The following is a 51104-nucleotide window of genomic DNA, read 5'->3' as shown; positions in this document are numbered from 1 at the left end:
TATGAACAATGATTCCAATAGTGCTTCTAATGCTAAAATTAATAATGAACCAGTAGCAAAAGTTTCATCGAAAGCAATTGTTAAAAATGAAGGTACTAAACCGGTGAATGAGGTCAATAAAAAATTATCGTTAAAAGCTGAGTTTGTAGGAGATTGTTGGATTCAAGTTTTAAGTGATAATAAGGTTGTTTTTGAAGGAATGGCTAAAAATAAAGATAAATTTGAATGGTTAGCAGAAAATGAATTTAGCCTCAAAATAGGTAATGCTGGTGCCGTAAAACTTAATTTAAATGATAAGGATTTAGGTTCTTTAGGAAAGAATGGCGAAGTAATAGATAAAACTTTTACTAAAGATAAGATAAATTAAACTAGGAGATTTTTAATGAGTGATTTTTTACCCATAAGTAAAGAAGATATGGAAAAAAGAGGCTGGGAGCAACTTGACTTTTTATTTGTCAGTGGAGATGCTTATGTTGATCATCCTAGCTTTGGTCCGGCAATAATCTGTAGAATTTTAGAAAAAATGGGATTTAAAGTTGGTATTATTAGTCAACCGGATTGGCGATCAACTCATGATTTTAAAAAACTAGGTAAACCAAAACTAGGAATCTTAGTATCAGCTGGTAATATGGATTCAATGTTGAATAAATTTACTGCGGCAAAAAAATTTCGTAGTACTGATAACTATTCTCCTGGAGGAAAACCGGAAATGCGTCCGGAACGTGCAACAATAGTTTATTGCAATAGAATCAGGGAAATATGGAAGAAGACTCCGCTAATAATTGGCGGAATTGAAGCGAGTTTAAGGAGATTTGCTCACTATGACTATTGGTCAGATAAGGTGAGACGATCTATCTTAATTGACAGTAGAGCAGACTTATTAATATATGGAATGGGCGAGAAACAAATAAAAGAAATTGCATTGAACTTGTCTAACGGTGTAGATGTTAAAGACTTAACTAATATTAATGGAACATGTTATTTAACTAGTACGCTTGACGGTATTGACAACTATGTACTTACACCTACGAATGAAGAAGTTATAGAAAGTAAGCCTAAGTTTGCCCAAGCTTTTAAGATTCAGTATCAAGAGCAAGATCCATTGCGCGGGCAAAAAGTAGTTCAGAAATCAGGTGATGTGTTTTTAGTACAAAATCCACCTGCGCTGCCTTTGACAACCAGTGAAATGGATGAAATTTATGACTTACCATATCAACGGACATATCATCCAAGCTATGAAGAACTTGGTGGTGTACCAGCTATTGAAGAAATTAAATTTAGTATTGTCGGTCAACGAGGTTGTTTTGGTGGTTGTAGCTTTTGTGCATTAGTTTCGCACCAAGGGCGAATAATTCAAAGTCGAAGCAGTGATTCTATTATAAAGGAAGCAAAATTACTGACGACAATGGATGATTTTAAAGGTTATATTCATGATGTTGGAGGTCCGACCGCAAATTTTCGTCAACCATCGTGCAAGAAGCAGTTAATGGAAGGAACTTGTAAAAACAGACAATGTTTATTCCCTAATCCTTGTAATAAATTAGAAGCTGATCATAAAGAATATATTTCATTATTAAGAAAACTGAGAAATTTACCAAAAGTAAAAAAAGTTTTTATCAGATCAGGTATTAGATATGACTACTTATTAGCTGCAAAGGATAATTTTTTGCAGGAGTTATGTGAACATCATGTTAGTGGACAATTAAAAGTGGCACCGGAGCATGTTTCTAGTGAAGTTACAACGCTAATGGGTAAACCAGGAAAAGATGTTTATATAAAATTTGCCGAATCATTTAAAAAAATGAATGAAAAGATCGGTAAAAAACAATATTTAGTACCTTACTTTATGTCAAGTCATCCTGGTGCTAATTTAAAGCAAGCAATAGAAATCGCTGAATTTATTAGAGATTTAAATTATCGTCCGGAGCAAGTTCAAGATTTTATTCCTACTCCGGGTAGTTTATCAACTTGTATGTATTATACGGGGATCAACCCTTTAACGGGAGCAAAGGTGTATGTTGCAAAAGGTGCTTACGAGAAAAAAATGCAAAGAGCGTTGTTACAATATCGTGATCCTAAAAATTATGATATTGTATATGAAGCTTTAAAAAAAGCGCATAGATTGGATTTAGTAGGGTTTGGCAAAAATTGCTTAATTCGCCCTAGAGCCAAAGATAATAATAGCAAGATTAATATTACAAAAAGTAAAAAAAATTCTAAAAAGCGGTAATTGTTAGATGTATTTATCTTGCTTTTGCAGTATAATAAGAATTGGATTTTTGAAATAGCACTTTTAGGACGTTAATAGCTTTTGATAAAGACAGGAGAGTGTATTTTGTGAATAAAGAAAGTATTAGAGTTGCAATAGCTGATGATAATCGTTGTTTTGTTAGTATTATTGAAGAATTTCTAAATGAACAGGATGATATTGAGGTTGTAGGTGTTGCATATGATGGTGAAGAGATTTTAGATTTAATCGCTAAGAAAGAGCCGGATGTTGTTATTTTAGATATTATAATGCCACACCTTGATGGAATTGGTGTTCTTGAAAAATTAAACATTACTCCTGAATTAAAACGTCCTAAAATTATAATGCTTTCGGCAATTGGCAAGGAGATAACAACACAAAGAGTTGTAGAATTAGGTGCTGACTACTATATTTTAAAGCCTTTTAATATGAATGTTATTGTTAGTAGAATCAGACAAGTAGTTAATAATACTAGTGAATTAGGAATGAAAACTAATAGTACGGCTAACAGCGTTAGTACTATTACCAAACCGCATTCGATTGATGTAGAGGTAACTAATATTATCAGAGAAATTGGTATTCCAGCACACATTAAAGGCTATCAATACTTGCGTGATGCGATTATGATGATTGTTAACGAAATTGAATTATTAGGGGCTGTTACAAAAATTCTTTATCCGATGATTGCAGAAAAACATGTTACGACCCCAAGTAGAGTTGAACGAGCAATTAGACATGCAATTGAAGTTGCGTGGGCGCGAGGTAATACAGATACTATTAACAAGATTTTTGGCTTTACTGTTAAATTTGAAAAAGGCAAGCCGACCAATTCGGAATTTATGGCGATGATAGCTGACAAGTTAAGAATGGAAATGAAAAGTTAATAATATTACTATATAAAGCTCAAATACATTGCAGTATTTGAGCTTTATATAGTAATTTCTTTTATTTTATTGCAAGTTTGCAAAAACGTTTATATAATAAAAACATTGCGTGGTATCAACAGTGAAAGGGTTTTAAGATGTTTAAGCGGATTTTATATTTAACTTTGATTATATTTAATATTTATTTACCGGTATATGCAATGCCAGTAACAGACATAACAGCAAAGTCCTTTGTGTTGATAGAGGCTAAGACTGGAAAAATAATTTTTGAACGAGATGCTGAAAAAATGATGTATCCGGCCAGTACAACTAAGATGATGACGTTAATTGTAGCACTAGAAAATAGCAAATTAGATGAAATTGTTACGGCCAGCACTGTAGCATCACAAACTGAAGGGTCAACATTGTGGCTCGCACCGGGCGAACAACTTAGTATGAGGGATATGTTATATGGAATAATTTTAGTATCAGGAAATGATGCTACTGTTGCTGTTGCAGAGCATATTGCAGGAAGTGTAACTGATTTCGCAAAATTGATGAATAAGAAAGCAAAAGAAATTGGTGCTAATAATACGCACTTTGTTAATTCTAGTGGATTACCTGATCCTGAGCATTTTTCTACTGCTTATGATTTAGCAAAAATAGCAGCATACGGGTATAAAAATCCTCAATTTACTGAAATTGTTGGAACAAATCATAAAATAATACCGTGGGCAGGAAAAGAATTTAATCGAGAATTATTTAATGAAAATAGAATTTTAAGTTTAGTAGATGGTGGGAATGGTGTTAAAACTGGTTATACGTCATTAGCGGGGCGATGTTTAGTTTCAGGAGCTAATCGCAATGGAGTACAATTAATAGCGGTGGTACTTGATAGTGAAAGAATGTGGGATGATTCTATCAAGCTTTTAAATAGTGGCTTTGAAAAAATTAATACAAAGAAAGTTTTTAACAAAGGTGAGATTGTTAAAAATTTAAAAATTAAAGAAGGCTATGCCGATAATGTTAATGTTGTTGCTAATGAGGATGTACTACTACCGATAATTAATAATGAGCAAGAGGCTTATAATATCGTTGTTGAGGTGCCTCCAACTGTAAAGGCACCGATTAAAAAGGGCGAAAAAGTTGGGAGTATTAATGTTTTTTATGGCGACAAAAGCATTGAACAGATTGACTTGTTGGCAAATGAAAATGTAGAAAAAAAATCATTTATATTGACTATTTTCAACTCGTTATCATTCTTATTTGATAATGTGAGAAAGGCAATATAAACTTTAAGGAGAAATATATTGGAACGTTTACAAAAGATAATTAGTAAAGCTGGACTTGCTTCAAGACGAGAAGCAGAGAAAATGATAGTCGAAGGAAGAGTTAGTGTAAATGGAAAAGTTGTCACTGAACTTGGAACTAAAATTGACATAAAAAAAGATAAAGTTTTTGTTGATAATAAAAAAATTGCGATAGAAAATATGGTTTATTTAATTTTACATAAACCTAAAGGAATAGTAACCACACTGAAGGATGAGAAAGGTCGAATGACCGTTATCGATTTGATAAAGGATGTACCGGAAAGAGTTTATCCGGTTGGTAGATTAGATTATAATACTGAAGGATTATTAATTTTAACCAATGATGGTGAGTTAACTAATAAATTAATTCATCCTAGCTTTAAAATCTATAAAACGTATATTGCCAAGGTGAAAGGAATTCCGGCAGAGGAAAAACTTGATATTTTAAGAGTAGGGGTTAGGCTGGAAGATGGAATTACCGCGCCTGCTAAAGTTAATATAATCGAAATTGATAAAAGTACTGATAGTGCTAAAATAGAGATCGTTATTCACGAAGGGAAAAATCGTCAAGTTAGAAGAATGTTTGAAGCGATTGGCTGTCCGGTTAGAAGCTTGAAACGCATAAAGTTTGCTTCACTTAATCTTGATGGATTAGCGCGTGGTAAATATCGTTATTTATCGGAAAATGAAATTGAAGCGTTACAGAGAATGAAATAGATATTTTAAGGAGACTTTATGGGCAATAATGTTATTGTAATTGGTGCTGGTGCCGCCGGAATGATGGCGGCAATTATTGCGGCTGAAAATGGAGCAAGTGTGACCATTCTTGAGAAAATGCCACGGGTCGGTAAAAAGCTGTTAATTACCGGAAAAGGTCGTTGTAATATAACAAATATTGCAGATATTAAGGAATTAATAAAGAATATGCATGGTAATGGGAGTTTTCTGTATAGTTCTTTCCATAATTTCAGTAATAATGATTTGATAGATTTTTTTGAAAATTTAGGAGTTAAAACAAAGGTTGAACGTGGCGGTAGAGTTTTTCCGGAGAGCGACAAAGCTATTGATGTTGTCGATGCCTTACTAAGAAAAATGGATAGCTTGGAGATAAGAATTTTAAAAGATGTAGCTGTCAAAAATATTATCAAGGAAGATAATAAAGTTACTGCGGTAGTAGATAAAAAAGGTTTAGTGTATCAAGCAGATAAGATTATTGTTGCAACCGGAGGGGCTTCATATCCAGCAACAGGTTCAAGTGGTGATGGCTATGTAATTGCCGAAAAATTAGGACATACTATTACTCCGATAAAACCATCTTTAGTTCCGTTAGAAACAGAAGAAGATTGGGTGAAAATTGCTCAAGGTTTATCACTTAAAAATGTAAAAGCAAGTATTATCGTAGATGATAAAAAAGTAGCAGAAGATTTTGGAGAAATGTTATTTACGCATTATGGAGTATCAGGGCCAATTATTTTATCACTAAGTAAAATTGTTGCTGAAAACCTAACTGAGAATAAAATAGTGGAACTTGCAATAAATTTAAAACCAGCTCTTAGTTTTGAAAAACTTCATAATCGAGTACAACGAGACTTTGAAAAATTTTCAAAAAAGCAAATAAAGAATGCCTTAAATGAGTTGTTACCAAGTAAATTGATTGATATTATTATTGATTTATCATATATTAATCCAGATAAAATGATTAATCAGATAACTAAGGAAGAAAGATTGCGGCTAGTTGAGCAAATTATGGATTTAAGATTAACAATTACTAAAACTAGACCGGTAGCTGAAGCGATAGTAACAGCCGGTGGCGTTAGCATTAAAGAAATTAACCCTAAAACTATGGAATCAAAAATAATAGAAGGGTTGTATTTCGCCGGAGAAATTGTTGATGTTGATGGTTATACTGGCGGTTACAATTTACAAGCTGCTTTTTCCATGGGATATATTGCTGGAAAAGCTGTAGCAATGCAATAAAATATTTATAGAGGTGCTAAAATGAGAGATAATTTAGAAGTTAATGCTGTTAAAGGTTTACAAGGAGAAATTTTTATTCCTGGTGATAAATCAATATCACATCGCAGTGTAATGTTTTCTAGTTTAGGTGATAAAGCTGTTACAATTAAAAACTTTTTAAATTCTCAGGATTGCTTATCAACAGTTTCTTGTATGGAAGCGTTAGGCGTAAAAATTGAAAAAATAAATGACAATGAGTTAGTTGTCCATGGTGTTGGGATAAATGGCTTAAAAGAACCGGAAAATGTTTTAGATGCAGGAAACTCAGGAACAACCTTACGCTTGTTAATGGGGATGTTGTCAGCGCAAAACTTTTTTGTAACTTTTACAGGCGATGACTCTTTAAGAAAAAGACCAATGGCTAGAGTTATTAAACCTCTTTCTAAAATGGGAGCACAGTTTGTTTCTCGTGAAAACTCTCGGTTATTACCATTAGCAATATTGCCAGTAGAACAGATAAAAGCAATTAATTATGAAATGCCGATGGCTAGTGCACAAGTAAAATCTGCGATATTATTAGCAGGGATGTATGCCGATAGTAAGACTATTGTTACGGAACCATATGTTTCAAGAGATCATACTGAAAAAATGTTTGAAACTTTTGGTGTTGAACTTTATAAAGAGGGAACAAGTGTTGGCATCCAAAAAGTTGAACAGTTAATTTCGCCAGAGACCTTAGAAGTTCCTGGAGATATTAGTTCAGCGGCGTTTTGGCTAGTGGCGGCTAGCATTATTCCCAATAGTAACCTTACTCTAAAAAATGTTGGCGTAAATAAAACTCGAACTGGCATAATTGATGTTTTACTAAATATGGGTGCTGATATTAAGGTTGTTAATGAAAGAATGAGTGGCAAAGAGCCGATGGCAGACTTAATTGTAAAATCGGCAAAATTAAAAGGAACTAGCTTTGGAGCAGAAATAATGCCGAGATTAATTGATGAAATTCCTGTCATTGCGGTGGCTGCAATGTTTGCTGAGGGCAAAACCATTATTACCGGAGCTGAGGAGTTAAGAGTTAAAGAAACCGATAGATTAAGTGCTGTAGTAAACGAGTTTTCAAAAATGGGTGGAAATATTGTTGGCACAGAAGATGGATTGATTATTGAGGGGACAGGAAAATTAAATAAAGCCAACTGCTATTCTTACCACGATCATCGTATTGCTATGGCATTAGCCGTAGCAGGAGCAGCGGCTGAGGGCGTAAATATTGAAAATCCGGATTGTGTTTGTATCTCTTATCCTACTTTTTATCAAACTTTAGAAAAAATTAAATGTAATTGAGGTTAACATGAAGAATTTAGTGATTGCAATTGATGGACCGGCAGGAGCCGGAAAGAGTACTGTCGCTCAGTTAGTTGCACAACAGTTAGAATATTTATATATTGATACTGGAGCAATGTATCGTGCGATAGCGTATTTGTCATTACACTCCCAAATAGGTATTTTAACAGCAATTGATAATATAAAATTATCTTTGACATATGTTGATGGAATAACAAAAGTGTATTTAAACGATGAAAATATTACGGAAGAAATTAGAACACCAGAAGTTACTAAGTTGGTTTCAAGTATTGCTCAAGAACCTAAGGTTCGTGAAAAGTTAATCGCAATCCAAAGAGAAATGGCGAAAAATGGAAGAGTTGTAATGGATGGTCGTGATATTTGTTCTAATGTTTTGCCAAATGCTGATGTTAAAATTTTTTTAACAGCCTCTATTGCCGAGCGAGCACGTAGAAGATGGCTTGAGTTATCAAAAAAGGGCTATGATATTGATCTAGCGCAAATTCAGCAGGAAATAGCTGCTCGAGATAAAATGGATATGGAGCGTGAAATTGCACCATTACAGCAAGCGCCTGATGCAATTTTATTGGACACTACAGCCTTAAGTATTGAAGAAGCTGTTGCTGAAATTATAAAACTCTGCCAATAAGGAGATAAAATGTATAATATAGGAGTTATTTTATTCAAATTTATTTTTAAAAATTTTTTCAAGTGCCAAATTGTTGGCGTTGAAAATATCCCTAGTACTAAAGGGGTAATTATTGCCGCAAATCATATTAGTTTATGGGATCCACCGCTTATTGGTACTTTTTTGCCCCGAAAAATTAATTTTATGGCCAAAGAAGAGTTGTTTGACATTCCAATAATTGGCTATATTATCAAAAGGTTAAATGCTTTTCCGGTTAAAAGGGGAACGGCAGATCGAGTTGCTATAAAAAAAGCAATTAGCTTATTAAAAAGTGGAGAGTGCTTAGGTTTATTTCCCGAAGGGACAAGAAGTAAAGATGGAAAACTGGGCGAAGCTGAAGCTGGAATGGCATTAATTGCTATAAAAGCTGATGTACCGGTAGTTCCCACAGCAGTAATAATTAAAAAAAATAAATTCTGGGGTAATGAAATAAAGCTTATATTTGGAAAACCGATAAAATATCAACCTAATGAAGACGGCAAAATTGTAATGCAAGAATTTACTGATGAAATCATGAGAGAAATTGGCAAATTAATGTCGCGATAAGTTTTAAGTTGATTATTTTTATATTAAAACGAATTTCGTTGACATAGTTTTATTGTTTTTGTTATCATTAGTTGAAGATAAGTTACAAAGACAAGTTTATGTATTATGAAAAGGGATATGCTCGGAGCTAGTAAAAAAAACTAACCCGGATAGAGAAAAGACCCGGGTGGGAAATTTTGTGTAGTATAATATACAAAATAGCCTGCCCGGTTATTATTTTTGCATTTTAAAATTATCCTTTAATGGAAAAATATGAATTATTGTCTAAAGCTTAAGTGAAAAAATTAACCAAATAAAATTTATTATATAATAGGGAGATGTAGTGAATGAAAGTTTGTATTTTAATGGGAAGCGACTCTGACTGGCCGATTTTAAGACCGGCTGCTGATTTTTTAGAAGGGGTGGGTGTTGAGACTGAAGTTGTTGTTGCTTCAGCACATCGTACGCCGGCTAAAGTTCATGATATTGTTAGCACAGCAAGTGAAAGAGGCGTTAATCTCTTTATTGCGGCTGCTGGAGCAGCAGCTCACTTAGCGGGTGTTGTTGCAAGTTTAACAACATTACCGGTTATTGGAGTACCTATTAATGCAACACCTTTAAACGGTATGGATGCACTATTAAGCATGGTTCAAATGCCATCTGGTATTCCGGTTGGTGTAATGGCAGTAAATGGTGCGAAAAATGCCGGTATTTTTGCTGCACAAATACTATCAATTTCTGATAAAGAATTACAGGGTAAATTAGCGAAACAACGTGAAAAAATGGTTGACGAAGTTGAGGCAAAAGCAGCTAAAGTTTCGGCAATGATTAATGATAAATAATATTTTTTGGAGGGGTTTCTAATGAAAAAAGAAATGTTGTATGAAGGTAAAGCAAAACAAATATTTGCTACTGATAACCAAGATGAAGTTTTAGTATATTACAAAGATGATGCAACTGCTGGCAATGGTGCTAAAAAAGGCACTATTTTAAATAAAGGTATTATGAATAATAAAATATCATCTTTTTTCTTTAAATTATTAAAAGAAAATGGTGTGGAAAGTCATTTTATTGATATGCCAAGTGATCGTGAAATGTTAGTTAAATCATTGGAAATTATTCAAGTAGAAGTTGTAACAAGAAATATTGCAGCCGGTAGCTTAGCAAAAAGATTAGGCTGGGCTGAAGGGACTAAATTACCGAATACTGTTGTTGAACTTTATTATAAAAACGATGATTTAGGAGATCCGATTATTAATGATTTCCATGTTGCAGCATTAAATTTAGCAACACCAGAACAAGTTGCTGAAATGGAAAGTATCGCTTTAAAAGTTAATGAAGTATTAACACAATATTTAAAAACAAAAGATATTGAATTAATTGATTTTAAATTAGAATTTGGTTTACATAAAGGAATGGTATTGTTAGGTGATGAGATTTCTCCTGACACTTGCCGATTCTGGGATAGTAAAACCGGTGAAAAACTAGATAAAGATAGATTCCGTCGTGACCTTGGAAACATTGAAGATGCCTATAAAGAAGTACTACATAGATTAACAGGAGAGGTTATATGCTAGATTTAGAACTGGATAAGTTAAAAGAAGAGTGCGGAGTTTTTGGAATATATTCTCGTGAAGATGATGTCGCACTTAATACTTATTTAGGCTTATATGCATTGCAGCATAGAGGTCAGGAAAGTGCTGGCATTGCAATTACAGACGGTTCCTGGATGGATGTTCACAGAGGTATGGGTTTAGTAAATGAAGTTTTTCGTCATCAATTACCGCATATGGATGGACAGTATATTGCAATTGGTCATGTTCGGTACTCAACTACCGGATCAAGTTTATTAGCAAATACACAACCGCTAATGGTTAATTATTCTGGCGGTAAGATTAGTTTGGCTCATAATGGGAATTTGACTAATGCTCATGAAATTAGAGCTGAATTGGAAGATTGCGGAACGGTTTTCCAAACAACGATTGATTCAGAAGTGTTTGTTAATTTGATTGCTCGCTCACGCAAACAATGTGTTGAAGATAAAATTGTCGAAAGTTTAAATAAAATAAAAGGTGCATACTGTCTCACAATCATGACGGAAGACAAACTAATTGGGGCAAGAGATCCTCAAGGCTTTAGACCGCTTTGTTTAGGGAAACTTGACTCAGGGTATGTTCTTTCATCAGAGTCGTGTGCGTTAGATACTATTGGCGCTGAATTTGTTAGAGATATTGAACCAGGTGAAATGGTTGTTATTGATGACAATGGTGTTAAGTCTATAATGTTTGCTGAAAATATTGCTAAAGCGGCCTGTGTTTTTGAATATATTTATTTTGCAAGACCAGACAGTGTCATTGATGGACAAAGTGTTCATGCTGCTCGTTTTGAAATGGGAAAAATGCTAGCTAGAGAAAGTAAGTTTACTGGCGATATTGTTATTTCTGTGCCAGATTCAGGAACAACAGCGGCTATTGGGTTTAGTGCAGAATCAGGGATACCATTTTGTGAAGGGTTGATGAAAAATCGTTATATTGGCAGAACTTTTATTCAGCCATCTCAAAAGAAACGTGATAATAGCGTTAAGCTAAAATTAAATGCAGTGAAATCAGTGGTTGAAGGCAAGTCTGTTATTATGGTTGATGATTCTATTGTTAGAGGAACAACCAGTGGGAAAATTGTAAAAATGTTAAAAGCGGCTGGAGCTACTGCCGTACACATGTGTATTAGCTCACCTCCAATAATTTATCCTTGTTATTATGGAATTGATACATCTATTCGCAAAGAGCTTATTGCGGCAACAAAAACTGTTGAAGAAATCAGAGAATATATCGGAGCGGATTCACTACACTTTTTATCAATTGATGGATTAATGAAATCTGTTAATAAAATTAATAGTGACGACCTGTGCTTCGCTTGTTTTAATAGTGATTATCGCGGTGGCACACCATGTGAAGAAGATGGTAATGATTCTGCAAAATACATGTTTGAAAAGAGAAAAGATAATCAATGTAAATGCTAAATTTAAGACTCCTCTGTAAAAAGCGGAGTCTTAATCTGCTATTGTAATTTGATTAATTTTAGGAGGATTTCAATGAGTTTAGAAAATAAAGATAACAAGCAATTGACATATCGTGATGCCGGTGTTGATATTGATGCTGGAAATCATGCTGTATCATTAATGAAAAATCATGTTAAAGCTACTTATCGCCCAGAAGTTTTAGGTGATTTAGGCGGATTTGGGGGGTTATTTGCTCTAAATACAAAATATAAAGAGCCGGTGTTGGTTTCAGGTACTGATGGTGTCGGAACTAAGTTACGCTTAGCGTTTATGTTAGATAAACATGATACAATTGGTCAAGATGCAGTGGCGATGTGCGTAAATGATATTTTGGTACAAGGTGCTGAGCCTTTATTCTTTTTAGATTATTTGGCGGTAGGAAAATTAGAACCAGAAAAAGTTGCTGATATTGTTAGTGGGGTAGCGAAAGCTTGTAAAGAATCTGGCTGTGCACTAATTGGTGGGGAAACTGCAGAAATGGCAGGCTTTTATCCTGATGGCGAATATGATATTGCTGGTTTTTCAGTCGGGGTTGTAGAAAAAGAAAATATTATTACCGGTGAAAAAATTAAACCGGGCAATGTTATTATTGGGTTACCATCTTCAGGGGTTCATTCTAATGGTTACTCTCTAGTTAGAAAAATTTGTTTTGATTTAAAAGGTTTTAATGGGTCTGAGTTTATTCCGGAACTTGATAAAACTATTGGTGAAGAACTATTAACACCGACTAGATTATATCCAAAGGTTTGTCTACCGTTGATTGAAAAATTTGATATTTTTGGAATGGTTCATATTACCGGGGGCGGTTTTTATGACAATATTCCGCGTGTTTTACCGAAAAATTGTGGTGCGGAAATTGATACTAATGCTTGGGCAAGACCAACAATTTTCAACTTGTTAAAAGAGTGGGGTAATGTTGCTTGGCCTGAAATGTATCGCACTTTTAATATGGGTATTGGTATGATTTTAGTTGTAGCAGAAGATGCTGTAGAAGAAATACAAGCATTTTTAGCAGAACAAAATGAACAAAGCTTTATTATCGGAAAAGTTACAGCAGGAGAACAGGAGGTTGTCCTAAAAGGGGGCGCTTTTGATGATGCAAAATAATGTAATTGGTGTGTTAGCATCCGGTAGAGGAAGTAATCTGCAGGCAATAATTGAAGCGATAAACAAAGGACTCTTAAATGTCGAAATTGGCGTTGTAATATCTGATAAACCTAATGCGAAGGCACTTGATATTGCCACAGAAAACAATATTATAGCTATTTGTGTTGATCGTAAAGAATGCAGTAATCAACAAGACTTTGAAGAAAAAATTGTTGTAGCATTAAAAAAACATAATGTTTCATTAGTTGTTTTAGCAGGCTTTATGAGAATATTAAGTCCGTATTTTATACAAGAATTTAAAGAAAAAATAATTAATATTCACCCTTCGTTATTACCATCTTTTCCAGGGAAAAATGCGCATGAACAAGTTATAGCTTATGGCGCAAAGGTTTCTGGGTGCACTATTCATTTTGTTGATGAAGGAATGGATAGTGGACCAATCATTTTACAAGAATCAATACCGGTTCTTGATAATGATACCGAAGACTCTCTAGCAAAAAGAATTCTTTATTTAGAGCATACGCTTTATCCAAAAGCGATTTCTTTAGTGATGGAAAATAAATTAAAGATAATTGGTCGAAAAGTAATTATAAAAGAATAGGTAGGGATGAAAATGAAGATAAAACGCGCACTTATTAGTGTATCAGATAAAACAGGCTTAGTTGAATTTGCTCAAAAACTACATGCTGCCGGCGTTGATATTATATCAACTGGTGGTACGATGAAAACATTAAAAGAAGCTGGAATTCCAGTAACATACGTTAGCGAAGTAACAGGTTTTCCGGAAATAATGGATGGTAGAGTCAAAACTTTAAATCCTTATATTCATGGTGGTATTTTAGCGATTCGCGATAACCAAGATCATATTGCGGCGATGGAAAAACATAATATTACTGGTATTGATATGGTTGTAGTTAATCTATATCCTTTCCGTGATACTATTAAAAAACCTGATGTTAATTTAGCATTGGCAATTGAAAATATTGATATTGGTGGTCCGGCGATGATTAGAGCTGCGGCTAAAAATTTTAAATATGTAACAGTTGTTGTTAATCCTGACCGTTATAATGAAATTGCAGCTCAATTAGCTTCAGCTGAAGGAATTACTGAAAAATTAAGAATGAGCTTATCTAAAGAAGCTTTTGGTCATACTGCTGAATATGATGCTTGTATTAATCAATATTTAAGTAAGGAATTAGGCGAAGGTCAGTTCCCGGAAACAGTTCATGTTGTTTTGGAGAAAGTTCAAGATTTACGTTATGGTGAAAATCCTCATCAAAATGCCGCATTTTATCGCGAAAAATTTAATGATGGAATTGGTGTTGCTAATGCTAAACAATTACATGGCAAAGAATTATCCTTTAACAATATTGTTGATGTAGAAGCAGCTTATGCTATTGTTGCTGAATTTGAACAACCGGCTGCAACAATTATCAAACATACTAACCCATGTGGTACTGGAATCGGTAGCAATATTCTTGATGCTTATACGAAAGCTTATGATGCTGACCCGGTTTCTGCTTTTGGAGGAATTGTTGCACTTAATAGAGCTGTTGACAAAGCTACTGCTGAAAAAATTGGTGCAATTTTTATTGAAGCAGTAATAGCTCCAAGTTACGCTGTTGAAGCCATTGAAATCTTGACACAAAAGAAAAATATTAGATTATTAACGTTAGATATGCCAGAAAGTGGTCGTGATAAATGTCTTGATACCAAAAAAGTTTCAGGTGGAATGTTGCTACAAGAAGCTGATACTGAAGATGCACTGATAGAAAATATGAAAGTTGTTACTAAACGCCAGCCATCAAAAGAAGAGTGGCAACAATTATTATTAGCATGGAAAGTTGTTAAACATGTTAAATCAAATGCGATTGTTGTAGCCGGTGACAATCAAACTTATGGTGTAGGTGCGGGTCAAATGAATCGAGTTGGTTCTGCGGCAATTGCGTTGGAGCAAGCTGGAGAGAAAGCTAAAGGAGCAGTATTATCATCAGATGCCTTCTTCCCATTTAGAGATAGTGTTGATACAGCTGCTAAAGCAGGGATAACGGCTATTATTCAGCCAGGTGGTTCAGTACGCGATGAAGAATCAATTCAAGCGGCAGATGAGCATGGTATTGCAATGGTATTTACAAATATGAGACACTTTAAACATTAAAAATAGGGGTGGCAGTGTGAAAGTTTTAATAATTGGTAGTGGCGGTCGTGAACATACTTTAGCATGGAAAGTATCGCAAAACTCAAAAGTGGAAAAAATATATGCAATTCCAGGTAATCCTGGCATTGCATTGTTAGCAGATTGTATTAACCTTGATATTAATAATAATCAAGAAATTGTAAAATTTGCACTAGATAATAAAATAGACTTGACTATTGTTGGCCCTGAAGTTCCGCTTACTAATGGTTTGGTAGATGAACTTGCTGAAGTTGGGTTAAAAGCGTTTGGTCCAACTAAAGTTGCGGCTGAAATTGAAGGTTCGAAAGCTTTTTCAAAATGGTTAATGAAAAAATATGATATCCCAACAGCACGGTTTGAGGTTTTTGAAGAAGCGGAACTTGCTAAAAAATATGTCAATGAATTAGGTGCACCAATAGTTATTAAAGCTGATGGTTTGGCTGCCGGCAAAGGTGTTATTATTGCACAAACAATAGCGGAAGCGACTGAAGCAATTGATAGCATTATGTGCGACAAAGCTTTTGGTAGTGCTGGTCATAAAGTAGTTATTGAAGAATTTTTAGTAGGGGAAGAAGCTTCAATTTTAACCTTTACTGATGGTGAAACAATTGTACCAATGATTTCAGCGCAAGATCATAAAAGAATTTTTGATAATGATGAAGGTTTAAATACTGGTGGCATGGGTACTTATGCCCCAGCCCCAATTATTACGGCTGAATTATTAGCAGAAGTTCAAAAAACAATTTTAAATCCAACTATTATGGCAATGAAGGCCGAAAGCCGTAAGTACTGCGGGTGCTTATATGCTGGCTTAATTATTACTGCCGAGGGGCCTAAAGTAATCGAATTTAATGCTCGCTTTGGTGATCCGGAAACGCAAGTTGTTTTACCATTACTAGATAGCGATTTAGTGGAGATTATGTTAGCTTGTATTGATGGCAAGTTGGCAGATTGCAACATTTTATGGAAAAATGGTGCTGCTGTTTGTGTAGTAATGTCAGCTGGTGGGTATCCTGGTGAATACAAAAAAGGTGATTTAATTACAGGGATTGACGCAGCGGAAGCTGCTGGGACGTTAGTGTTTCATGCTGGTACAGCAAAAACCCCAGAAGGCTTTACTACTAATGGCGGAAGAGTCCTTGGGGTTACAGCTTATGATACTGATATTAAAGCGGCGGTTCAAAAAGCTTATGCTGGAGTTGAAAAAATTAATTTTGAAGGCAGACATTATCGCAAAGATATTGCACAAAGAGCGTTACAGCGTTTAAAATAATATTTTTTAATGTAAAACACCCTTGAAAAAAGGGTGTTTTACATTGTATGCAGCTATTGTAAGTAATTAGAAATTATTTATTTGTAATGTATAATTGAATTTGCTATAATTAATTCAAACAAGAGGTATTTGCAAGACTATATTAATTCTGGAGGTTGTTATCATGGATAATAAAAAAGTAGAAAAATTTGGTATTGGTACAGTTCGTATTGCTGATGAAGTTGTGGGTACTATTGCAGGTTTAGCAGCAACTGAAGTTAATGGTATTGCAGGTATGAGTGGCGGATTAGTTGGCGGAATTGCTGAAATGCTTGGCAAAAAGAATTTTTCTAAAGGTGTTAAAGTGGAAGTTGGAGAAAAAGAAGCGGCAGTAGACTTATATATAATTGTAGAGTATGGCGTTAGGATTCCTGATATTGCTTTAACAGTTCAAGAAAAGGTTAAATCGGCAATTGAAAATATGACTGGCTTAGAAGTGGTAGAAGTAAATGTTCATGTCCAAGGTGTTGGCTTTGTAAGTGAAGAAGTTGAAGATGTAAGAGTTCGTTAGGATGTGAGTTTTTTAGATGACAATCATTAAAAAAATCATTTTAATGGTGTTTACACTATTTATTATGGTTGAGGCAGGTAGCATTTTATTTGTTTATACTGGAGTTTTACCCATTGACTTGTTATGGTCAAACTTTTTATATTTACTTAATGGCTGGGAACTGCTAATTTCAGCAGTGTTAACTTTGATTATTTCTTTTGGACTATTTTTTAGTTTTTTTTCTTCAACATCAGAGCAGTCTAAAGATGCATTAATATTATTTTCGGAGTTTGGAAAAGTTAATATTGCATTAGATGGACTTAAAAATATGTTGGAGAAGTTAATAAAACATATTAGTGGCATCAAAGAAGTGAAAGTAAAAATTAAAAATGTTAAACTAAAGAAAAATGAGTCTGATACACTGAAAATTAGTGTTAAATTGGTTGTTAGTCCTGAGTGTAATGTTGTTGATATTTCTGATAAAATCCAGACTAAAATCAGAACTTCATTAAAAGATATTGTGGGAATTAGTGATGTTGATATTGACGTTTTTGTAGTTAATATTTCTAATGTGACGATACAAAAAAGTCGGGTCGTTTAGTCTGAAAAGAGGAGAAAGTTATGAATTGGGAATATTTCAAAGAGGTTTGGCAACAGCATTGCGGTAAAATAACAGGGGCTTTCTTTGGTGTTTTAATGGCGATAATGATAATTTTATTTGGCTTTTTTAACACTTTATTTATTGCTATTTGTGGTTTTATCGGTTATATCTTAGGACGTAAATTTGATAAAAGTGAAGACTTTATGGAAATACTACAAAAAATATTACCTAATAATTTTTGGCGTTAAAAAGATAAACCTTTAAGGTTATTCCTTAAAGGTTTATCTTATGAAAGTGTAATGAGAAAAGAGGAACATGTATGAGTCGGAGAAAAGCTCGAGAGATTGCGTTGCAAGCATTATTTCAATTTGATTTTACAAAAAATGATGATGAAAATTTAATTGAGATGTTAATAAAAGAAACTAAAGGATTGAATCAACAATCAATTTTATTTACTAGGGAAATTATAAAGGGAACAATTGCTAATCTTGAGGCGATTGATGCAACTATTAAAACGGTTTCTAATGATTGGAAAATAGAGCGTATGGCTGCTGTTGATCGTAATATTGTAAGAATGGCAGTATATGAATTGAAATTTAATTCAGAAGATACTGCTCCCAAAATTATCATAAATGAAGCTATTGAGATAGCAAAGATTTTTGGCTCTGATGAATCAAGTCGCTTTGTCAATGGAATTTTAGGGGCTTTGATAAAAAAGGATAAATGATCTAATAGAAACTAGACGTTTGCTCTAGTTTTTTTTTATATGTTATTATAAGATAAAACATAATAAGGAGGAGCATTTTGAGCATTCAAAGTGTAACTGAAATAACAAAATATATAAAAAGTTGTTTTGATAATAATGAAATACTACAAAGAGTACTAATAAAAGGTGAAGTTTCAAATTTTAAAAAACATTTTTCTGGTCATTGTTATTTAACCTTAAAAGACAATAGTGCTAGTATTAAGGCTGTAATGTTTAAAGGTAATGCTCAATTTTTAAAATTCATTCCACAAAATGGGATGGAAGTTGTAGCTAGTGGTTATGTTACTGTTTTTGAAAGAGACGGACAGTATCAGCTTTATATTGAAAGTTTATTTGCTGAAGGCATTGGTGAAATAGCGTTAGCCTATAATAGATTAAAAGAACAATTCACTAAAGAAGGGCTTTTTGACCTGAAATATAAGAAAAAATTACCGTTTTTACCACAGAAAATTGGCGTTATTACTTCGGCTACGGGTGCAGTAATAAAGGATATTATGAAAGTATTAAAAGCAAGATGTCAATCTACTGCAATTTGTTTATACCCCGTTCAAGTTCAAGGAAATGAAGCACCACAGCAAATTATTAAAGCGTTAGAAATCTTTAATACAAAATTTCCGGTCGACTTAATTATTGTGGCAAGGGGTGGCGGTTCAATTGAAGATTTAGCGGCCTTTAATGACGAAAAACTGGTAAGAGCAATTTTTAAATCTAAAATCCCTACTATTTCGGCGGTTGGTCATGAAACTGATTTTACCTTAACAGATTTTGTTGCAGATGTTCGAGCAGCTACACCTTCTAATGCTGCTGAAATTGCTGTCCCTGATGTCAAAGAATTGTCGCGCTATATTAATAGTTTAGAAAAAAACTTACAAATGATAGCAGAAAAAAATATCAAAGATAAAAAAAATAAATTAAATTTATTGCTTGAAAATAATTATTTTAAATATCCGCTAAAAAGTATCGAAGAAAAAAGATTATTACTTGATCGACAATTAGAAAAAATAACAACAATTAAAGATAAAATTATTACTGATTATAAAAATAATATTACTAATGATTTGGAAAAGTTGAGTATTTTAAATCCTTTAAATATTTTACAACGCGGATATTCAATCATTAATGATGAAAAAACAGGTGAAATTATAAAGAGTAAAGAACGAATTTTAGATAATCAAATGATAAAAATTACTTTTAAAGATGGTTGTGTTTTGGGAAAAATAATAAAAAAATAGTAGGTGGAAAAATAAATGGGTAAGAAAAAGAATACTTTTGAAAATAATATGGAGCAATTGGAGCTAATAATTAAAGAATTAGAACAAGGCAATGTTTCATTAGAAGATATGGTGAAAAAATACGGTGAAGGTATGATGTTAGCAAAAAACTGCATTGAAAAATTAGAAATAGCAGAGCAGGAAATTGATATAATCTTAAAAGAAGATAAAACTGGATTGGTGCAAAATAAATTAAATTTTAGTGAGGAATAACAATGAATACTAGTTATAATGAAAAAATTGCAGTAATTGATGCGGCTTTAGATAAATTCATTCCGGTAGAGAGTGAATTAGCGCCGATAATATATGAGTCAATGCGGTATAGTATTTTTGCCGGCGGTAAGAGATTAAGACCGCTATTATTGATGGCTGCAGTAGAGGCTTTAGGTAAACAAGGGGAAAATTACTTAAATATTGCTTGTGGAATGGAAATGATTCATACTTATTCTTTAATCCATGATGATTTGCCGGCAATGGACAATGATGATTATCGTCGTGGGAAGCTTACCAATCATAAAGTTTATGATGAAGCAATTGCAATTTTGGCTGGTGATGCTTTATTGACGCTTTCCTTTGAAGTAATGTTGGCACAAAAAGATGTTCAACCTCAAACTTTGGTAGCTGTTGTTGCAGAAATTGCAAAAGCAGCAGGGCCGAGTGGGATGGTTGGTGGTCAAGTTTTGGACATGCAATCTGAAGGACAAAACATTCCTTTGGAAAAATTACAGTTGATGCATAATGCCAAAACCGGAGCCTTATTTACAGCGGCTATAAAAGCTGGTGGAATGATTGCCGGAGCAAATCCTAAACAACTTGAAATGTTAGTACAATTTTCGAAATTCTATGGTCTGGCTTTTCAGATAACAGACGATATTTTAGATGCAGTCGGCGAACAAGAAAAAATTGGTAAACCGGTAGGCAGTGATGAAAAAAATAATAAAGCTACGTTTGTTACCTTATACTCGGTCGAAGAAGCAAAGAAGATGGCACAAGTAGCAGTTAACAATGCGATTGAATGTTTAGCTGATTTTGGAGATAATGCCAAATTGTTAAAAAACTTTGCGGAAAAATTATTAGTGAGAGATAAATAGAGGTGCAGTATGGACTTTTTAACAGATCTGATTAATAATGAGGTTTTTATGGCGGCTATTTTAGCGTGGGCGATAGCGCAATTTTTAAAAACCGTGTACGATTGTTACAAGTACAAAGAGTTTAATATTGAACGGTTAGTGGGCTCTGGCGGAATGCCGAGTTCTCATACAGCTTTAGTTGTAGGCTTGGCAACGGCAGTTGGAAAAAAGGCAGGAGTTAATTCAGAACTTTTTGCAATTGTTGTTGTGTTTACATTAGTTGTTATGTATGATGCGACTGGGGTAAGACAAGCAGCCGGTAAGCATGCTAAAGCAATAAATCGGATTGTTAGACAATTAAGGGTAGAACACACTATCGATGACATAAGTTTAAAAGAATTATTAGGGCATACTCAACTAGAAGTAATTGCCGGAGCAGTGTTGGGCTTTGTTGTAGGATGTTTTTTTGTTAAATAATGAAAAATAATTATTAGCATGATATAATGTAATGATAGCTTTTAGATTTTTTAGGGAAGTGACTTATTTTGAGCATACTTGATACTATTGATTTGCCAAGCAAATTAAAGGCTCTATCAAAAGAGCAGTTAATTGTTTTGGCGGAAGAAATAAGACAAACAATTATTAAAACTGTTGCCAAAACTGGTGGTCACTTAGCACCTAGTTTAGGAGTAGTTGAATTAACATTAGCGTTACATAAAGTTTTTAATATGCCTGAAGATAAAATTATTTGGGATGTTGGGCATCAAGCTTATTGTCACAAAATAATAACCGGTAGAAGAAAAAAATTTAACACTTTAAGACAAAAAAATGGTCTCAGTGGTTTTCCAAAAATCAGTGAAAGTGAATACGATAGCTTTGGAACCGGACATTCTAGCACATCCATTTCAGCTGCGTTAGGAATGGCGCTAGCTAGAGATATTTCGGGACAGAATAATGAAGTGATTGCAGTGATTGGCGATGGCTCTTTAACAGGTGGACAAGCTTTTGAGGCATTGAATAACGCTGGACACTTAGGGACAAATATGATTGTCATTTTAAATGATAATGAGATGTCAATTGATAAAAATGTAGGGGCCTTATCGGAATACTTATCACAAATGCGTACTGCACCAACTTATAATAAAGTTAAACATGATTTAGAATTTTTATTGAGAAAAATACCTTCAATTGGTGATAGTGTTGCTAATGCAGTGGAAAGAGTAAAAGATAGTTTGCGCTATTTATTAATTCCGGGAGAATTATTTGAAGATCTTGGTTTTACTTATTTAGGACCAATTGATGGACATAATATAGAATTATTAAGTGAAGTTTTAGAGAAAGCTAAAGCAATTAATGGACCGGTATTAATCCATGTTTTAACCCAAAAGGGAAAAGGGTATGTTCCGGCAGAAAACAAATCTAATAAATTTCATGGTGTGGGACCGTTTTGTATTGAATCAGGAGAAATTATCAAAACTAATTCAAAGCCAACTTATACTGCGGTCTTTAGCAAAGCTTTAGTTAATTTAGCGATGGAAGATGAAGATATTGTTGCAATTACCGCAGCAATGCCTGAGGGAACCGGCCTGAAAAAATTTGGTGAAATTTTTCCAACACGATTTTTTGATGTTGGAATTGCCGAACAACATGCAGTAACAGTTGCTGCAGGCTTGGCTAGTCAAAAGAAAAAGCCGGTCTTGGCCTTATATTCAACTTTTGCACAAAGAGCCTATGATCAAATTATTCATGATGTCTGCTTGCAAAACTTACCGGTTGTTTTAATGCTTGATAGAGCAGGGATAGTTGGTGAAGATGGTCCTACTCATCATGGTGTTTTTGATTTCAGCTTTATTAGGCATATGCCTAATGTAACAATTATGGCGCCAAAAGATGAAAGTGAATTAAATGATATGTTATATTCGGCATTAAAATATCAGTCCCCAGTTGTTATTCGTTATCCAAGAGGCTGTGGAATTGGGGTGGAAGTACCGGATAAACCTAAGTTTATTGAAATCGGTAGTAGCGAAATCTTAAGTAAAGGCATTGATGTAGCTTTTTTTGCCATTGGAGCGATGGTAGATAATTGTATCAAGGCTAGTCAACTTTTAGCTGCCAGAGGAATTAATGCTTCGGTTATTAATGCTCGATTTGTTAAACCGTTAGATGAAAAAATAATTAATGATATCAGTAAACAAACAAAAAAATTAATAACAGTAGAAGATAATATTTTAGCAGGGGGCTTTGGCTCAGCTATTTTAGAATATATAAATGATAATAATATGTTTGATGTTAGAGTTTTAAGGTTAGGGCTACCGGATAAATTTATTGAGCAAGGTAAACGCCAAGAACTGCTTGATAATTATAATTTGTCAGTAGAAAAAATAGTAGAGAAGGCTATAGAGTTTTTAAAAGATTAAGGTGAATATATGAAAAAAGAGCGCTTAGACGTCTTGTTAGTAGAAAAAAATCTTGTTTCTAGCAGGGAACGAGCTAAAAGTTCCATTATGGCTGGCTTAGTATTTGTGGACAATAAAAAAATTGATAAGGCCGGTACATTGGTTCCAACAACAGCTAATATTGTTGTTACTGGTGATAATATTGGTTATGTTAGTAGAGGCGGTCTAAAGTTAGCAAAAGCGATTAAAGAATTTCAGATCGAATTGAAGGATAAGGTTGTTGCTGATATTGGTGCATCAACCGGTGGATTTACTGATTGTTCATTGCAAAATGGAGCAAAAAAAGTTTATGCGATAGATGTAGGCTATGGACAGCTTGCTTGGTCGTTGCGGACTAGTGATAAAGTAATAAATATGGAAAGAACTAATATTAGAAATGTGAAATTTGAGGATATTGGTGAATTTATTGAGTTTGCCAGTATTGATGTAGCTTTTATTTCTTTAACAAAAGTATTGTTACCATTAAAAGTCTTAATGGCACCAAAGGCAGAAATAGTAGCGCTGATTAAACCGCAATTTGAAGCTGGGAAAGAGAATGTTGGTAAAAAGGGTGTTGTTCGTGATTCTAACATTCATCTTAAGGTTATAACTGATATTGTGAATTTTTGTGTGGAACATGAATTAAATCCAGTAGCACTAACTTATTCACCGGTAAAAGGACCGGAAGGTAATATTGAATACTTACTATATCTTCGAAATGAAGAAGTAGTCTCAGTTGAGATTGATGCTGAGTTGATTCAAAGTATAGTAACAAAATCGCACGAACAATTATAGTAGTAAAGGGGTGAATGTTGTTGAGAATTGGCATATTTCCCAATATGGCAAAAAAAGAAATTGAAAATATTTTAGAGAAAATGATAAATTTTTTACAAACTCAAAATGTAGAAGTTTTTTTGCCGGAAAAGGTCAGAGTGATTGGTAAATTTAATAAATTTATTGTTGATAATAATTTCTTGTATAGCAACATTGACATAGCTTTAACTTTAGGTGGCGATGGGACTTTACTTAGTACCGGTCGAAAGTTTGCCAGTAAAGGTGTTCCACTGTGTGGCATAAATTTAGGTAGAGTAGGGTTTTTAGCAGAAATCGAAACTGATGAAATAATTGATAAGTTAACAAAAATAATAAACAATAACTATTTTATTGAAAAAAGATTGATGCTAGAAGGCGTTGTGTATCGCAATGGTGAAAAAATATTTTCAGCAGAGGCAATTAACGATATAGTGGTAACTAAAAGTGGGTTATCGAGAATGATAAAACTAAAATTATTAATTGATGATATTTTAACGGCAGAATATCAGGCTGATGGTATTATTTTTGCAACATCGACCGGTTCGACAGCATACTCTTTATCAGCTGGCGGACCAATCATTAATCCGAGTCTGAAGGTTATGTTAATAACACCAATTTGCCCACATTCGGTTAATGCTAGACCACTAATAATTGATGAAAATGAAGAAATTAAATTAAAGGTCAGTGCCAGACATAATGATATTGGTTTAACCGTCGACGGACAGATTGTTTATCCGTTGTTACCGGGCGATTTAATAACAATTAAAAAATCGCTATTGACAGCTGATTTTATTAGATTTACTGATAAAAATTATTATAAAACTATCAAAAAGAAATTGTTGCGGAGCGAATAAGATGCAAAGTTTTAATATGATTAATGTAGCACATACTTTATTGCTAGATAAGGTTAAACAGGCACAGATAATGCTTGATGCAACTTGTGGTAACGGTTTTGACACATTGTTTTTGAGTAAGAACTCACTTTCACAAGCTGAAATTTATGCTTTTGATATTCAACCTGAAGCGATTGCTAATAGTAAAAAACTTTTAAAAGAGCAAGGTGTTGAGCACAAGGTTAGCTGGTTTTGTGATAATCATATTAATTTTTCGGATTATATTAAAAATAAGCTGGATGTTGTAATATTAAATTTGGGTTATTTACCGAATGGTGATAAAAACATTACTACAACCGCACCAACGACAATATTGTTATTGGAAAAATTATTAATAAAACTTAATGTTGGCGGAATAGTTGCTATAACATCATATCCCGGTCATAATGAGGGCTTTGCAGAAAATCTTATTCTCCAAGATCAATTACAAACTTTGTCCTCAAAATATTTTACAGTGGCTAGTTTTAAAATGATAAATCATTCCGATAAAGCTCCGGTATTTTACATTATAGAAAAGGTTAGGGGTTGACGAGATATGAAATCAATCAGACATACCAGAATAAAAGATATTATTGAAAATAAAGTTATTGAGACGCAGGAAGAGTTAGCTGAAGAATTGCGGAAAAAATCTATTGATGTCACTCAGGCAACAGTCTCTAGAGATATTAAAGAATTAATGCTGATAAAATTACCAACCGGTGATGGTAGATATCGGTATGCTTTTCCTTTAGAAAAAAATGTTGTTTTCTCTCAATCGAGAATGGTAAGAATGTTTCAAGATTCGGTTACTTCTATTGACTACAGTGAAAATATCATTGTAATCAAAACTTTGCCAGGAGCAGCTAATGCAGTTGCTTCAACTTTGGATTATGCAAAATGGCCTGAAATAATAGGAACAGTAGCTGGTGATGATAATATTTTAGCAGTTATCAAGCCTATCCAGGCGGTCGAAGATATTGTGCAAAGACTTAAAAATTTAAGTATGTAATAGAGGTATTTTCTTATGCTGAAAACTTTAACAGTTTGGAATTTTGCGTTAATTGAATTTATTAATATTGAATTTAGTAGTGGTTTAAATATTTTAACCGGAGAAACCGGTGCGGGTAAGTCTATTTTAATTGATGCGCTCAGTATTATTTTAGGGGCTAAAGCTTCAGCTGATAACATTCGTCAAAGTGCAGAATGGATGAAGGTTGAGGCAGTCTTTGATTGCGCTGAAAATAGCGATATCAAAGATTTGTTGGAAACAATGGATATTGTTTATGAAGAAGATGAAATTATTGTTAGTCGAAGATATACTGTGCAAAATAAAAATGTTATAACAATTAATGGTTGTCAGATTACTCTAAGCAATTTGAAACTTTTAGGGCACAAACTTATTGATATTCATGGACAACATGAAAATCAGGCTTTACTAAAAAAAGATACATATCTTAATTTAGTGGATGCACATAATGAAGAAATTAAAGATAGGTTAAAAATATATAAAGAATATTATAGTAAATATCAGCAAACAACCAAAAAACTGTTAGATTATAAAGAAAAGGCTAGTGAATATGCTCAAAGAATTGATATGCTAAAATGGCAAGTTGATGAAATTTATCAAGCAAAATTAAAGCCAGGTGAAGAAGAAGAGCATGAGGCCGAAATTAAACTTTTATCAAATAGTGAAAAAATATCCGAGGCTCTACAGCGGTCGCATGATTTATTAGAAAAAGGTGACAGTGGCAAAAGAGGAATTAATGCCTATTTAGCAGAAGTTAAAAAGAATTTAGAATATATTGTGAGTTTTGAAGAAAAGTTTAAACAATACTTAGAATTGATTAATGATGTTTCAATTCAATTGCAAGAATGTAGTTTAGAACTACGAGATTATTGTTATCAGTTAGAATTTAATCCTGATAAATTAAATCAATTACAAACCAGGATGGATTTAATTTATAAATTGCGAAAAAAATATGGTGTTACAATCACTGATATTTTAAATTATTATAATGATGCGAAAACTGAAATAACTAATATTGAAAATTACGATCAAGATATTGAAAGTTTAAATAAAGAGTTGGCTGCACTTGAAAAAGATTTGTTAAAATCAAGTGTAATTTTAACAAAGTTACGTAAAGTTACGGCAGAAGCCTTAGCTCAGGAAATTCAGCAACATTTAACTGAATTAGGAATGCCTAATTCGTTAGTTAGAATGAATGTGATTTCTACTGATAAATTTAACAATACTGGAGTTGACAAAGTCGAAATTTTATTTTCGGCTAACAAAGGTGAAGAATTAAAGCCGTTAAGTAAAGTTGCTTCTGGGGGCGAACTTTCGAGAATTGCGTTAGCTTTAAAAACGATTGATGCACAAATTGATTCTAACGGTGTAATGATTTTTGATGAAATTGATACTGGCATCGGTGGGAAAACTGCACAAATGGTAGCGGATAAAATTGCTATTGTTGCAAAGCATAAACAAGTATTATGTATTACTCATTTACCGCAAATTGCTTGTATGGCTGATTTGCATATATATATTAGTAAAAATGTCAAAGAAGATAAGACGGTAACTGAAGTTAGCTCATTAAATTATAAGGAAAGACTAGCAGAGTTGGCTAGAATGGCTTCAGGTGATGAGGTCAGTAAAATTGCCCTTGACAATGCTAAACATATGCTACAAGTTGCTCAAGAAAAGAAAAATTTGATAATATAAAGGGGTATATAGATGAATTATCAGAAGTTGATTGACGAAATAATAATCATGGCACAAGAAGAAAAAACAGTAATTGAAACTGTTAATATTGAAAAAAATGCGACAGTAGAGGGACGCACTGGAGAATATGATGTTGATTTGCTGTGGGAATTTTTCTATAACAGCAATAAGTATAAAATAATTATTGATTTCAAAAATATTAATAAGCAATTACCGCAAAATGAACTGTTTAATTTTGTAAATCTCACTAATGATGTTTCAGGCTTTGTTACCGGAGTAACTTTTACTAAACCGGTATATAATAAAATTATTCAAAATGTCGCTAAGGATGCCGGTATTTTTCTTTATGAAGTGGATTTTGCAGAAGAAATTATTGCAAAACCACACATTAGCAATGTTAAAATCGATATAGATAAAGAGTGGGTTACTGCAGTCAAAAAAGAAAATGGTTTAGAAAATGAAAATATAAAAACGAGCAGCGATCCAAAACATTTATTTATTTATGATGCTGCCGGTAATTGTTTGGAGTCATTAGAAGCAATTTTTAATAAATATATAAAAGAAGCAGAGCATAAAGATGGAAGTAGTGAAAACATAAACCATACTTTTGCGGAAGATATGTTTTTGACAACAAATCATCATATTATTGATAAAATCAAAATTAAGAGTGTTAATTTTGATTTAGAATTTATCAGTGCTCCACAATATGATCCACAAGAGATTATTAGAAATATTGCTAATTTTGCTGTTGGCAAAAGCTTAAATTAAAAGATTAAAGGCTACCGGATGGTGGTCTTTTTAAGTAATGATAGATTTTTAAAATTGGAAAGGTGATTTCTTTGCAATTAGTCAAATTAGAGGCATATGGCTTTAAATCGTTCGCGGATAAGTTGGAAATTGAATTTGGTAAAGGTGTGACGGCAATAGTCGGTCCTAATGGTAGCGGTAAAAGTAATATTACTGATGCGATCAAATGGGTGTTAGGTGAACAAAACATCAGAAATTTAAGAGGTGCCAAAGCGGAGGATATTATTTTTGCCGGTGGAGTAGGGCGTAAAGCTCTAGGCGTCGCTGAGGTATCATTGTTGTTTGATAATACTAATAGGAAATTACCAATTGATTTTAACGAAGTAAAAGTAACGCGTAGACTATTTCGCTCGGGTGATAGTGAATATTATATCAATAAAGCAGCTTGTCGCTTGAAAGATATTCATGAATTATTTGCTGATAGTGGACTTGGCCGTGATGCAATGAGTGTTATCAGCCAAAATAAAGTTGACCAAATTCTAAATAGTAAACCGGAAGAACGTCGTTTGATTTTTGAAGAGGTTGCCGGAATAACTAAATTTCGTAATCGCAAAAAGGAATCACTAAAAAAACTTGAAGAAACTCAACAAAACTTAACGAGAGTTTATGATATTATCGCTGAAATTGAAAGTCAGCTAGAAAATTTAGAGCTCAACGCTCAAAAAACTCAACAATACAATGAAATTCAAACTGATTATAAAAAGTATCAGGTCGCGCTATTAGCAGATTCATATTTGAAATATCAAAAAATTTTAGTAGAAGCTGAACAAAAAATTAGTGAGGGTAAAAGTACTAATATTGATATTGAAACTAATATAAATTTGCAAGAAGTTGCGCAAGAGCGTCTTACTATAGAACTTTTTGAACTTGAAACTAATGTCCAGAGTTTGTTACAGGAATTGCAAACTGTTAGTGCTAAAATTGATACGGCTAAGAACCAGCAGGCATTATTTCAAGAGAGAATTAATCAGAATTGTAGCAATATTGAAAGAATAGCGCAGGAAAATGTTGAATGTAAGCAGAAAGAAATTGATTTACAAGAAAAAATCGACGAAATTATAACATATCACAGTGAAGACTTAGCTGATTTTGATAAAACTAATTATTTATTGGAACATCAAGAAGGCGAAATAGTAATGTTGCAAGAAAATATTAGTAGTACTGAAATTGAACTTTTAAATATTAATGAAAAAATCCAAAAACATACTTATAATCTTTTGAATTCTAAAAATTCATTATCGCTGTTGGAAGCCGATTTAAAAAATAAAATTGAAAGTAATGAAAAAGAACAAGCAAATTTAAAAATGCAACTTTCCCAAAAAGAAATTCTTGTTAATGAGATAGAGCAGGATAAGACTAATTTTGAACTTTTGCAAAAGGAACTCAATACCTTAACAGAAAAACTTAAAGAAATGGAAACTTTGCATCAAAAATATAGTACTGAGAATAATTTACTTAAGAACAATCTTAGTAAAAATAATAATTTGTTGAGTTCTCACAATAGTAAACTTAATGTATTAAGTCATATGCAACATTCATATGAAGGTTTTGGAAAAGGTGTAAAAGAGGTATTGAAGGCTAATCAAAGTTGGTCTCACGGCATTTGTGGTGTTGTTGCTGAAGTTATTGAAGTAAAGAAAGAATACATTACTGCTATTGAAATAGCTTTGGGGAGCTCTTTGCAAAATGTAATAACTTTAGAGGAAAACACTGCTAAAAGTGCAATCAATTATTTAAGAGAAGAAAAGTTAGGGCGCGTTACATTTTTGCCAATACCGAACATTAAACAAAATATTAAGCAAGATGAAAAAATATTACAAGAAACTGGGATAATAGATTTTGCTGATAAAGTCGTAAGTTGTGATGAGCAATATAAAAATATAATACGGTTTTTGTTAGGACGAACTATTATTGCTGATAATATTGATAGTGCGATGAAACTTGCACGAAAGATGAATTACAATATTAGAATTGTCACTTTAAATGGAGAAATTTTAACGCCGGGTGGAGCTTTAAGCGGTGGTGGTAAGTATAATCAAGAAAACTCATTCTTAAATAGAGAAGCAGAAATTTCAAAGTTAGAGGATGAGATTCAACAATTGCAACAATTAATTTTACAGCAAACTAAAGCTGAGCAATTGGTGCAAAAAAATATTGCAAAAGTTGAAGAAAATTCCACTTTAGTCCAAGAGCAAGCTAAGACAAAAACAGTAGAACTAGCCGAAAGAAAAGTTTATCTTGATAATAAGGCTCAAGCATTGTTAAGGCTCAAGCAGGAAATAGTTGCTGTCACTGAAAGTAATTTACCTAATGAGCAAGCGATAAAAAAACTTCAAGATAACTTGACCCAGTTAAAAGCTGAAATTGACATATTGGAAAATAATGATCAAGATGTTGAAGAAAAAGCAAAAACTGTTAATGAGCTTTTGTTAAAACAAAAGCAAGAGTTAGCAAAGTTGAATATTTTATACAATGAAAACAAGCTTTTCAGACAAGCGCTTGAAGCAAAACTTAACCGTCATAACGAATTAAAAGAGATATATCAAAATAGTATGCTTGAATTAGTAACGAAATCTAAACAAAATTGTGATATTATCAAGCAACTGGAAGAACACAATTTTACATTAGAAGGTCAGATAAATTTATGTCAACAAGAAGGCGATAGTGCTATTACTCAAAAAGTTGATTTAGAGCAAAAGAAATCATTACTACAAGCAACAAAGTTGGAGTTGCTTAATAAGCAACAACAGTTTGAAAAAAACATTAAATTATTACGGAAAAAATTAAATGAAAGCCAAAATAACTTACATGAGTTAGAATTGCTTAAGACCAAATATGAATATGAGTTGAATCGTTGTGCTGAAGAATTGACGGAAATTCATCAACTTAAGCTGACTGAGGTAGATGCTTGTGTTTTAGCAATACCAACATCTGAAGTAAAGTATAAGCTTCGTCAGTTGGAGAAAAACATTGCAGAATTAGGTTTAATCAATCATAATGCTATTGAGGAATTTAAAACTGCTAAAGAACGCTATGTTTTTTTGCAAGAACAATCTAATGACTTAATCAAAGCTAAAGACTATTTAAGTAGTGTCATTGCTGAAATTGATGCTAATATGGCAAAGCAGTTTGCGGAGGCGGTTGAAAAGGTTAATATTTATTTTGCCGAGACCTTTAAGCGTTTATTTGGCGGCGGCGAAGCTAAAATTAAGTTAACTGATAAAGAAAATTTATTGGAAACAGGTATTGAAATAATTGTTCAGCCCCCCGATAAAAAAATGCAAAACTTAGTTTTATTGTCAGGTGGAGAAAGAGCATTAACGGTAATTGCCTTACTATTTTCCTTTCTTAAATACAAACCAGCCCCTTTTAGTGTTGTTGATGAGATAGATGCGCCATTAGATGAAGCTAATTTGGATAGGTTTTCAAATTTCTTACAAGAATATGCGCGCAATACTCAATTTATCGTTGTAACACATCGCAAAGGAACGATGCAAGCTGCTGATGTTATGCATGGGGTGACAGTTGAGGATTCGGGAGTATCAAAGGTTATATCAGTAAAAATTGATGACTTTTAAATAAGCGGAGGTGCCTTATGGGCTTTTTTGACAAACTAAAATCAGGACTAGAAAAGACAAGAAAAACACTAACAGAGAAAATAGAAAAACTGGTTATAGGTTATGCAACGATTGATGATGATTTTTTAGATGAATTAGAAGAAGTTTTGATCATGGCTGATGTTGGAATAAAAACAACCTCAATTTTAATGCAGGATGTTAGAGATGGGATTAAAGCTAAGCAAATTAATGAACCAGCAGATTTAAGACCATTTCTTGAAGCTAAGTTGAAAGAATTATTAAGCAATGGTGACTATAAAATTAATTATGCGAAGCAAGGTCCAACGGTAATTATAGTTGTGGGTGTAAATGGTGTCGGTAAAACTACTACCATTGGAAAACTTGGGAACTATTATAAAGAACAAGGTTTAAAAGTTGTTTTAGCAGCCGGCGACACCTTTAGGGCGGCGGCAATTGACCAGTTAGAAATTTGGGGTGGGAGAATTGGCGTTGATGTTATTAAACATACTGAAGGGTCAGATCCAGCAGCCGTTGTGTATGATGCTTTAAAATCAGCAAAGTCTAAAGAGGCTGATGTTTTAATAATTGATACTGCTGGTAGACTTCATACTAAATTTAATTTAATGGAAGAACTAAAGAAAATTAATCGTATTGTAGAGCGTGAAATTACTGGAGCGCCACATGAAACATTGTTAGTGTTAGATGCTACTACCGGACAAAATGCTATTAATCAAGCAAAGCTTTTTTCGCAAGCAACACCGCTAACCGGGGTAGTTTTGACTAAACTTGACGGTACGGCTAAAGGTGGAGTTGTTGTAGCAATAAAATCTGAACTAGAGATACCGGTGAAGTGGATTGGGATCGGTGAGGGTGTTAATGATTTAAGACCGTTTGACCCCGAAGAGTTTTCAAAAGCATTATTTGGTGACAAGTAAAAAGCTTGACAAACTAATCGGCAATCTATATACTAAACAAGGTAAAGGAAAAATACTTGTCGCTATAAGCATAAGGTGAGTTGGTGAGAAATTTGTTAGAATCTTTTTTACAAGTTAGTTTACTTTATGATTTTTATGGTGCGTTGTTAACTGATAAGCAACGAAAGTGTATTGAGATGCATTTTCTTAATGATTTTTCTTTATCGGAAATTGCCGATGAATTTGGCGTTTCACGTCAAGCGATATATGACATTATAAATCGTACCAGACAAATGTTGGTTGATTATGAAGGAAAATTAGGGTTAGTTAGAAGATATCAAACAGAACAGGAATGTATCCAAGATATCTTTTCTATAATGAAAAATTTGCCGGATGATATCAAAAAAAAATATCAACTGGAAATTGTTATACATAAGTTGTCAAGCTTAATAAGTGATGACAAGGAGGAATAAAATGATCTTTGAGGGCTTAGCTGATAAGCTGCAAGAAACATTTAAAAAATTGCGTGGTCAAGGTAAATTGACTGAAACAGATATCAATGAAGCTATGCGCGAAGTAAGAATGGCGTTGTTAGAAGCTGATGTTAACTTTAAAGTAGTAAAAGATTTTATTGCTAAAGTTAAAGAAAAAGCTATTGGTAAAGAGGTTTTAGAGAGTTTAACGCCAGCGCAATTTATCATAAAAATAGTAAATGATGAGTTAACGGATTTAATGGGTGGCACTCAAAGTCGTATTGCCATTTCATCAAGACCGCCAACAGTTATTATGCTTGTCGGTTTACAGGGTGCCGGGAAAACTACCACTGCCGGTAAACTAGCAATGAATTTTAAAAAGCAATCTAAGCGTCCGTTGTTGGTTGCAGCTGATATTTATCGTCCAGCGGCGATAAAGCAATTGCAGGTTTTAGGCGAACAGTTAGAGATACCGGTGTTTTCTTTACCGGAGGGTAATAATCCGATAACAATTGCAGAAAAAGCGTTGGAACATGCTAGCTTATATGCTAATGATATTGTTATAATTGATACTGCCGGTCGTCTTCATATTAATGAAGAGTTAATGCAAGAGCTAAAAGATGTTAAAGCTACTGCTAAACCACATGAAATATTGTTGGTTGTTGATGCGATGACAGGACAAGATGCGGTTAATGTTGCAGAATCATTTAATGCTGATTTAGGCTTAGATGGTGTTATTTTAACAAAACTTGATGGCGATGCTAGAGGTGGAGCGGCTTTATCGGTTAAAGCGGTAACTGGTTGCCCGATAAAATATGTTGGTATGGGCGAGAAACTGGATGCGTTAGAACCATTTCATCCTGATCGAATGGCTTCAAGAATTTTGGGCATGGGTGATATGCTCACTTTGATTGAAAAAGCTCAAACTAATTTTGATTTGGAAAAGACTAAAGATTTAGAACAAAAATTATTAAAAGATGAATTTACGTTAGATGATTTTTTAACGCAGATGCAACAAATTAAAAAAATAGGTTCTTTTGAGCAGATTATAAATATGATTCCCGGTATGGGTAATTTGAAGAAGCAAATTGGCGATGTTAAAATAGATGAGAAGGAAGTCAAACGCATTGAAGCTATTATTTATGCGATGACGCCTAAAGAACGTCGTGATGTTAATATTATTAATGGTAGTAGACGAAAGAGGATTGCTACTGGTAGTGGAACTCGTGTGCAGGATGTTAATAAATTAATTAAACAATTTGTTGAAGCCAAGAAAATGATGAAAAAAATGAAGGGCTTACAAAAGTTTGGTAAAGGCTTAGGTGGTTTTAAATTACCATTTATGAAATAACTATAATAATATAAGGAGGTGAAATTAATGGCAGTTAAAATTCGTTTAAACCGTATGGGTGCTAAAAAAAATCCGTTCTATCGTGTGGTTGTAGCTGATTCACGTTCTCCACGTGATGGACGTTTTATTGAAATTTTAGGACACTATGATTCCACTGTTGAACCTGCAGTAATCAAAATTGATGAAGAAAAAGCAATCAACTGGATGAAAAATGGTGCTCAACCTACTGATACTGTAAAATCTTTATTTAGTAAAGCTGGTATCATGCAAAAATGGGATGAGCAAAAAAAAGCTAAGAAAGAGGCATAATATCGATGAAGAAAATTATTGAAGTTATCGCCAAAGCCTTGGTTAGTAATCCTGAACAAGTAGTAGTAACTGAAAAAAATGACTCTAACATCATAGTTTATGAGCTAAGTGTAGCTTCAGAAGATATGGGTAAGGTTATTGGTAAACAAGGTCGTATTGCAAAAGCGTTACGAACTGTTGTTAAAGCAGCAGCAACTATTGAAAATAAAAAAGTTACTGTTGAAATAGTCTAGTGTTTACGCGGCAAAATTTTCTATTTAGAAAGTCTTGCCGCTACTTGTTTATAAAATAATAATATGAAGGTGGACTCAAATGGAAAGTATAACTATAAAATGTCCAATTACTATTAAAGCAAAAGTAACAGAAAATCTTAAAAAACAATTAACAAATGAATTACAAGATAACCTTAAAAAAACTGACTTAGAATTACAACAAATTGATTTTCATGCTAAACGTGTTATGGCAGAACAAGCTAAACAAGATGCTCAAGGGCTAGTGGCGATTCGTCAACAAGTTGAGATGGAAAAACAAAAAAGATTAGATCTGAAAAATCATTTATTAGAAAAACTAAAAGAAACATCAGACTTAGAAATTGGGTCGGAAATTGTTCAAGGAACATTTGAACGTATTGTGGAATTAAAAGTAGGGGATGAATTGCCTCAAATTATGAATTCTGAAGTTTTACTGGAAGACGGTAAAATTCTGGCGTTTAGGAATTAGTATGAAAAAAGTTGTTATAGGTAAGATATCAGCCCCGCACGGCGTGCGGGGTGAAGTTAGAATTGTGCCGTTAACTGATTTTCCGGAACGATTTGAAAATTTAAAAACTGTTTTTCTAGAAGATGATTCAAAAATGGAACTGGAATCTGTAAAATTTAGTAATAAATTTATTATAGCTAAATTTAAAAATATTAATAGCAGAAATGATATTGAAATTTTTAACGGGAAATTATTAATGCTCAATCGCAGTGATATACCATCATTGCCTGAAGGTGAATATTATAACTTTGATATAATTGGTTTAGAAGTTATTGATGATAAAGGTTCTAAATTAGGTAAGATTACTGAAGTTTTAAAGACTGGTAGCAATGATGTTTATGTTGTTGAGGGCAAGAAACAAATACTGGTGCCTGCACTAAAAAAAGTAGTAAAAGAAATAAACCTTGTGGATGGCTTCATGAAAGTTGAGTTATTAGAGGAATTAGATTAATGAAAATCAATATAATAACGATTTTTCCTGATATGTTTACAGCACCATTTAATCATAGCATTATGAAAAGAGCTCAAGAAAAAAAACTTTTAACGATTGAAACTGTTAATCCAAGGGATTTTGCACAAGATAAGCATCAAATGGTCGATGACTATCCGTTTGGTGGTGGAGCTGGGATGGTTTTAAAACCTGAACCAATGTTTGCAGCTGTTGAGAGTCTTAAAACATCAGGAAAAAAAAGAGTGCTTTTAATGTGTCCTAGTGGTCAACCGTTTACTCAAGAAAAAGCGAAGGAATTAGCACAATATGATGAACTGATTTTTCTTTGTGGCCATTATGAAGGCTTTGATGCTAGAATAACCGATAATCTGGTAGATGAAGCGATTTCAATTGGTGACTATGTTTTAACCGGGGGCGAGATACCGGCAATGGTTGTTATTGACGCTGTAGCTCGAATGCTAAATGGTGTTTTAGGTTCAGGAGAATCGGCTATTGGCGATTCTTTTTATAATGGATTATTAGAATATCCACAATATACTAGACCACGCGAGTTTAGAGGAATGTCAGTGCCGGAAATACTACTATCAGGTGATCATGCTAAAATAAAAAAATGGCGACATAACGAAAGTCTGAAAAAGACCTTCTTAAATCGACCAGATTTATTGGAAAAAACCACTTTAAGTGCTGATGACAAAAAATATCTAGCAACGCTTAAACATAGGAGTGAATAATTTGTCCAATGTCTATATAGGATTAGTACATTATCCTATTTATAATAAAAACAATGAAATTGTTACTACCGCCGTTACTAATTTTGATATTCACGATATTGCCAGAACGGCACGGACGTATAATATTAGCAATTACTATATTATTCATCCGCATGCTATTCAACAAGATCTAGTTGGTAAAGTTTTGGAATATTGGCAAGAAGGTTTTGGCAGTACTTATAATGTTGATCGCAAAGAAGCATTTAGTATTGTCAATTTAAAAGATTCGATTGAAGATTGTATTGAGGAAATAACGATCCAAGAAGGTGAACGACCAATCGTTGTTACGACTGATGCAAGGGTTTTTCCTAATACCATTTCATACAATAATTTACGTGATAAAATATCAAATGATAATAGACCTTGCTTAGTCTTGTTTGGTACTGGATGGGGGATAAAAAATGAGGTTATGGAAAACTTTGATTATATTTTAGAACCTATTTATGGACCTGGTGACTATAACCATTTACCGGTGCGTTCGGCAGTGGCGATTATTTTAGACCGATTGTTAGGCGAAACTTGGTGGAAAAAATAATAAAATATTGTTGTAATACTTAATTTTAAGTGTTATAATATTTAAGTGCATGTGGACGGTCCTCTGCGATTATTCGCTATGAACGTCTAATATAAGGAGGAATTATAATGAATATTATTCAAGCTTTAGAACAAGAACAATTACGTAGTGATATCCCTGAATTTAGACCTGGAGATACTGTACGTGTTCATGTAAAAGTAGTAGAGGGTTCTCGTGAGCGTATTCAGGCTTTTGAAGGCGTAGTAATCACTCGTCAAAGCGGTGGAGTTCGTGAAACTTTCACAGTTAGACGTGTATCTTATGGTGTTGGCGTAGAACGTACATTCCCTGTACATTCCCCAAGACTTGATAAAATTGAAGTAGTTCGTAAAGGTATTGTACGTCGTGCAAAACTTTACTATTTACGTAATCTTACTGGTAAAGCTGCTCGTATTAAAGAAAGACGTTAGTAGAAAAAGTAGGGACTGTATTTCTGGTGCAGTCCCTATTACTTATTTTAGGAGGTACTATTATGAGTAATGAATCAATATTTGAAGAAATAAAAGATTGGGTTATTGCTATTACCATAGCAGTTGTTTTAGCATTTTTCATAAGATATTTCATTGTGGAATTATATAAAGTATCCGGACCTTCTATGCAACCAACATTAATGGGTGATGAAAGACTGGTCGTTAATAAGTTTATTTATCGTTTTAAAGAGCCGGCCAAAGGTGAAGTTTTAATTTTCCAATCACCGGCAGATCCGCAAAAAGATTATATCAAAAGAGTTATCGCAACTCCTGGTGATACTATTGAAATTAAAGATGGTAAAGTTTTTGTTAATAATCAATTACAAAAAGAAGAGTACCTTTCTCGCGAAACTAGAGGCTCTTATGAATTAGCAACAGTTCCGGCGGGACACCTTTTTGTAATGGGTGATAATCGTAATAATTCAGATGACAGTCGCTCAAAGTCAGTCGGCTTTGTGCCGTACAAACTAATAAAAGGAAAAGCAATGGTTGTCTTTTGGCCTTTTAATGAGTTGAAAACTTTATAATAAAAAAATGCTAACTCAAAATTAGAGTTAGCATTTTTTTATTATAGTATCTGTTTTGCTACGAATTTGTTCTTAATATTCTGCATAATAAATAATCCTTTACAACTTGCTTCTAATAAATTATTAAAAATTAGTTCAGGTACTGCTAAATAATAATAAAGTGATCCATTAGTAAAATAAATTGCTAAAATTTCATCTTGATAGCCGACCGCATTGACATAAGTTGATTCAATAGGAGTCATTTTCATTAGCAATCACCTCTTTCTAGTGTATAAATACTACATTTAGGTCGAAAGTCCTTCATTTGTAAAATATAAAGACTTTTAACAAATGATATTAATTGCAGGATATCATGATTTAATCCAGAATTTATAAAGTAATTATATCCTTTAATGAACGGGGATTTTATGATGAATAAAAAATCTAAATGGTTTAAATCAATCCGCACTAGATTTATTGGAATCATGGCGGTTATGTTAATTTTAACGACTGGAATGGTTTATCTTATTTTACATACTGTAATGCAAGATAAAATTAATATACTCGAAGATAAATATATTATAGAAAATGTTGAAAGAACAAAAAAGGAAATATTCAAGGAAATTGAAGTGCTTGATACTATCGTAATGGATTGGGCTGTTTGGGATAATAGCTATCAATTTATGATAGACAAAAATCCAGAATATATTAAAGCAAATTTATCAGAAGATACCTTAAATAACTTAAAAATAAATATAATGTTATTCATTGACAATAAGGGTAATTTGGTACATGGCGAAGGTTATGATTTACAAAAAAAAGAAAGTGTTCCTATCGATGAAGCTTTACTAAAGTATATAAAAGATCATAGTTTATTACAAAATAATGATGTCAAATATCGTAAATCTGGTATTGTAACTTTAAACGGAAAAGATTTGATATTATTATCAATTTGTCCAATTTTAACTAGTGCTGGTGAAGGTCCGATTAATGGCTATATTGTGTTAGGAGCAAATTTTACTGAAAAAAAGATTGCTGATATCGGAGAAGAATTAAGCTCAGAAATTAAGCTGACTTTTTTAAAAGATTTTGAATATGATCAAAAAATTTTTGATTTAAAAGATGATAAAATTCAAATTGATGCGGTTAGTGATCAAAAAATAATCGGGCGAGCTTTTTTAGATGATATAGATGGTAAACACTTATTATTGCTTAGCATCGAGAAAAACCGCGATATTAATAATATTGGGGAGGCGGGGATAAAAGCAACGTTGTGGCTGTTGTTAGGATTGTTTTTTCTCTTTGCTATTATCATCACGGTTATCTTAGACCGAGGAATTTTATTACGCTTTCAAGAATTAAGTAATGATATTAGGAAAATTGGTGAAGGCAAAGATTTAAGTGTAAGGTTAAAAAGACAAAATATTGATGATGAGTTAACCGACGTTTCTAATGAAATAAATGGGATGCTAGGAGCTTTGGAACGGTCACAACTATTTTTAAGTAAAAGTGAAAGTGCCCTTAAAAAATCCATTGAAAAATTACAAGATGAAGTTTTAGAGCATCAAAAAACTCAAGAACAAATAAAATATATTGCTTACCATGATACTTTAACAGGACTGCCTAATCGTAATTTATTAAATGAATTACTAGTGCACTCGATAACTTTGGCAGAACGAAATAATAAGTGTATGGCTGTTTTGTTTTTAGATATTGATGGGTTTAAAATGATTAATGACAGTAAAGGCCATGGGATGGGCGATCAGATTTTACAAGAAGTAGCAGAAAGATTGCTGAAAACTTTAAGGAAATCTGATGTTATTGCCAGACATGGTGGTGATGAATTTATTGTTATCATTGAAGAGTTAGATAATTGTTCAGGGGTAGAACTTATTGCCAATAAAATCGTTAATTGTTTCCAAGAACCATTTCATTTGGAAAACCAAGATTATTTTTTGACAACAAGTGTTGGTGTTGCTGTCTATCCGGCTGATGGACAAACTCCTGATATGCTAATTAAAAATGCGGATATTGCTATGTATAAAGCGAAAGAAAACGGAAAAAACCAATACTTATTTTGCACACCGGTAATGAAAGATGTTGCGAATGAGACGATGGAATTAAGTACTAACTTATATCGAGCGATTGAAAAAAATGAACTTGAGCTTTATTACCAACCGCAACTTAGTTGTCATAATAATCAAATTATGGGCGTAGAAGCGTTAATAAGGTGGCGACATCCTGTAATGGGGTTAATATCACCAGCTAAGTTTATTCCGATTGCTGAAAAAACTGGCTTGATTTTACCGATTGGTGAATGGGTGTTAAGAACTGCATGTCAACAAAATAAAAAGTGGCAAGAACAAGGGCTACCGAAAATTCGGATGGGTGTTAATTTGTCGTTAAGACAATTCCATAATAATGATTTATTAAACTTAGTAGAAGCGGTGTTAAAGGAGACAAAGTTAGCACCACAATACTTGGAATTAGAGATTACTGAGACGATTGCCATGAAAGAAAAAAGCTATATTATAAATACTTTAAATGCATTTAGGCAAATTGGTGTTAGTATCGCTATTGATGATTTTGGGACAGAGTATTCCTCCCTGAGTTATTTGAAACACCTGCCGGTGGACCGACTCAAAGTTGCAATGCAATTTATTAGAGGGATAGGCATTGATCACAAAGATGAAGCTTTAGCAAAAGGAATTATAGTGCTAGCTAAGAGTATTGGGATGAATGTTATTGCCGAAGGTGTAGAAACAAAAGAACAATTAGAGTTTTTAAAAAATCATAATTGCGATGAAATTCAAGGCTATTATTTCTTTAAGCCTTTGGCTGAAGCTGAAATGACTAAATTATTAATAACATATAATAAATAACCGATATTCTGTAACAGCTATAAGTTAAGTTACAGGGTATTAAAGTATGAGGTGAAATCTTGCATATTTTAGATAAAAAATTTTTTGAACAAGAAGCTGTTGTCGTTGCTCAAGAATTATTAGGCTGTATTTTAACATATGAAACTAAGAGAGGGATTTTATCAGGGAAAATAGTAGAAACTGAAGCTTATGGCGGGATTGATGATAAGGCTTCACATGCAGCTAAGGGTGTGACAGCTCGTAATGCGGTGATGTTTGGTGAAGCAGGACTGGCTTATATATATTTGATTTATGGAATGTATAATTGTTTTAATATTGTAACTGGTAAGAATAATCAAGCCCAAGCTGTTTTGATAAGAGCGCTAGAACCAATGGAAGGAATTGAAATAATGCAGGAATATAGAAAACAAAGTAAGATTAAAATGCTTTGCAATGGTCCGGGTAAACTTTGTCAAGCTTTTGGAATAAACAGAGCATTAAATGGTATTTCCCTTTTAAAGCCACCAATTTATATAAAAAAAAGAACTGAAGAGTTTAAAAGTATAGATAAGTCTAAGCGGATTAATATTGATTATGCTGAAGAAGCGACTGAGTTTGAATGGCGTTTTTATATTGAAGGTAATAAATTTTTGTCAAAATGAAAATTTAGGATGTGAGTAGATGGATAAACTAAAAAAACTAATAACAATTATTAGTTTACTGGTCATAATAGTAGCAATATATCTATATAGTTCTACTAAAGTAGAACACCTATCTTTTAGTGGTATTATTGAAACAACTAAAGTAAATGTAAATGCTAAAACTTATGGTCAGCTAGCTAAACTAAAGGTTCAAGAAGGAGATAAACTTAATAAAAATCAAGTGATTGCAGTTTTAGAACGTAATGATATTATTGCACAAACACAGGCTCAAGAAGCATTGGTGAAAGTTGCTCAAGCAAATTTACAAGACTTAAAAAATGGCTTGAGACCGGAAGAAATAGCAGAGATAAAATGGCAATTAGCAGAAACTGAAGCTACTATGGGCAAAGCCAGCAACGATTTATTACGCTATCATGCACTGTATAATGAAAATGCAATACCAATTAGCGTACTAGAGCAGTATGAGAATAATTTTATCGTAGCACAAAACCAATATAAATCTATTCAAGAAAAATATAAGTTAGCCTTAGCCGGTGCTAGGGAGGAACAAATAAAGATAGCTTTAAACCAAGTTGAGCAAAATCAAGCTCAATTATTGAATGCAAAAGTAAAAGAAGATGAAACTTTAGTAAAATCACCGCTAGATGGTGTAGTGATTGATAAAAATTATAATAATGGTGAATATGTAACAACTGGAGCTCAAGTTTTAACTGTTGCTGATTTAAATGATTTATGGATTAGAATATATATTTCGACTAATGATATTGGTAAAATTTATTTAGGGCAAGTGGTTAAAATTAAAGTGGATGCTTTTCCTCAAGAAATTTTTCAAGGAGAAATCAAGGAAATTGCTGATGAAGCTGAATATACCCCGAAATTTGTGCAAACTAAAGATGAGCGAGCTAGTTTAGTATATGGTGTTAAGGTTCAAATTACTACAAGTAACCATAATTTAAAACCAGGGATGCCAGCGGATGTTGAGATTTAGGGGGACTAGTAATGGATTTTTCAATAAAAGTAGAGAATCTAACGAAACAATTTGGTGATCTAGTGGCTGTTGACAAAGTTAACTTAGCGATAAAACCGGGACAAATATGTGGTTTCTTAGGTCCAAATGGTGCTGGTAAATCTACAACCTTACGAATGTTATGTGGACTAATAACTCCGACTGCGGGGCAAGGCCAAATTTTAGGTCTTGATATTGTAACAGATGCTGAAGAAATTAAAAGCAAAATTGGTTATATGTCACAACGATTTAGTTTATATTTAGACCTAACGGTATTGGAAAATCTAAAATTTTATGCCGGAGTATATGGCTTAAATGAGGAAGCGGCGAAATTAAGAATAGATGAATTGTTAGAACAATTATTCTTAAGTGAAATAAAAGATTCTTTAGCCGGAACTTTATCGGGCGGAACGAAGCAAAGGTTAGCTTTGGGTTGTGCAATTTTACATGATCCGAAAGTTTTATTTTTAGATGAACCTACAGCGGGGGTTGATCCGGTAGCGCGGCGTAGTTTTTGGAATATTATTTATAGTTTATCAAGAAATGGTACAACGATTATGGTCAGTACACATTATATGGATGAAGCCGAACAAAGTGATGAATTAGTAGTAATTTATGGTGGAAAAATAATTGCTAATGGAAATTTAGCATATCTGCGTCAACATGCGTTAAAGGGTGAGTTACTGGAAATTAATAGCCCTGAGATGTTAAAAGTTATTAATTTACTGCACTCGAAAGAATATTATAACGGTGTTAATAAGATTGGTAATTATATTCATGCTAACTATATCGGTGTTGAAAGTGGTATTGCTGTTACAGCAAAGTTATTGAATGATAATAACATTTTTAATAGTGATATAAAGGTTGTTCAGCCGAGCTTAGAAGAAATCTTTGTTTCTTTAATTAGCAAAGAGCAGGTGATGAAATGATACCGTTACGGTTGAAAGCATTATTAAAAAAAGAATTTATTCAGATGCGAAGAGATAAGGGTACCTTGATTTTGATGTTGATTCTGCCTGTTATTCAATTGCTCATTTTTGGTTTTGCAATTAATCTTGATGTGAAAAATTTGCCGACAGCAATTTATGATAGTGACAAGACTCAAGAAAGTAGAGCATTAATTACTAAATTTCAAAATTCACAGTATTTTTCAATAAAATATAATGTTGATAGTGCGAAAGACGTTGCTACGTTAATTGATAAGGGAGAAGTGAAAGCGGCAATAGTTATTCCTCATGATTATGCTAGAAAAATATATCGCCATGAAAGCTCTGAAGTACAAGTTGTTTTGGATGCATCAGATCCGACTACTGCCTCGAGTGCGTTAAATGCCGCACAAGCTATTGGTAAGATGCTTTCAATTGGAATTATTCAAGGTCGTTTGGAAAGCAGTGGCAGTGCTGTTTCTTTTAAGGATGAACCAATTGATATTAAACCACGACCTTGGTATAACCCTAATCTAGTGACGAGTAATTTTATGGTGCCGGGATTATTAGGAATAATTTTAACTTTGACGATGGTGCTCGTAACTAGTATGGCATTAGTTAGAGAAAAAGAACGCGGTACTATTGAACAATTAATTGTGACACCGATAAAAACTTGGGAATTAATGCTCGGTAAGATCGTTCCTTATATTTTTATCGGCTACATTCAAATAACAGTAGCAATTATCATTGGCTATTTTATTTTTCATGTGCCGATTACTGGCAGTTTGTTGTTATTATATGCTCTAACCATTCCGTTCATGTTGGCGGCACTAGGGCTGGGGATGTTAATCTCAACTATTGCCAAAACTCAAGATCAAGCATTATTAATGTCTTTTGGGATTTTATTGCCGACAATTTTATTATCAGGTTTTATTTTCCCCCGTCATTCCATGCCACTGTTTTTTAATTTAATCGGCTACTTGATTCCGGCAACATACTATTTGGAAATTTTACGAGGTATAATAATGAAAGGGGTTGGCATTAGCTATTTATATCAACAAACGTTATTATTGATGCTATATGCAGTAGTTGTTATTATGTTAGGAATTCATCGTTTCAAGAAAAAATTATCATAAAAACTTTTTTGCTGTGACAAAATCATGTTATAATATAGGGTATGTATTTATCGGTGTAAGATAAATGCTTTATATAAAGTATTTAGATATAAATAATGGATGGTGAAAATATGAAAATTACATTAAAAGATGTTGAAAATGTAGCTTTATTATCACGTTTAGAATTTTCAGAAACAGAACTAGAACAATATACAGGGAATTTGAATGATTTCTTGGAATATGCAGACTTATTAACAAAGCTTGATACTGAAGGTATTAAACCAACGGCCCATGTTTTGCCAATTAAAAATGTCTTTCGTAAAGATGAATTACAACCGTCACTAGAGCGTAAATTAGCGTTATCTAATGCACCGGATCAGGAAGATGGTTATTTTAAAGTTCCAAAAATAATTGAAGGATAGGAGAATGAAATAGTGGATTTATTTAGAAAATCAGCACATGAATTACATGAACTATTAGTTAATAAAGAAATTTCTTCAATGGAATTAACACAAAGCGTTTTTAATCGAATTGATGAAGTCGAAGATAAAGTTCAGTCATATATTACCGAAACAAGAAACTTGGCGTTAAAACAAGCAGCGATTGTTGATGAAAAAATTTCTCGTGGTGAGAGTATTAGCGTATTAGCCGGTATTCCAGCTGGTATCAAAGACAATATTTGTACTAAGGGCATCACTACTACTTGTGCTTCCAAAATGTTAGATAATTTTATTCCGCCATATGATGCTACAGTAATGGAAAAACTACAAGCTGAAGATATTGTTATGCTAGGTAAACTTAATTTGGATGAGTTTGCGATGGGTGGATCTACCGAAAATTCGGCGTTTCATGTTACTCGTAATCCTTGGAATTTAGAATATGTACCGGGTGGATCAAGTGGTGGTTCTGCCGCCGCAGTGGCTGCAGGTAGTGCTATTTGGACATTAGGTTCAGATACTGGCGGATCTATTCGTCAACCGGCTTCTTACTGTGGTGTAGTTGGCTTAAAACCTACCTATGGGCGTGTTTCGCGTTTTGGCTTGGTAGCGTTTGCTTCATCTTTAGATCAAATTGGCCCGATAACTCGTGATGTTACGGATTGTGCGCATGTTATGAATGCAATTTGTGGTCATGATGCTAAAGATTCAACTTCTGTAAAGGCTGAAACAGAAAACTTTGCAGCTGCCTTGAAAAACGATGTTAAAGGTTTGAAAATTGGCTTACCGAAAGAATATTTTAACGGTTTAGATAAAGATGTGGAAGTGGTTATTCGTAATGCGGTTAAACAACTAGAAAGCCTAGGGGCTGAAGTTGTCGAAGTTTCTATGCCACATACCGAATATGCTGTTTCGGCATACTATTTATTAGCGCCGGCAGAAGCGAGTTCAAATTTAGCTCGATATGATGGTGTTAGCTTTGGTCATAGAACTGATGGTACTGATATTATTGATATGTACAAAAAAACACGTAGTAATGCGTTTGGTCCGGAAGTTAAACGTAGAATTATGTTAGGAACTTACGCTTTAAGTGCCGGTTATTATGATGCGTATTACTTAAAAGCCTTAAAAGTAAGAACATTAGTTAAACAAGATTTTGACAAGGCTTTTGATAAAGTAGATGTGTTAATTACGCCAACTGTTCCAACACCGGCTTTTAAAATTGGCGGAATGATTAGTGATCCGATTAAAATGTATTTGCAAGATGTATGTACAATTCCGATTAACTTAGCTGGCGTGCCGGCCATTTCCGTACCATGTGGCTTTAGTAATGAATTACCGGTAGGACTACAAATTATTGCTAAACCGCTTGATGAAGCAACACTTATTCGTACTGCTTATACTTTTGAACAAAACAATGAATATCATAAAAGTATTGCACCAGTAGGGGAGGCTAAATAATGAGTTATGAAGCAGTTATTGGGTTGGAGGTTCATAGTGAACTGAAAACTAACACTAAAATATTCTGCGGTTGCAGTACGACTTTTGGTGGAGAACAAAATACAAATGTTTGTCCGGTATGCTTAGGATTACCGGGAGTACTACCAGTTATCAATGAAAAAGTAGTAGAATTTGCAATTAAAGCTGGCTTGGCACTTAATTGCCAGATTAATGGTTTTAGTAAATTTGATCGCAAAAATTATTATTATCCTGATTTGCCGAAAAATTTCCAAACCTCGCAATATGATTTGCCAATTGCTGAAAATGGTTATTTGGACATTGAGGTTGATGGTAAAACCAAGCGTATTGGTATCACTAGAATTCATATGGAAGAAGATGCTGGTAAATTAGTGCATTCTGGCAATACTATTAACGACTCTGATGCTGCTTGTGTTGATTATAATCGAACTGGAGTGCCGTTAATTGAAATAGTTTCAGAACCTGATATGAGTTCGCCAGAAGAAGCTCGTGCTTATATGGAAAAAATCAAACAAATATTAGAATATATTGATGTATCACACTGTAAAATGGAAGAAGGAAATTTAAGAGCTGATGTCAATGTTTCATTGCGTAAAGTTGGCGAAACTAAATTAGGTATCAGAGCTGAAATGAAAAACCTTAATTCTTTTAAAATGATTCAAAGTGCCTTAGAATATGAAATTGAACGCCAAACAGAAATTCTTGATGATGGTGGGAAAGTAATTCAGGAAACTCGTACCTGGGATGAAGCTAAAGGAATAACAGTTTCAATGCGTAGCAAAGAGGCAGCACATGATTACCGTTATTTACCGGAGCCTGATTTAGTACCAATTGTCACTTCACCTGAAATGATTGAAGAAATTAGAAAACAATTACCGGAATTACCGGATTCTCGTAAAAAACGCTTGATGGAAGATTGCGGTTTATCAGAATATGATACTAATATTTTGATTTCTACAATTGAAATGGCAACTTATTTTGACGAAGTTATTAGTCATAAGGCTGATCCTAAACTGGCGGCAAATTGGATGATGGGTGATTTAGCGAAAAATCTTAATGCCGAAGGAATCGCTATTGCGAATTCACCAGTTAAGGCTGAAAAATTGGCAGGATTAATTGAACTGATTAATAAAGGCACTATTTCCAGTAAAATCGCAAAAACTGTTTTTGATGAAATGTGGAAAACAGGAGATGATGCAGCTAAAATTGTTCAAGACAAAGGTTTAGTGCAAATCACTGATACTAAAGAAATTGAAGCAATTGTTGATGCTGTTTTAGCCGCTAATCAAAAAGCGGTGGAAGACTATAAAGGTGGTAACGCAAAAGCGATTGGGGCATTAGTAGGGCAAGTTATGAAGCAAAGTAAAGGTAAAGCTAACCCTGCAATGGTTAATGAATTATTACAACAAAAATTACAATAAAATTTATAAAACAGCGTGCTACTGTGCGCTGTTTTAATTATTTTCATAATTATGGTAGTTTATTTATAAAAATATATGTATAATTAAAATAAAAACATTTTCAGAGACAAAGGAGATTAGATATTATGGCGAAATGGAATGAGCTATCGGCAGAGCAATTAAAGTACAATTGTAACATTAGTAGTTTTGATTTTGAAACGACAGAAAATCTTGAGCCAATAACCGATGTTGTAGGGCAAGAACGTGCCGTAAAAGCAGTCCAATTTGGACTATTCAACAAAAGTAACGGTTATAATATTTATATCTCTGGTTTGGTCGGGACTGGTAAGCGTACTTATGCCCAAAAAACAGTCAAATTAATTGCTAAAAAAGAAGCAGCACCAAGTGATTGGTGTTATGTTAATAATTTTGACAACCCAGCCCAGCCGTTATCAATAAAATTACCTTGCGGGACGGGGCAAAAATTTAAAACCGATATTCATGAACTTTTTTTAACATTAAAACATGGCGTGAAAAAATTATTTAACAGCGAAGATTATGAACAAGCTAAAAATAATTTATTGCGTACCATTAAAGAAAAAAAGAATGAAATAATTAACGAATTCAATGAGTATTCTGAAGAAAATCTAATTTTACCGCAATGGACGGCGAATGGCTTTGTGGGGATTCCGCTAAAAAATGATAAAGTAATGACACCGGAAGAATATCAACAATTACCGAAAGAAGATCGTGAAAGAATTGATATTGCCTTACGCGAAGTCCATGAAAAATCTAATGATATAATGCGTAAATTACAACGACTTGATCGCGATGGACGGGAAGAACTAAAAAAATTGGATCGTGAAGTCGGATTATATGCAGTTGGACATTTTATTGAAGAATTAAAAGAAAAATACTCTGCCTATAGTGATGTTATAAAATACTTAGAAGCTGTAAAACAAGATGTTTTAAAAAATATCAATGACTTTAAAGCGGCACCACCAGAAGAAGAAAATAATCCATTAGCGTTTTATAAAGCGTTTAGTAAAGATAATAATAAAAATAAATATGCTGTAAATTTATTAGTTGATAATAAAGATTGCGAAGGAGCACCGGTTGTTTATGAAATAAATCCGACTTATTATAATTTGATTGGTCGTGTTGAATATGAAAACCGTATGGGTGTAGTTTCCACTGAATATTCGATGATTAAGGCGGGCGCAATTCATCGGGCTAATGGCGGATATTTAATTTTAAATGCTAGAGATTTACTAACTAATTTTGGGGCGTGGGAAGCGTTAAAACGAGTTTTAAAAACAAAGAAAATTTTAATTGAAAATCTTGGCGAACAATATGGTGCGTTGGCAATGGCATCATTAAAACCACAAGAAATTGAAGTAGACATTAAGGTTATTTTAATTGGTAACCCTTATATCTATTATATGCTTTATAGCTATGATGAAGATTTTCGTAAATTATTTAAAATCTATGCTGATTTTGATAACAAAATGGAAAACAATGAAGTTAATATCAATAAATTAATTGGTTTTGTGACTTCTACTATACAGCGAAAAAACTTAAAACACTTTTCTGTTGATGCGGTGGCTAAAGTTATCGAATTTGCCAGTCGTCGTGCGGCCAGTCAAAACAAGTTAACTACGCAGTTTAATGAAATTGTGGAGTTGTTATGTGAAGCTGATGCTTGGGCAAGACTTGATAATGAAAATTTAGTTAATAAAAAATATATTGATAAAGCTATTAAAGAAAAACGCTATCGTAATAACAAGTATGAAGAATATTATCAAGAAATGTTTGTTGAAGGTAAAATCTTAATTGATACTTCCAGCCGAAAAGTTGGACAAGTAAATGGTTTGGCGGTTATTGGTGCCGGTCAATATAGTTTTGGTAAACCTTCACGCATAACAGCTAATACTTTTCTAGGCAAAAGCGGTATTATTAATATCGAGCGAGAAGCTGACATGAGTGGAAAAACTCATAATAAAGGAGTATTAATTCTCAGTGGTTATCTAGGTCAAAAATATGCACAAGAACGACCGTTATCAATCACTTCTAGCATTACCTTTGAACAGTCATATGGCGGTATTGATGGTGATAGTGCTTCCAGTACAGAACTTTATGCGATTATGTCCAGTATTGCAGATATTCCGTTAAAACAATATATTGCAGTAACGGGCTCGGTTAATCAAAAAGGTGAAATTCAACCGATTGGCGGAGTAACTGAAAAAGTAGAAGGATTCTTTGCTGTTTGTAAAGCTCAAGGTTTAACTGGAGAACAAGGGGTAATGATACCAAAACAAAATGTTAATGAATTATCATTAGATGAAGAAGTAATAACTGCAGTAGCTAAGGGGAAATTTCATATATATCCGGTAGCCACAATTGATGAAGGTATTGAGATATTAACGGATGTGGTGGCAGGAACACCAAATGCTAAAGGTAAGTATAAAAAAGGAACATTCCACGGTGCTATTGTCGATAAATTAGATAAATATAATGAAGCAATTATCCAGATGGCTAAAGAGGCCAAAGGGAAATTAAAAGATAAAGATCATAAAGAAATTAAAAAAACAAAAAAGACTGAACAGTAATTATCAGCAAGAAAGGCGTAAAT

Annotated in this window: 53 protein-coding genes; 52 read left to right on the top strand and 1 reads right to left on the bottom strand. The window is 33.4% G+C overall.

Translation table 11 applies throughout. The features are described 5' to 3' along the window. The 43 genes from KBI38_02880 to lepB form a co-directional block, all read left to right on the top strand. Window positions 1-367, top strand: a 367-nt coding sequence (locus tag KBI38_02880; GenBank protein ID MBP8629009.1) for a DUF4115 domain-containing protein, incomplete at its 5' end; no start/stop codon positions are given. 15 nt (window positions 368-382) lie between these two features. After that, complete coding sequence (locus KBI38_02875; GenBank protein MBP8629008.1) at window positions 383-2230, top strand: YgiQ family radical SAM protein; 1848 nt, start codon at window positions 383-385, stop codon at window positions 2228-2230. Between the two features lie 107 nt (window positions 2231-2337). Further along, the gene (gene spo0A / locus KBI38_02870; protein MBP8629007.1) at window positions 2338-3132 is read left to right on the top strand and encodes a sporulation transcription factor Spo0A; all 795 of its coding nucleotides are present in this window, start codon (window positions 2338-2340) and stop codon (window positions 3130-3132) included. A 137-nt stretch (window positions 3133-3269) separates the two neighbouring features. Continuing rightward, complete coding sequence (locus KBI38_02865) at window positions 3270-4403, top strand: D-alanyl-D-alanine carboxypeptidase (protein ID MBP8629006.1); 1134 nt, start codon at window positions 3270-3272, stop codon at window positions 4401-4403. Window positions 4404-4421: 18 nt separating this feature from the next. After that, window positions 4422-5138, top strand: coding sequence for an rRNA pseudouridine synthase (locus KBI38_02860; GenBank protein ID MBP8629005.1), 717 nt, complete (start codon window positions 4422-4424; stop codon window positions 5136-5138). Between the two features lie 18 nt (window positions 5139-5156). Continuing rightward, entirely contained in the window at window positions 5157-6398 is a 1242-nt protein-coding gene (locus tag KBI38_02855) for an NAD(P)/FAD-dependent oxidoreductase (protein MBP8629004.1), read from the top strand. 21 nt (window positions 6399-6419) lie between these two features. Next, window positions 6420-7718 carry a 3-phosphoshikimate 1-carboxyvinyltransferase gene (aroA, locus tag KBI38_02850; protein ID MBP8629003.1) on the top strand — a complete coding sequence of 433 codons (1299 nt, stop codon included), beginning with the start codon at window positions 6420-6422 and terminating at the stop codon, window positions 7716-7718. 7 nt (window positions 7719-7725) lie between these two features. Beyond that, window positions 7726-8367: a (d)CMP kinase gene (locus KBI38_02845; protein ID MBP8629002.1), complete on the top strand. Its 642-nt coding sequence runs from the start codon at window positions 7726-7728 to the stop codon at window positions 8365-8367. A 9-nt stretch (window positions 8368-8376) separates the two neighbouring features. Continuing rightward, window positions 8377-8952: a 1-acyl-sn-glycerol-3-phosphate acyltransferase gene (locus KBI38_02840; protein MBP8629001.1), complete on the top strand. Its 576-nt coding sequence runs from the start codon at window positions 8377-8379 to the stop codon at window positions 8950-8952. Window positions 8953-9278: 326 nt separating this feature from the next. Further along, window positions 9279-9773, top strand: a complete 495-nt coding sequence (gene purE, locus KBI38_02835; GenBank protein MBP8629000.1) for a 5-(carboxyamino)imidazole ribonucleotide mutase — start codon at window positions 9279-9281, stop codon at window positions 9771-9773. Window positions 9774-9794: 21 nt separating this feature from the next. Beyond that, entirely contained in the window at window positions 9795-10508 is a 714-nt protein-coding gene (locus KBI38_02830) for a phosphoribosylaminoimidazolesuccinocarboxamide synthase (protein MBP8628999.1), read from the top strand. Then, window positions 10502-11950 (top strand): amidophosphoribosyltransferase, encoded by a 1449-nt coding sequence (locus tag KBI38_02825; protein ID MBP8628998.1) that lies wholly within the window; start codon window positions 10502-10504, stop codon window positions 11948-11950. Before KBI38_02830 ends, KBI38_02825 begins: the two co-directional genes overlap by 7 nt. A gap of 72 nt (window positions 11951-12022) precedes the next feature. Further along, window positions 12023-13096: a phosphoribosylformylglycinamidine cyclo-ligase gene (locus tag KBI38_02820; GenBank protein MBP8628997.1), complete on the top strand. Its 1074-nt coding sequence runs from the start codon at window positions 12023-12025 to the stop codon at window positions 13094-13096. Next, entirely contained in the window at window positions 13086-13697 is a 612-nt protein-coding gene (locus KBI38_02815) for a phosphoribosylglycinamide formyltransferase (GenBank protein MBP8628996.1), read from the top strand. Before KBI38_02820 ends, KBI38_02815 begins: the two co-directional genes overlap by 11 nt. Before the next feature lie 12 nt (window positions 13698-13709). Next, complete coding sequence (gene purH, locus KBI38_02810; protein MBP8628995.1) at window positions 13710-15254, top strand: bifunctional phosphoribosylaminoimidazolecarboxamide formyltransferase/IMP cyclohydrolase; 1545 nt, start codon at window positions 13710-13712, stop codon at window positions 15252-15254. A 16-nt stretch (window positions 15255-15270) separates the two neighbouring features. Further along, window positions 15271-16545, top strand: a complete 1275-nt coding sequence (purD, locus tag KBI38_02805) for a phosphoribosylamine--glycine ligase (protein MBP8628994.1) — start codon at window positions 15271-15273, stop codon at window positions 16543-16545. Between the two features lie 163 nt (window positions 16546-16708). Then, window positions 16709-17095, top strand: a complete 387-nt coding sequence (locus tag KBI38_02800; protein MBP8628993.1) for an Asp23/Gls24 family envelope stress response protein — start codon at window positions 16709-16711, stop codon at window positions 17093-17095. 16 nt (window positions 17096-17111) lie between these two features. Then, a complete protein-coding gene (amaP, locus tag KBI38_02795; GenBank protein MBP8628992.1) occupies window positions 17112-17675 on the top strand; it encodes an alkaline shock response membrane anchor protein AmaP in 564 nt (187 codons plus the stop codon). A gap of 20 nt (window positions 17676-17695) precedes the next feature. Continuing rightward, the gene (locus KBI38_02790) at window positions 17696-17923 is read left to right on the top strand and encodes a DUF2273 domain-containing protein (GenBank protein MBP8628991.1); all 228 of its coding nucleotides are present in this window, start codon (window positions 17696-17698) and stop codon (window positions 17921-17923) included. A 71-nt stretch (window positions 17924-17994) separates the two neighbouring features. Beyond that, window positions 17995-18402 (top strand): transcription antitermination factor NusB, encoded by a 408-nt coding sequence (gene nusB / locus KBI38_02785; protein ID MBP8628990.1) that lies wholly within the window; start codon window positions 17995-17997, stop codon window positions 18400-18402. A gap of 74 nt (window positions 18403-18476) precedes the next feature. Continuing rightward, on the top strand, window positions 18477-19673 hold the full coding sequence (locus tag KBI38_02780) for an exodeoxyribonuclease VII large subunit (protein ID MBP8628989.1): 1197 nt from the start codon (window positions 18477-18479) through the stop codon (window positions 19671-19673). A gap of 15 nt (window positions 19674-19688) precedes the next feature. After that, window positions 19689-19925, top strand: a complete 237-nt coding sequence (gene xseB / locus KBI38_02775) for an exodeoxyribonuclease VII small subunit (GenBank protein ID MBP8628988.1) — start codon at window positions 19689-19691, stop codon at window positions 19923-19925. Between the two features lie 2 nt (window positions 19926-19927). Beyond that, window positions 19928-20803, top strand: coding sequence for a polyprenyl synthetase family protein (locus KBI38_02770; GenBank protein MBP8628987.1), 876 nt, complete (start codon window positions 19928-19930; stop codon window positions 20801-20803). 9 nt (window positions 20804-20812) lie between these two features. After that, window positions 20813-21259 (top strand): divergent PAP2 family protein, encoded by a 447-nt coding sequence (locus KBI38_02765; GenBank protein MBP8628986.1) that lies wholly within the window; start codon window positions 20813-20815, stop codon window positions 21257-21259. Window positions 21260-21324: 65 nt separating this feature from the next. Beyond that, entirely contained in the window at window positions 21325-23199 is a 1875-nt protein-coding gene (locus tag KBI38_02760; protein MBP8628985.1) for a 1-deoxy-D-xylulose-5-phosphate synthase, read from the top strand. Between the two features lie 9 nt (window positions 23200-23208). Then, a complete protein-coding gene (locus KBI38_02755; protein ID MBP8628984.1) occupies window positions 23209-24012 on the top strand; it encodes a TlyA family RNA methyltransferase in 804 nt (267 codons plus the stop codon). A 14-nt stretch (window positions 24013-24026) separates the two neighbouring features. Further along, window positions 24027-24884 carry an NAD(+)/NADH kinase gene (locus tag KBI38_02750; GenBank protein MBP8628983.1) on the top strand — a complete coding sequence of 286 codons (858 nt, stop codon included), beginning with the start codon at window positions 24027-24029 and terminating at the stop codon, window positions 24882-24884. 1 nt (window position 24885) lies between these two features. Next, window positions 24886-25452: a methyltransferase domain-containing protein gene (locus tag KBI38_02745; GenBank protein MBP8628982.1), complete on the top strand. Its 567-nt coding sequence runs from the start codon at window positions 24886-24888 to the stop codon at window positions 25450-25452. 6 nt (window positions 25453-25458) lie between these two features. Next, window positions 25459-25911: an arginine repressor gene (gene argR, locus KBI38_02740; GenBank protein MBP8628981.1), complete on the top strand. Its 453-nt coding sequence runs from the start codon at window positions 25459-25461 to the stop codon at window positions 25909-25911. A 15-nt stretch (window positions 25912-25926) separates the two neighbouring features. Then, entirely contained in the window at window positions 25927-27624 is a 1698-nt protein-coding gene (gene recN, locus KBI38_02735) for a DNA repair protein RecN (protein ID MBP8628980.1), read from the top strand. Window positions 27625-27636: 12 nt separating this feature from the next. Beyond that, entirely contained in the window at window positions 27637-28392 is a 756-nt protein-coding gene (locus tag KBI38_02730) for a hypothetical protein (GenBank protein MBP8628979.1), read from the top strand. Between the two features lie 71 nt (window positions 28393-28463). Continuing rightward, complete coding sequence (gene smc, locus KBI38_02725; protein MBP8628978.1) at window positions 28464-32009, top strand: chromosome segregation protein SMC; 3546 nt, start codon at window positions 28464-28466, stop codon at window positions 32007-32009. Window positions 32010-32026: 17 nt separating this feature from the next. Beyond that, entirely contained in the window at window positions 32027-32944 is a 918-nt protein-coding gene (gene ftsY, locus KBI38_02720; GenBank protein ID MBP8628977.1) for a signal recognition particle-docking protein FtsY, read from the top strand. A gap of 92 nt (window positions 32945-33036) precedes the next feature. Beyond that, a complete protein-coding gene (locus tag KBI38_02715) occupies window positions 33037-33396 on the top strand; it encodes a YlxM family DNA-binding protein (protein MBP8628976.1) in 360 nt (119 codons plus the stop codon). 1 nt (window position 33397) lies between these two features. After that, window positions 33398-34747 (top strand): signal recognition particle protein, encoded by a 1350-nt coding sequence (ffh, locus tag KBI38_02710; GenBank protein MBP8628975.1) that lies wholly within the window; start codon window positions 33398-33400, stop codon window positions 34745-34747. A gap of 27 nt (window positions 34748-34774) precedes the next feature. Beyond that, entirely contained in the window at window positions 34775-35056 is a 282-nt protein-coding gene (rpsP, locus tag KBI38_02705; protein MBP8628974.1) for a 30S ribosomal protein S16, read from the top strand. 5 nt (window positions 35057-35061) lie between these two features. Then, the gene (locus KBI38_02700) at window positions 35062-35289 is read left to right on the top strand and encodes a KH domain-containing protein (GenBank protein ID MBP8628973.1); all 228 of its coding nucleotides are present in this window, start codon (window positions 35062-35064) and stop codon (window positions 35287-35289) included. Between the two features lie 79 nt (window positions 35290-35368). Next, a complete protein-coding gene (locus KBI38_02695; GenBank protein ID MBP8628972.1) occupies window positions 35369-35776 on the top strand; it encodes a YlqD family protein in 408 nt (135 codons plus the stop codon). Further along, window positions 35772-36266, top strand: coding sequence for a 16S rRNA processing protein RimM (gene rimM / locus KBI38_02690; protein MBP8628971.1), 495 nt, complete (start codon window positions 35772-35774; stop codon window positions 36264-36266). Before KBI38_02695 ends, rimM begins: the two co-directional genes overlap by 5 nt. Further along, entirely contained in the window at window positions 36266-36997 is a 732-nt protein-coding gene (gene trmD / locus KBI38_02685; GenBank protein ID MBP8628970.1) for a tRNA (guanosine(37)-N1)-methyltransferase TrmD, read from the top strand. The genes rimM and trmD overlap by 1 nt, the downstream gene beginning before the upstream one ends. 1 nt (window position 36998) lies before the next feature. Next, window positions 36999-37571: an RNA methyltransferase gene (locus tag KBI38_02680; GenBank protein ID MBP8628969.1), complete on the top strand. Its 573-nt coding sequence runs from the start codon at window positions 36999-37001 to the stop codon at window positions 37569-37571. Between the two features lie 107 nt (window positions 37572-37678). Further along, window positions 37679-38020 carry a 50S ribosomal protein L19 gene (rplS, locus tag KBI38_02675; protein MBP8628968.1) on the top strand — a complete coding sequence of 114 codons (342 nt, stop codon included), beginning with the start codon at window positions 37679-37681 and terminating at the stop codon, window positions 38018-38020. Window positions 38021-38082: 62 nt separating this feature from the next. After that, window positions 38083-38607, top strand: a complete 525-nt coding sequence (lepB, locus tag KBI38_02670; GenBank protein ID MBP8628967.1) for a signal peptidase I — start codon at window positions 38083-38085, stop codon at window positions 38605-38607. Window positions 38608-38648: 41 nt separating this feature from the next. On the opposite strand, the gene KBI38_02665 is transcribed toward lepB, so the two are convergent. Beyond that, window positions 38649-38855 (bottom strand): KTSC domain-containing protein, encoded by a 207-nt coding sequence (locus KBI38_02665; protein ID MBP8628966.1) that lies wholly within the window; start codon window positions 38853-38855, stop codon window positions 38649-38651. 159 nt (window positions 38856-39014) lie between these two features. On the opposite strand from KBI38_02665, the gene KBI38_02660 reads away from it, so the two are divergent. From KBI38_02660 to KBI38_02620, 9 genes are all read left to right on the top strand, one after another. Then, the gene (locus tag KBI38_02660) at window positions 39015-41468 is read left to right on the top strand and encodes an EAL domain-containing protein (GenBank protein MBP8628965.1); all 2454 of its coding nucleotides are present in this window, start codon (window positions 39015-39017) and stop codon (window positions 41466-41468) included. Window positions 41469-41527: 59 nt separating this feature from the next. After that, window positions 41528-42109 (top strand): DNA-3-methyladenine glycosylase, encoded by a 582-nt coding sequence (locus tag KBI38_02655; protein ID MBP8628964.1) that lies wholly within the window; start codon window positions 41528-41530, stop codon window positions 42107-42109. A 19-nt stretch (window positions 42110-42128) separates the two neighbouring features. After that, window positions 42129-43097, top strand: coding sequence for an efflux RND transporter periplasmic adaptor subunit (locus KBI38_02650; protein MBP8628963.1), 969 nt, complete (start codon window positions 42129-42131; stop codon window positions 43095-43097). Window positions 43098-43108: 11 nt separating this feature from the next. Continuing rightward, the gene (locus tag KBI38_02645) at window positions 43109-44044 is read left to right on the top strand and encodes an ABC transporter ATP-binding protein (GenBank protein MBP8628962.1); all 936 of its coding nucleotides are present in this window, start codon (window positions 43109-43111) and stop codon (window positions 44042-44044) included. Next, on the top strand, window positions 44041-45177 hold the full coding sequence (locus tag KBI38_02640; GenBank protein MBP8628961.1) for an ABC transporter permease: 1137 nt from the start codon (window positions 44041-44043) through the stop codon (window positions 45175-45177). Before KBI38_02645 ends, KBI38_02640 begins: the two co-directional genes overlap by 4 nt. 110 nt (window positions 45178-45287) lie before the next feature. Then, window positions 45288-45578 (top strand): Asp-tRNA(Asn)/Glu-tRNA(Gln) amidotransferase subunit GatC, encoded by a 291-nt coding sequence (gatC, locus tag KBI38_02635; GenBank protein ID MBP8628960.1) that lies wholly within the window; start codon window positions 45288-45290, stop codon window positions 45576-45578. Between the two features lie 12 nt (window positions 45579-45590). Further along, window positions 45591-47054, top strand: a complete 1464-nt coding sequence (gene gatA / locus KBI38_02630) for an Asp-tRNA(Asn)/Glu-tRNA(Gln) amidotransferase subunit GatA (GenBank protein ID MBP8628959.1) — start codon at window positions 45591-45593, stop codon at window positions 47052-47054. Beyond that, entirely contained in the window at window positions 47054-48493 is a 1440-nt protein-coding gene (gatB, locus tag KBI38_02625; protein ID MBP8628958.1) for an Asp-tRNA(Asn)/Glu-tRNA(Gln) amidotransferase subunit GatB, read from the top strand. Before gatA ends, gatB begins: the two co-directional genes overlap by 1 nt. A 125-nt stretch (window positions 48494-48618) precedes the next feature. After that, the gene (locus tag KBI38_02620) at window positions 48619-51081 is read left to right on the top strand and encodes an AAA family ATPase (protein MBP8628957.1); all 2463 of its coding nucleotides are present in this window, start codon (window positions 48619-48621) and stop codon (window positions 51079-51081) included. The last annotated feature ends 23 nt before the right edge of the window (window positions 51082-51104 follow it).

The organism is Negativicutes bacterium (genome assembly GCA_018052945.1).
In the GTDB taxonomy this organism is placed as follows: Bacteria; Bacillota; Negativicutes; order JAGPMH01; family JAGPMH01; genus JAGPMH01.
This window is presented reverse-complemented; position numbering and strand designations above follow the sequence as displayed.

Excerpts from the sequence above, each read along its gene's own strand:
- KBI38_02875 (MBP8629008.1), top strand. The coding sequence starts at position 383 with ATGAGTGATTTTTTACCCATAAGTAAAGAAGATATGGAAAAAAGAGGC.
- KBI38_02865 (MBP8629006.1), top strand. The coding sequence starts at position 3,270 with ATGTTTAAGCGGATTTTATATTTAACTTTGATTATATTTAATATTTAT.
- KBI38_02855 (MBP8629004.1), top strand. The coding sequence starts at position 5,157 with ATGGGCAATAATGTTATTGTAATTGGTGCTGGTGCCGCCGGAATGATG.
- aroA (MBP8629003.1), top strand. The coding sequence starts at position 6,420 with ATGAGAGATAATTTAGAAGTTAATGCTGTTAAAGGTTTACAAGGAGAA.
- KBI38_02845 (MBP8629002.1), top strand. The coding sequence starts at position 7,726 with ATGAAGAATTTAGTGATTGCAATTGATGGACCGGCAGGAGCCGGAAAG.
- KBI38_02840 (MBP8629001.1), top strand. The coding sequence starts at position 8,377 with ATGTATAATATAGGAGTTATTTTATTCAAATTTATTTTTAAAAATTTT.
- purE (MBP8629000.1), top strand. The coding sequence starts at position 9,279 with ATGAAAGTTTGTATTTTAATGGGAAGCGACTCTGACTGGCCGATTTTA.
- KBI38_02830 (MBP8628999.1), top strand. The coding sequence starts at position 9,795 with ATGAAAAAAGAAATGTTGTATGAAGGTAAAGCAAAACAAATATTTGCT.
- KBI38_02825 (MBP8628998.1), top strand. The coding sequence starts at position 10,502 with ATGCTAGATTTAGAACTGGATAAGTTAAAAGAAGAGTGCGGAGTTTTT.
- KBI38_02820 (MBP8628997.1), top strand. The coding sequence starts at position 12,023 with ATGAGTTTAGAAAATAAAGATAACAAGCAATTGACATATCGTGATGCC.
- KBI38_02815 (MBP8628996.1), top strand. The coding sequence starts at position 13,086 with ATGCAAAATAATGTAATTGGTGTGTTAGCATCCGGTAGAGGAAGTAAT.
- purH (MBP8628995.1), top strand. The coding sequence starts at position 13,710 with ATGAAGATAAAACGCGCACTTATTAGTGTATCAGATAAAACAGGCTTA.
- KBI38_02800 (MBP8628993.1), top strand. The coding sequence starts at position 16,709 with ATGGATAATAAAAAAGTAGAAAAATTTGGTATTGGTACAGTTCGTATT.
- amaP (MBP8628992.1), top strand. The coding sequence starts at position 17,112 with ATGACAATCATTAAAAAAATCATTTTAATGGTGTTTACACTATTTATT.
- KBI38_02790 (MBP8628991.1), top strand. The coding sequence starts at position 17,696 with ATGAATTGGGAATATTTCAAAGAGGTTTGGCAACAGCATTGCGGTAAA.
- nusB (MBP8628990.1), top strand. The coding sequence starts at position 17,995 with ATGAGTCGGAGAAAAGCTCGAGAGATTGCGTTGCAAGCATTATTTCAA.
- xseB (MBP8628988.1), top strand. The coding sequence starts at position 19,689 with ATGGGTAAGAAAAAGAATACTTTTGAAAATAATATGGAGCAATTGGAG.
- KBI38_02770 (MBP8628987.1), top strand. The coding sequence starts at position 19,928 with ATGAATACTAGTTATAATGAAAAAATTGCAGTAATTGATGCGGCTTTA.
- KBI38_02765 (MBP8628986.1), top strand. The coding sequence starts at position 20,813 with ATGGACTTTTTAACAGATCTGATTAATAATGAGGTTTTTATGGCGGCT.
- KBI38_02755 (MBP8628984.1), top strand. The coding sequence starts at position 23,209 with ATGAAAAAAGAGCGCTTAGACGTCTTGTTAGTAGAAAAAAATCTTGTT.
- KBI38_02750 (MBP8628983.1), top strand. The coding sequence starts at position 24,027 with ATGTTGTTGAGAATTGGCATATTTCCCAATATGGCAAAAAAAGAAATT.
- KBI38_02745 (MBP8628982.1), top strand. The coding sequence starts at position 24,886 with ATGCAAAGTTTTAATATGATTAATGTAGCACATACTTTATTGCTAGAT.
- argR (MBP8628981.1), top strand. The coding sequence starts at position 25,459 with ATGAAATCAATCAGACATACCAGAATAAAAGATATTATTGAAAATAAA.
- recN (MBP8628980.1), top strand. The coding sequence starts at position 25,927 with ATGCTGAAAACTTTAACAGTTTGGAATTTTGCGTTAATTGAATTTATT.
- KBI38_02730 (MBP8628979.1), top strand. The coding sequence starts at position 27,637 with ATGAATTATCAGAAGTTGATTGACGAAATAATAATCATGGCACAAGAA.
- ftsY (MBP8628977.1), top strand. The coding sequence starts at position 32,027 with ATGGGCTTTTTTGACAAACTAAAATCAGGACTAGAAAAGACAAGAAAA.
- ffh (MBP8628975.1), top strand. The coding sequence starts at position 33,398 with ATGATCTTTGAGGGCTTAGCTGATAAGCTGCAAGAAACATTTAAAAAA.
- rpsP (MBP8628974.1), top strand. The coding sequence starts at position 34,775 with ATGGCAGTTAAAATTCGTTTAAACCGTATGGGTGCTAAAAAAAATCCG.
- KBI38_02700 (MBP8628973.1), top strand. The coding sequence starts at position 35,062 with ATGAAGAAAATTATTGAAGTTATCGCCAAAGCCTTGGTTAGTAATCCT.
- KBI38_02695 (MBP8628972.1), top strand. The coding sequence starts at position 35,369 with ATGGAAAGTATAACTATAAAATGTCCAATTACTATTAAAGCAAAAGTA.
- trmD (MBP8628970.1), top strand. The coding sequence starts at position 36,266 with ATGAAAATCAATATAATAACGATTTTTCCTGATATGTTTACAGCACCA.
- rplS (MBP8628968.1), top strand. The coding sequence starts at position 37,679 with ATGAATATTATTCAAGCTTTAGAACAAGAACAATTACGTAGTGATATC.
- lepB (MBP8628967.1), top strand. The coding sequence starts at position 38,083 with ATGAGTAATGAATCAATATTTGAAGAAATAAAAGATTGGGTTATTGCT.
- KBI38_02665 (MBP8628966.1), bottom strand. The coding sequence starts at position 38,855 with ATGAAAATGACTCCTATTGAATCAACTTATGTCAATGCGGTCGGCTAT.
- KBI38_02660 (MBP8628965.1), top strand. The coding sequence starts at position 39,015 with ATGATGAATAAAAAATCTAAATGGTTTAAATCAATCCGCACTAGATTT.
- KBI38_02650 (MBP8628963.1), top strand. The coding sequence starts at position 42,129 with ATGGATAAACTAAAAAAACTAATAACAATTATTAGTTTACTGGTCATA.
- KBI38_02645 (MBP8628962.1), top strand. The coding sequence starts at position 43,109 with ATGGATTTTTCAATAAAAGTAGAGAATCTAACGAAACAATTTGGTGAT.
- KBI38_02640 (MBP8628961.1), top strand. The coding sequence starts at position 44,041 with ATGATACCGTTACGGTTGAAAGCATTATTAAAAAAAGAATTTATTCAG.
- gatC (MBP8628960.1), top strand. The coding sequence starts at position 45,288 with ATGAAAATTACATTAAAAGATGTTGAAAATGTAGCTTTATTATCACGT.
- gatB (MBP8628958.1), top strand. The coding sequence starts at position 47,054 with ATGAGTTATGAAGCAGTTATTGGGTTGGAGGTTCATAGTGAACTGAAA.
- KBI38_02620 (MBP8628957.1), top strand. The coding sequence starts at position 48,619 with ATGGCGAAATGGAATGAGCTATCGGCAGAGCAATTAAAGTACAATTGT.